Below are 54469 nucleotides of genomic sequence, written 5' to 3'. Positions count from 1 at the left end.
GGCTGCACCGCTATCTCTGACCGCCGGGGAACGCGCCCTCAGGCCATTCCCCCGGCAATCAGCCGATGCGCCAGCCGGGCATAGGCCTCGGCATTCGCGCCTTCGCCGGCCGCAATCGGCCGGCCCGCATCGCCGGCCTCGCGCACCTCCAGCGACAGCGGCAATTCCCCCAGGAACGGCAGATCCAGCCGCGCCGCCTCGGCCGCCACCCCGCCATGGCCGAAGATATGCGCCTCATGCCCGCAATTGGGACAGATGTAGGTGGACATGTTCTCGATCAGCCCCAGCACCGGGGTTTTCAGCTTGCTGAACATGTCAATTGCCTTGCGCGCATCCAGCAGAGCCACGTCCTGCGGGGTCGAGACGACCAGCGCCCCGGTCAGTTGCGCCCGCTGGCACAGGGTCAGTTGCACATCCCCTGTGCCCGGCGGCAGATCGACGATCAGCACATCCAGCGTTCCCCAGTTCACCTGACCGATCAACTGCTGCAACGCGCCCATCAGCATGGGGCCGCGCCAGATCACCGCCTCATCCTCTTTCAGCATCAGGCCCAGCGACATCATCTTCACGCCATGTGCGGTGGGCGGCTCGATGGTCTGACCATCGGGGCTTTGCGGCCGGGCGCTGACGCCCATCATCTTGGCCTGGCTTGGCCCCAGAATATCGGCATCCAGAAGGCCAACCTTGCGCCCTGCCCGTGCCAGCGCCACCGCAAGGTTTGACGAGACCGTGGATTTGCCAACCCCGCCCTTGCCGCTGGCCACGGCCAGGATGCGCGCCACGCCGGCCACCTTCTGCGGCCCGCCCTGCTGCGGCGTCGGGTGGCCGCCGATCTTCAGGCTGGGCGGTGGCGCCTTGGCCGCCGGGCCATGCGCCGTCATCACGATCTGCACCGACGTCACCCCCGGCAGCGCCTTCAGCGCCCGCTCCGCCTCGGCCTCGACCGGGGCCAGCGCGCGCGCATCCTCCGGCGTGGCCGCCTCGATCACGAAGCGCACGACGCCCCCGTCGACCGTCAGCGCCCGAATCAGATCGCGCGAAACCAGCGTGCCCCCACCCGGCACAGCGATGCCTGCCAGAACCCCGGTCACCCCGTCGCGCGTCAGCGTCATGCCGTCCTCCGATACCATCTGTCGCAGCAAAGTCTTCATTCCCGCCGGAAAGGGCAAGAAGCTTTCACAGATCGGCCATAAATTCAGCAAACACGCTGAAAAGAATAACGATTTAGCAACAATCAGCCATGCGGTTGCCGCATGGCAGCATTGCAGACCGTAACCATTGTGCAGGTGCAGAAACCGGCCCATGTTAACGGCAACAGCGCAACAGAAGTTGTGCCCCCGTTTCTAGAGGCAAGCAGTCCTATGGCCTATGTCATGCAAACCCGATCGGCAGCCGCGCATCCGGCGCAGCGCGGCGGTGGCCTGTTCTCGGTTCTGGGCGCCGCGCTGGCCCGCCGTCGTGTCTATACCCGCACGCTGGCCGAACTGCGCGAACTGACCGACCGCGAACTTGCCGATCTGGGCATCTCGCGCCTTTCCATTGCCGATGTCGCCCGTGAGGCCGCCTACGGCAGATAATTTCTTGCTCGGACCCCTCTCCTCCTCCCTCGGGGTCCATGGCAAACGCGGCGTCGTCTCTCCTCCTCCCTGACGACGCCGCACTTTATTCCGGGCCACCTGGCCCGAAACAGTTCGGTGGCCCTCTCCTCCTCCCTCGGGCCCCGGAACCAGCGGCGACGCCTCTCCTCCTCCCTGGCGTCGCCGCACCCCTTTCGGCCCATCGGGCCAGCAGATTCGACGGTTCCCTTCCTCCTCCCTCGGGAACCGCCGGAGCAAGCGGCGGCATCCTCTCCTCCTCCCTCGGATGCCGCCGCGCCCCTTCCTTCCGGGCCCTTGCGCCCACAGTCTTCGGCGGCCCTCTCCTCCTCCCTCGGGCCCCGGAACCAGCGGCGGTGCCTCCTCCTCCTCCCTCGGCACCGCCGCATCTTTCCTCTCCCCTTGCCCTTCAAAGCCCGCCCGCAGATAGTCGCCGCCCGAAAAGGTGGGTGACATGCGGATTTCCCTGATCTCGGCGGCCGTGGTGGCCGCGTTGGTGGGCTATGGCTCGACCATTGCGCTGGTGCTGTCGGCCGCGGCCGCCGTGGGGGCATCGCCCTCGCAAACCGCAAGCTGGGTGCTGGCGATCAGCCTTGCCAAGGCGGCGGGATCGGCCTTCCTGTCGGCCCGCCACCGGGTGCCGGTCGTGCTGGCCTGGTCCACGCCGGGCGCGGCCCTGGTTGCGGCCACGCAGGGAATCGGCATGGCGCAGGCCGTGGGCGCCTTCGTGCTGACGGGGCTGCTGATCGCGCTGACCGGCGCGTTGCGCCCGCTGGGCCGGGCCGTGGCGCTGATCCCCGACGGCATCGCCGGCGGGATGCTGGCCGGTGTGCTGCTGCCGTTCTGCCTGAAAGGCGCCGGCGCAGCCGAGGCATCGCCCGCGCTGGTTCTGCCCATGGTCGCGGTCTTTGTTCTGGTGCGGCTGATCAATCCGGCCCTGGCGGTGCTCTCGGCACTCGCGCTCGGGCTGGCCCTGTCCTTCACCATCGGCGGCGCCGTCTGGCCGGCCCTGTCCCTGCCGCTGCCCCGGCTGGAGTTCATTGCCCCCGCCTTCGATGCCGGCACGATCATCGGTCTGGCGCTGCCACTCTACCTTGTCACCATGGCCAGCCAGAACCTGCCCGGCTTTGCCACGCTGCGCGCCGCAGGATATGAGCCGCCGGTGCAATCCGCCCTGACTGTCACCGGCGGGCTGTCGGCGCTGTCGGCGCTGTTCGGTGCGCATACCACCAGCATGGCCGCGATCACCGCCGCCATCTGCATGGGCCCCGATGTGCACCCCGACAAGGACCAGCGCTGGAAGGTCGGGCTTGCCTATGCCGGGGCCTGGGTGCTGCTGGGGCTGTTCAGCCCGGCCATCCTGATGCTTCTGGGCGCGCTGCCCGCGCAGGTCATGCTCGCGCTGGTAGCGCTGGCGCTGCTGGGGGCGCTGACCGGGGCGCTGACCACCGGGTACGCCCTGCCCGAACAACGCTTCGCCGCCACGGTGACGCTGGCCGTCACGGCGGCCGGGGTGCCCTTCCTTGGCATCGGCGCGGCGTTCTGGGGGCTGGTCGCAGGGCTTGGCCTTTACGCCACCGAACAGGCCTGGGCCCGCCGGCGCAATTAAGACCAAAGTCCTTCAAGGGAATCTGACCGGACCTTTCACGAGGTCCGGGGCGCGGTTCAGAACGGCACCTCGTCGCCCATGTCGGCCGGCATGACGAAACGCGCGACGATCTTCTTCTCGCCCGCCTTTTCAAAGCGGATGTCCAGCTTGTCGCCCTCGATCCCGATCACGCGGCCATAGCCGAACTTCACATGGAACACCCGCTCGCCCAGCTCGTAGCCGCTCTCGGCCTGATGGTCGATGGTGACATGCCGCGCCTCGCGCGGCTGGCTGACAGGGCGTTGCCCCTGCCGGTCCTGCAAGCGCCGCCAGCCGGGGCTGTTGTAGACATCGGACCGCGTCGCGCGTTCCTCGATCGTTGACCCGAACCCGCCCCCGAACCCCGGCGCCGCCGCGCCATAGCCGCCGCCCATCAGGCCCGGCGGTGTCAGCACCTCGACATGCGCCTGCGGCAGCTCGTCGATGAACCGGCTGGGCAACTGGCTTTGCCATTGCCCATAGACCCGCCGGTTCGAGGCGAAGGAAATCGTGCACAACTCCTCGGCCCGGGTGATGCCGACATAGGCCAGCCGGCGTTCCTCCTCGATTCCCTTCAGCCCGCTTTCGTCCATGCTGCGCTGGCTGGGGAACAGGCCGTCCTCCCAGCCCGGCAGGAAGACCACCGGAAACTCCAGCCCCTTGGCCGCGTGCAGCGTCATGATGCTGACCTTCTCGGTCGCATCCTCGCTGTCATTGTCCATGATCAGCGCGACATGTTCCAGAAAGCCCTGCAGACTGTCGAACTGCTCCAGCGCCTTGACCAGTTCCTTCAGGTTCTCCAGCCGCCCCTCGGCCTCGGGCGTCTTGTCGTTCTGCCACATCGAGACATAGCCGGACTCTTCAAGGATCACCTCGGCCAGCCGCACATGGCCCAGATCGCTGTTCGGCGGCGTGTCGGGCAGCAGCGGTTCGATCACCGCATCGGCCACCGCCGGCCGCGCATCGCGGATCGCTGCGTGCCAGCGGTCGATCCCGTCGCAAAAGGCGCGCAACTGGTTCGCGCCCTTGCCGCCAATGCCGCCGGCCGCCAGCAGGGACCGCGCGCCGTCCACCAGCGTCAGCCCGTCCGCCCGCGCCTCGCGCTGGATCGACTGCACCGCCTTGTCGCCAAGGCCGCGCTTCGGCACGTTCACCACCCGCTCGAAGGCAAGGTCGTCATCGGGGGACACCGCCAGCCGGAAATAGGCCATGGCATCGCGGATTTCCTGCCGCTCATAGAAGCGCGGGCCTCCGATCACCCGGTAGGGCAGCCCGATCGTCAGGAAACGGTCTTCGAAGGCCCGCATCTGGTGGCTGGCCCGCACAAGGATGGCCTGCCCGTTCAGGCTGACCGGCGCCCAGCCCCGTGTGCCACGCTGGATCGCCTCGATCTCCTCCCCGATCCAGCGCGCCTCTTCCTCGCCGTCCCAATGGCCGATCAGGCGGACCTTCTCGCCTGTTTCGGCCTCGGTCCACAGCGTCTTGCCCAGACGGTTGGCGTTGGCCGCAATCACCCCCGATGCGGCGGCCAGGATATGCGGTGTCGAGCGATAGTTCTGCTCAAGCCGGATCACCTTGGCGCCGGGAAAGTCCTTCTCGAACCGCAGGATGTTGCCCACCTCGGCCCCGCGCCAGCCATAGATCGACTGGTCGTCATCGCCCACGCAGCAGATGTTGCGATGCGCCTGCGCCAGCAACCGCAGCCACAGGTATTGGCAGACGTTGGTATCCTGATACTCGTCCACCAGAATGTAGCGGAACCAGCGCTGGTACTGCGCCAGCACATCCGGGTGCGTCTTGAAGATTTCCACGCAATGCAGCAGCAGATCGCCGAAATCGCAGGCGTTCAAGGTTAGGAGCCGGTCTTGATAACGTCTATAAATTTCCTTTGCTGTAATAACCGGTTTGTCAGACTGGGCTGACACTGATCCACGATCACTCTTGTTAAATTTAGGCGCCGAAAAACTCTTGTCCCATTCATCGACAAGACGCTCAAAATCAATCACGAAATCTTCACTGTCGGGCACTCGATGCGGAGGACGCGCCTGGTTCTTCCACTGATCAATTTTTGCAGCGACAAGCCGTGGTGGCCATCGCTTCATGTCAAGCCTCTCCGGCTCCATAATTTGTTTGATGAGACGCAGCTGGTCATCCGTATCGAGGATGGTGAAGCTGGGCTTCAGCCCCACCAGTTCGGCATGGCGGCGCAGGATCTTGACCGACAGCGAATGGAAGGTGCCCATCCAGGGCATCCCCTCCCCCGCCGGACCCAGCATCCGCAGCACCCGGTCCTTCATCTCGCGCGCGGCCTTGTTGGTGAAGGTCACTGCCAGAATCTCGTGGGGCCGGGCCTTGCCCAGCGCCAGCAGGTGCACGATCCGCGCCGTCAGCGCCTTGGTCTTGCCGGTTCCCGCGCCGGCCAGCATCAGGACCGGCCCATCCAGCGCCTCGACCGCCTCGCGCTGCGCGGGGTTCAGATCATCCAGATAAGGGGCGGGCCGCTGCGCCAGGGCGCGCTGCGACAGGGGCACGGCGGCGGCCTCGAAGGCCTCATTGTCTTCCCACGGGGTCATGACCGCGACTTTAGCGCCTGACTGTCCAAAGCGGAAGAACTGTTCGGCAAATGTTCCATCACATCGCCACAATGCCGCCGAAGTCGGCGGCAAGAACGGCGCGACACAGGGCCGACTCCCCGCCCCTTCAGACCCAAGCCACCCGACCGGACCAGAATGGACCCCATCACGCTGATCAGTCTCGGGCTTGTCCTTGCGCTCATGGCGGGGCTGACCATGTGGTTCCGCTGGCGCCACCGCACCGCCCTGCCGGTGATCCTGCCCGATGGGCGCGGACTTATGCGGTTGCCGCGCGGGCAGTTGCTGTTCTTCGTGCTGGGGTTCCTTGCGCTGGCCGCGGTTCTGGGCAGCCTTGCGGTGCAGGGCGGCGGCACCCCGGCCCGGGCGGCGGCCGCCATCGTGGGGCTGTTCGGCCTGGCCTTGCTGCTGACGCTGACACCGGCCTACAATCTGGAATGGGATGAGGACGGGGTGATCGGCCCCTCGGGGTATGGGCTGCTGCCGGTTGGCGCGCGACCCGTCTTCCTGACCTGGGACGAGATCACCTCGATCCACGTTGACCGCCTGCGCAGCCATGTGCTGACCGGGCGGCGCGGGCGGCGGATCGTCGTTTACAACATCTACGGCGGCAAGCGCATCTTTCTGCAGCTCTTGCTCAGCTTCCGCCCCGATCTGAACGTGACCGCCGGCTGATCCTGCCCGATGACGGCGCGCGCTTCGCAACTGCAAATTCACCCCTGCATATTTCGCAAACTTTGCAGCCGCACAACCTTCGGCCCTTGCGCCGCACCGCAGCACTCCTAGAGTGACGCTCTCAGCACTGCCATCCGTGGGACCATGCCGATGCCCGACTTCAAGAAGATCCTCGTTGCGAACCGGGGCGAAATCGCGATCCGCGTCATGCGGGCCGCCAACGAAATGGGAAAGAAGACGGTCGCCGTCTATGCCGAGGAAGACAAGCTCTCGCTGCACCGTTTCAAGGCTGACGAGGCCTATCAGATCGGTCAGGGGCTGTCGCCGGTTGGCGCCTATCTATCCATTCCCGAGGTCATCCGCGTCGCCCGCATGGCCGGGGCTGACGCCATCCATCCCGGCTATGGCCTGCTGTCGGAAAACCCCGATTTCGTCGAAGCCTGCGATCAGGCCGGCATCACCTTCATCGGCCCGCGCGCCGAAACCATGCGCGCCCTTGGCGACAAGGCCAGCGCGCGGCGCGTGGCCATCGAGGCCGGCGTCCCCGTCATCCCCGCGACCGAGGTTCTGGGGGACGACATTGCCCTGATCAAGCGGCAGGCGGCCGCGGTCGGCTATCCGCTGATGCTCAAGGCCAGTTGGGGCGGTGGCGGGCGCGGGATGCGCCCGATCCTGTCGGAGGACGAGCTTGAGGCGAAGGTGCTGGAAGGCCGGCGTGAGGCCGAGGCCGCCTTCGGCAATGGCGAAGGCTATCTGGAAAAGATGATCCAGCGCGCCCGCCACGTTGAGGTGCAGATCCTGGGCGACAAGCAGGGCCATATCTACCACCTCTGTGAACGCGACTGCACCGTGCAGCGCCGCAACCAGAAGGTCGTCGAACGCGCCCCCGCCCCCTATCTGACCCAGGCCCAGCGTGACGAGGTCTGCGAGATGGGCCGCCGCATCTGCGCCCATGTGAACTATGAATGTGCCGGCACCGTCGAATTCCTCATGGATATGGACAGCGGAAAGTTCTACTTCATCGAGGTGAACCCCCGGGTGCAGGTCGAACACACCGTCACCGAAGAGGTGACCGGGATCGACATCGTGCAGGCCCAGATCCTGATTGCCGAAGGCAAGACGCTGACCGAGGCGACCGGCATCGCCAGCCAGGACGAGATCCGGCTGAACGGCCATGCGCTGCAATGCCGCGTCACCACCGAAGACCCGCTGAACAACTTCATTCCCGACTATGGCCGCCTGACCGCCTATCGCAGCGCCACCGGCAACGGCATCCGGCTGGACGGCGGCACCGCCTATGCCGGCGGGGTCATCACCCGGTATTATGATTCGCTGCTGGTCAAGGTCACGGCCCATGCCCAGACACCGGAAAAGGCCATCGCGCGCATGGACCGGGCGCTGCGCGAATTCCGGATCCGGGGGGTGGCGACGAATATCGAATTCGTCATCAACCTGCTGAAACACCCCACCTTTCTGGACTACAGCTATACCACCAAGTTCATCGACACGACGCCCGACCTGTTCCATTTCAAGAAGCGGCGCGACCGGGCGACCAAGATCCTGACCTACATCGCCGACATCACGGTGAACGGCCACCCCGAGACGGTTTCGCGCCCCAAGCCCCCGGCCGAGGCCAAGGCGCCGAAGCCCCCCGCCCCCCGCGCCGAACCCGCGATGGGAACCCGCAACCTGCTGGAACAAAAGGGCCCGCAGGCCGTGGCCGACTGGATGAAGGCCCAGACCAAGGTGTTGCTGACCGACACCACCATGCGCGACGGCCACCAGTCGCTGCTGGCCACGCGGATGCGGTCGATCGACATGATCAAGGTCGCTCCCGCCTATGCGGCCAACCTGCCGCAGCTTTTCAGCGTCGAATGCTGGGGCGGGGCAACCTTCGATGTGGCCTATCGCTTCCTGCAGGAATGTCCGTGGCAGCGGCTGCGGGATCTGCGCGCGGCCATGCCCAATGTGATGACGCAAATGCTGCTGCGGGCGTCCAATGGCGTGGGCTATACCAACTATCCCGACAATGTGGTGCGGGCTTTCGTCAAGCAGGCCGCGGCGACCGGCGTCGATGTGTTCCGCGTGTTCGATTCGCTCAACTGGGTCGAGAACATGCGCGTTGCCATGGATGCCGTGATCGAGGCGAACAAGGTATGCGAAGGGACCATCTGTTATACAGGTGACATGCTGGATCCTGTACGCGCGAAGTATGACCTTAAGTATTACCTTGATCGTGCGCGCGAGTTGAAATCGGCCGGGGCGCATATCCTTGGGCTGAAGGACATGGCGGGGCTGCTGAAGCCGGCTTCGGCGCGGATTCTGGTCAAGGCGCTGAAGCAGGAAATCGGCCTGCCGATCCATTTCCACACCCATGACACCAGCGGCGCGGCGGCGGCCACCGTTCTGGCGGCCTGCGATGCGGGTGTCGATGCCGTCGATGCGGCGATGGATGCCTTTTCGGGCGGCACCTCGCAGCCCTGCCTTGGTTCGATCGTCGAGGCGCTGCGCCATACCGACCGCGACACCGGGCTGGACATCGCGGCGATCCGGCAGTTGTCGGATTACTGGGAGGGCGTCCGCAAGCAATACGCCGCCTTTGAAACCGGCCTGCAGGCCCCCGCGTCCGAGGTTTACCTGCACGAGATGCCCGGCGGCCAGTTCACCAACCTCAAGGCGCAGGCCCGCAGCCTGGGGCTGGAGGACCGCTGGCATGAGGTGGCGCAGGCCTATGCTGATGCCAACCAGATGTTCGGCGACATCGTGAAGGTCACGCCATCGTCAAAGGTGGTGGGCGACATGGCACTGATGATGGTGGCGCAGGGCCTGACCCGGGCGCAGGTCGAAGACCCGGCGGTTGACGTGGCCTTCCCCGACTCGGTCATCGACATGCTGAAGGGCAATCTTGGCCAACCCCATGGCGGCTGGCCCGAGGGTATTCTGAAAAAGGTGCTGAAGGGCGAAGCGCCGCTGACCGACCGGCCCGGCAAATCGCTGCCGCCTGTCGATCTGGAAGCGACGCGCAGCCGGCTTTCGACCGAGCTGAACGGCTTTACCGTCGATGACGAAGACCTGAACGGCTATCTGATGTATCCCAAGGTCTTTCTCGATTACATGGGCCGCCATCGCCAGTATGGCCCGGTCCGCACCCTGCCGACGCGGACCTTCTTCTACGGGATGCAGCCCGGCGACGAGATCGCGGTCGAGATCGACCCGGGCAAGACGCTGGAAATCCGCCTGCAGGCCGTGGGCGAAACCACCGAAGAGGGCGAGGCCAAGGTCTTTTTCGAACTGAACGGTCAGCCGCGGGTGATCCGGGTGCCGAACCGTGCGGTCAAGGCCAAGACCGCCGCCCGCCCCAAGGCGCAGGAGGGCAACCCGCTGCACATCGGCGCGCCCATGCCGGGCGCTGTGGCGGCCATCGCGGTCAAGGTGGGGCAGAAGCTGCGGGCGGGCGATCTGATGCTGACGATCGAAGCCATGAAGATGGAAACCGGCCTGCACGCCGACCGCGACGCCACGGTCAAGGCGGTTCATGTGCAGCCCGGTGCCCAGATCGAGGCCAAGGATCTGCTGATCGAGCTGGAGTAACAGCGGCACAGCCCCGGTTTCCTGCAAGGAATCGGGGCGCGCCCTTCAAGGGGTTCGGGGCGGAGGTTTGAAAACTCCGCCGCCCGGCCCGTCAGCGTTTCTTGACGAACTCGGTCAGGATCACGATGCGCTGGCCTTCGACCCGGCCTTCAATGTGCGCGGCATTGTCGGGAACCAGCGAAATGCCCCGCACCGCGGTGCCGCGCTTGGCGGTGAAATTGGCGCCCTTCACCGGCAGATCCTTGATCAGAACCACCGTATCGCCCTGCGCCAGCAAGGCGCCGTTCGAATCACGGTGTTCCAGCGCCGCCGGGGCATCGGCCCAGGCCTGCGCCTCGGGTGACAGGATCATGCCCTCGCGCGCCTCGGTGGCCCAGGGTTCGGCCAGCGCCGCCAGCTTGCGCCAGACGGCCAGTTGCACCACGGGCACCTCGCTCCAGGCGGCGCCTTCCAGCGCCCGCCAGTGGCCCGCCGGGGCCGGTGCATCGCCCCGGCACAGCGGGCAGAGCAGCACTTCGCCCGCAGGCGGCACATCCTCGGGCTGAAGCCCCTCGCCCGCGCCGCAGAATTCGCACACACCGCCCGACCGGGCCATCAGATCCGCCATTGCCATCCCGGCCTCCTGCATTTTCTGGCGTCCGGCCTAAGCCAGCCGCCCGGGCATGGCCAGCCTGTTCCGCCCCCTTTCGGGGCGCCGATACAAAAACTTCACCCGGACCGCACTTTACCCCTTGAACCCCCCGGCAGGCTTTTATAGATCACCGCCATCCGAAGCGGGCGGGCGTAGCTCAGGGGTAGAGCATAACCTTGCCAAGGTTAGGGTCGTGAGTTCGAATCTCATCGCCCGCTCCAAATCGGATCGCTGACAAGGGCGCCTTCGGGCGCCCTTTCGCATTTCGCCGCCGCCATTCCGCTTGGATCGCCGCAACGCAGCGCCTATAACGCCCGCGTCAGGCGGCGGAGGATGCCATGCGCGAGGCGAAGATCAGCCGGAAAACGGCGGAAACGGCGATCGAGGTTTCGGTCAATCTTGACGGAACCGGGCAATATGACTGCCAGACCGGCGTGGGTTTCTTCGACCACATGCTGGACCAGTTGGCCCGCCACAGCCTGATAGACCTGACCATCCGCGCCAAGGGCGACACCCATATCGACGATCACCACACGGTCGAGGACACCGGCATTGCGCTTGGCCAGGCGCTGACGCGCGCCCTGGGCGACAAGCGCGGCATCCGCCGCTATGGCCATTTCCGGCTGGCGATGGACGACACGCAGGTCGCCTGCGCGCTGGACCTGTCGGCCCGGCCCTATCTGGTGTGCAACCTGCCCTTCCCGACGGCCAAGATCGGCAGTTTCGACACCGAGCTGGTGCGCGAATTCTTCCAGGCGCTCAGCACGCATGGCGGCATCACGCTGCATGTGGACCTGATTCACGGGCTGAACAGCCACCACATTGCCGAAGCCGCGTTCAAGGCCGTGGCGCGCGCCCTGCGCGAAGCGGTGGAGCCCGATCCGCGCATGGCCGGCAGCCTGCCCAGCACGAAGGGCGCGCTGTGAGCCTGACCGTTCTGATCGACTACGATTCCGGCAACCTTCACTCTGCGGAAAAGGCGTTTCAGCGCATGGCGCAGGAAACCGGCGCGGGCGAGGTTCTGGTCACCTCGCGCCCCGAAGACGTGGCGCGGGCCGACCGGATTGTCCTGCCGGGCGATGGCGCCTTCCCGGCCTGCCGCCGGGCCCTTGGCGCCTATGGCGGCCTGTTCGAAGCGATTGACGAGGCGGTTACCCGCCGCGCCCGGCCGTTCTTCGGCATCTGCATCGGAATGCAGATGCTGGCCAGCCGCGGGCTGGAATACGAACCGACCCCCGGGTTTGACTGGATCGGCGGCGAAGTGGTGCGCATCGCGCCCGCCGACCCGGCGCTGAAGGTGCCGCATATGGGGTGGAACGATCTGGTGATCGACCACCGCCATCCGGTGCTGGAGGGCGTGGCCACCGGCGACCATGCCTATTTCGTACATTCCTACCATTTCCGCGCCGCCGATCCGGCGCATCGTCTGGCGCATGTCGATTATGCGGGCGAAGTGACGGCCATCGTCGGGCGCGACACCATCTTCGGCACCCAGTTCCACCCCGAGAAATCCTCGGCCACGGGGCTGCGGATCATTGCCAATTTCCTGACCTGGCGGCCCTGACGGCGGCCTAATCCTGCCACAGCGCTGGTTCGGCGAATTCCACGGAATTGCCGGCGGGATCGCGCACATACAGCGACCGCGCGCCGTTCGGCCAGTCGAACTCGGCCTCGACGGGGATGCCGGCGGCGGCGAATCGGTCGCGCCAATGGTCAATCTCGGCGCGGGTGGCGGCGAAACACAGATGCCCCGGCCCGCGCGCGCCATGGGTGGGCACCGGGAAGCGGGCCGCCGGGTCGGGCTGTTTGGTCGCGGCCGGATCAAAGACCAGCAGGATGCCCGCGCCGACGCGGAAGAACACATGCCGCCCCGGCTGGCGCAACACCACCTGCAGGCCCAGAAGGCCGCCATAGAAGGCCTCGGCCGCCGCCAGATCGTCGGTGTAGATTGCCGTCTCAAGGATCGCCTGCGGTGCCATGCGCCCAAGCCTGCCCCCGGCGGGCGCCCGCCGTCAAGCACCGCCGCCGCAACGCTTGCAGGCGCGGAAGCCTGCCGCCTCGGCCAGGGCCCGGGTGTCGAAGACCCGCAGGTTCTGGCGCAGACAGGGCCGCGCCGGGCAGCCGTCGCGGCAATGGATGCCGGTGGTGGCGACGGCCCAGACCCGCCCGGTGGGCTGTCGGCCGATGAAGGACGCCCAGTCGTCGTCGGTCGGGCTCCGCCCGGCCAGATGCAGTTTCATGCCCGCCTCCGTTGCAGGAACCACAGCCCCGCCGCGATCAGCGCCATGCCGGCCAGATGCCGCGGCAGCAGGGATTCGCCCAGGAAGGCCACGCCCATGGCCACGGCCGAGACCGGGATCAGGAAGGTGACCAGCGAAATCGCCACCGCCCCCGACCCGGCCAGGATGCGGAAGAACAGAAGATAGGCGAAGGCGGTCGAGGCCGCCGCCAGCACGCCGACCGCCGCCAGCGGCCCCCAGCCCGGAAAGGGCAGCGCCCAGGGGTGATCGACCAGCAGCCAGACCGGCAGGATCATCAGGCTGGAGGCGATCAACTGCCCCAGCGCGGTTTGCGCCGGCAACAGCCCCATCGCCCGGAACCGCCGCCCCCAGACGCTGGCGCACCCATAGCTCAAGGCCGCGCCCAGGCAGGCGACGATGGCCCAGACCTCGCCGCCGGAACTGCGGCCGGCCATGACCACCACACCGGCAAATCCCGTGGCCACGCCGGCCAGCCGGGCGGGCGTCAGCCGTTCGTCGGTGGTGGCCAGATGGGCAACGATCACGGTCCAGAGCGGCGTGGTTGCGTTCACGATGGCGGCCAGCCCGCCGCCGATCTGGCCCTGCGCCAGCGCAAACAGGGTGAAGGGCACCGCATTGTTGAGAAGGCCCATGACCAGCAGCGCCGGCACGGCCTGACGCGGCGGCAGCGGCACCCCGCGCAGGGCAAGCGCCAGCGCCAGGATCACGGCCGCCAGCCCGACGCGGCCCATCACCACGCTCAGCGCCGGCAGGCCCTGCAGGGCAATCGCCACAAGGATGAACGATCCGCCCCAGAGAAGGGACAGACAGAAAAGGCGGATCAGATCGCTGCGTGGCATCGGCATACTCCCTGCCGGTGCCGATAACGGGCTTCCGGGCCGGTGACGACCCGGAAGCTGCGCTTTGTCACTTCACCCGCTGCCAGGTGCCGCCATCGCGGCAGATGCCCAGCACGCAGCCATAGACCTTCAGGCTGTTGCCCGAGAGTTCCATCTCGGAGTTGTAGGTCTTGTCGCGGTCGGGGGAATAGATCTTGCCGTCGTCATAGCGGCCGTCGCCATAGGGCACCATGTCCCAGACGATCTTGCGGCCGACGTTCGGGCTGTCGATCTGCTTGCCCGTGCCGTCAAACGCCTTGACCAGCGTGCCACAGAAGGCCTGGCCGCAGGGCACGATCTTCACATGACCATAGTTGCCGTTGTCATCGACCTTGGTCTTCCAGGTGCCTTCCACCGGATCGGCCGCAGCCGCCGTGCCCAGAACTGCCAGAGCAGCCGCAAGCATCCACTTTTTCATAGGGGTTCCTCCTCCCTGAACCATGGGCAAATCCTTGCGGCCACACCCGCCTTCGATCAAGCATGACGTGGGGTCGCGACCGCCCCTTCCCATCGCCGCCGCCCCGTGCCAAAGGACGCCCGTGCCGCAGACGGAGCCCAAGCGATGATCCTTTATCCCGCCATCGACCTGAAAGACGGCCAATGCGTGCGCCTGCTGCGTGGCGAAATGGCCGCGGCCACCGTTTTCGGCGACGATCCGGCCGCGCAGGCCGCCCGCTTCGTGGACGCCGGCTGCGAATGGCTGCATCTGGTCGATCTGAACGGCGCCTTCGCCGGCCAGCCGGTGAACGCCGCCGCGGTCGAAGCGATTCTGGCCCGCGTCGCCGTGCCCTGCCAGTTGGGCGGCGGCATCCGCGACATGGCCACCATCGAGATGTGGCTGACCAGGGGTCTGGCCCGGGTCATTCTGGGCACCGTGGCGGTGGAAAACCCCGCCCTGGTGCGCGAGGCTGCCCGCGCCTTTCCGGGCAAGGTTGCCGTCGGGATCGACGCCCGCAAGGGCCGCGTCGCGACCAAGGGCTGGGCGACCGAGACCAATGTCATGGCCACCGACCTGGCCCGCAGCTTCGAAGATGCTGGCGTTGCCGCGATCATCTACACCGACATCGACCGCGACGGCGCGATGCAGGGCCCGAACATCGAGGCGACCGAGGCGCTGGCCCGCGCCGTTGCCATTCCGGTCATCGCCAGTGGTGGTGTCAGCCGGATGGCCGACCTGATCGCGCTGCGCGACACCAGCGTCATCGCCGGCGCCATCTCGGGACGCGCGCTGTATGACGGGGCCATCGACCTTGCCACGGCCCTCGGCGCGCTCAAGGCCTGACGCCGCACGGCCTGACCTGCCTCCGGCGGGGGTATTTGGGCCAAGAGGAAGACCCTGCCGCTTCCTCTTGGCCGGAAATACCCCGGGGGAGTCGCCGCGCAGGCGGCGACGGGGGCAGCGCCCCCTTTCCCCCGCCGCCGCAAGCGGCTAGACCTCGGACATGCTGAAAACCCGCCTCATCCCCTGTCTGGACGTTGCCGATGGCCGCGTGGTCAAGGGCGTGAACTTCGTCAACCTGATCGACGCCGGCGACCCGGTGGAAGTGGCCCGCGCCTATGACAGGGCGGGGGCGGACGAGATCTGTTTTCTTGACATCCACGCCACCCATGAAAACCGCGGCACCATGTTTGATCTGGTCACCCGCGCGGCGGAACAGATCTATGTGCCGCTGACCGTGGGCGGGGGCGTGCGCAGCCACCATGACGTGCGGGCGCTGCTGCTGGCCGGGGCCGACAAGGTTTCGTTCAACTCGGCCGCCGTGGCCAACCCCGATGTGGTGGCCGAAGCCGCAGACCGTTTCGGCAGCCAGTGCATCGTTGTCGCCATTGACGCCAAGACGGTTGAACCCGGCCGGTGGGAGATCTTCACCCACGGCGGGCGCAAGCCGACCGGCATTGACGCGGTGCATTTCGCCCGCACGGTGGCGGCCAAGGGCGCGGGGGAAATCCTGCTGACCAGCATGGACCGCGACGGCACCAAGGCGGGCTTCAACCTGCCGCTGACCCGCGCCATCGCGGAAGCGGTCTCGATCCCGGTGATCGCCTCGGGCGGTGTCGGCACGCTGGACCATCTGGTCGAGGGTATCACCGAAGGCCATGCCAGCGCCGTGCTGGCGGCCTCGATCTTCCATTTCGGCACCTTCACCATCGGGCAGGCCAAGGCCCATATGGCGGCGGCCGGTATTCCCGTGAGGCTGACATGACCCCCACAGTCGCAGGCGCGCTTGACCGTCTGGCCGCCACCATCGCCGCCCGCAAGGGGGCCGATCCCGAAACAAGCTGGACCGCGAAGCTTCTGGCCAAGGGCCCCGAGAAATGCGCCCAGAAATTCGGGGAAGAGGCCGTCGAGGCGATTGTCGAGGCGGTGCGGGGCGACCGCGCAGCACTGGTCTCGGAAGCGGCCGATGCGCTGTTTCACCTGCTGGTCATGCTGGCCGCGCGCGATGTGACGCTGGCCGATGTCGAGGCGGAACTGGCCCGGCGCGAAGGCACCTCGGGGCTGGCAGAAAAGGCCGCGCGGAAGAAGTAACGCGGCGGGTTACAGACCCAGCCGCGGAATCTCGATCGCCGGGCAGCGGTTCATCACCACGCGCAGCCCGGCCGCCCGGGCCCGTGCGGCGGCGGCTTCGTCGATGACGCCAAGCTGCATCCACACCGTTCCGGCCCCGATGGCGATTGCCTCATCCGCCACGGCGCCGGCCTCTTCGCTGCGGCGGAAGATGTCGACCATGTCGATGGGGCCGTCCTTTTCGGCCGCCTCGGCCAGCGAGGCGCGGACGGTGGTTCCCAGCGCCGCCTGCCCCGCCTGGCCGGGGTTCACCGGAATCACCCGATAACCCTGCCGCGCCAGAAAGGCGGCAACGCCATGGCTGGCCCGGTCAGGCTTGGGCGACCAGCCGACCACGGCGATGGTTTTCACCGAGGTCAGGATTTCGCGGATCAGGGCATCGTCGTCCATGGCATCCTTCGCATCTGCTGCATAAAAAAGCGCCTGTGCCGGAGGACACAGGCGCGAAAGGTGCGGAACGAGGGACAGTGAAGTCAAGGACGGGGGTTCCGGTCCCGTGCCTTCCCCCAATAAGGTAAGGGAATTGCCGTCGCGTTAAAGGCGGTGTCGCGCTATCGTGATCAGCCGTGGGTGGCCGCGTACAGGGCCACCGCCGCCGCGTTCGACACGTTCAGGCTGCCGAACCGCCCCGCTGCGGGGATGCGGGCCAGCGCGTCGCAGGTGGTGCGGGTGCGTTCGCGCAGGCCGGGCCCTTCGGCCCCCAGCACCAGCCCCACCGGGCGGCCCTTTGCCCCGGCAATCGCCTCGGCCAGCGGCAGTTCGGCGGCGCCGTCCAGCCCGATCATCACATAGCCGGCGGCCTTCAGCTCTTCCATCGCCTCGGCCAGATTGGTGACGCGCAGATAGGGCTGGCGTTCCAGCGCGCCGCTGGCGGTCTTGGCCAGCGCGCCGGTTTCCGGGGCGGAATGGTGGCGCGGCGCGATCACGGCGCGGGCACCGAACACCTCGGCCGACCGCAGCACGGCGCCGGCGTTGTGCGGGTCGGTCACGCGGTCCAGCAGCACGACCAGCGGCGCGCCTTCGCCCGAGATGGCCACGTCGATCAGCTTGCCCCAGTCCAGCGGCCGCGCCTCAAGTGCGGCACCCTGATGCACCGAGCCGGGATCAAGCGGCGCGTCGAAGCGGCGCGGGTCCACCACTTCGGGCACGATGCCGGCTTCGGCGATGGCCTCTTCCAGCTTGTCATGGGCGTTCTTCGTCACGATCAGCCGCAGCTTTTCGCGCCGCGGGTTCACCAGCGCGTCACGCACCGCGTGCAGACCGAACAGCCAGATCGTTTCCTTTGCCTCGACACGCCGCTGGCGTTCCTTGTCGACCACCCAACTGGGTTTCTTCATCCCGTGTCCGCCTTTGAATTTTCTTCGCCGATCAAGGCGTGAAAACCGCGCGGCGTGCAAGGGTGGAAAGCGCCGCGATCCCCCCTGAAACGCCCTTGACGCCCCGTTCCCCCTTGGCTACATCCCGCCCCCAGTGGGCGACGAGCTGCAAGGTGCGGCAGCGGACTGTAACTCCGCCGGGGCGACCCACGCCTGGTTCGATTCCAGGGTCGCCCACCATTCTTCCTGCAAGGGAAGAGCAAGATCCGGCCGGTCCTTCGGGGCCGGCCGTCTTCATTCACGACTCTGGACAACGGATTTGGCTTTCCTTTTTGCTGCACCTGCGCCATTCCGGCCCGGACAGCAGATCGGACACTGCCCATGCGCTCCTACAGCTTCACCCATGCCATTGCCCGCCGTCCGGCCGCCTCGATCATCCGGGGTCTGCGTGCGGTAGATACCGGCACCCCCGATCTGGCGCTGATGCAGGCCCACCATGACAGCTATGTTGCCGCGCTGCGCGGCACCGGCGCAGAGGTGACGGTGCTGGACGCGCTGGAGGCCTATCCCGACAGCGTGTTCGTGGAAGATACCGCGCTTTGCCTGCCCGAAGGCGCCATCCTCATGCGCCCCGGCGCGCCGTCCCGTCTGGGCGAGGCCGCCGAGATGGAGCCGCATCTTGCCGGGCTTTACAGCCGGATGCGCCGCATTTCGGGCGAGGACAGCTTCATCGAAGGTGGCGACATCCTGACGACCGAGACGGAAATCCTTGTCGGCCGCAGCGCCCGCACCAATGCGGCCGGCATCGCGGAACTGGCGCGTCTGGTGGCCGACTGGGGCCATGTGGTGCGCGAGGTGCATACGCCCCCCGGCGTGCTGCATTTCAAGACCGACTGTTCGCTGATGGATGCCGAAACCGTGCTGGCCACCGACCGGCTGGCTGCTTCGGGCTGTTTTGCCGGCTACAGGGTGATTCCGGTCGCCGCAGGGGAGGAGGCCGCGGCCAATGCGATCCGCTTCAACGGGATCGTGCTGTTCCCAGCCGGTTTCCCGCGCACCCGTGACCGGCTGGCGGATGCCGGTTACACTGTCCATGAAATCGGCAATTCCGAATGTGCCAAGATTGACGGCGGCATGTCCTGCCTGTCGCTGCGTTTCACTCCGTCCTGACCCGTAACCCGCGAGACGTGTGCCAATGACCTCGCCCTTCAATATCATCGCCGTCGTTCAGGGCGGTCGCCTGGCCTATGAGGCGCTGCTGCTGGCCGCGTCGTTGCGCGCCACCAACCCGGGCTTTGCCGGCCGGCTGATCCTGGCGGAACCGCAGCCCGGCCCGCATTGGCCGCAAGACCCGCGCCTGCCCGACGGGCCGCTGCGCGACCGTCTGGCTGAACTGGGCGCCGAATTCCTGCCATTCGAAAGCCGCGTCTTCGGCAACGGCTATCCCTATGGCAACAAGATCGAGGCCGTGAAGGCCGCCCCCGACGCGCCCTTCCTGTTTCTGGATACCGACACGCTGATCACCGGGTCGTTCGACACGGTCAGGTTCGATTTCAACCGCCCCTCGGCGTCGATGCGCCGCGAAGGCACCTGGCCCACGATCGAGCTGTACGGGCCGGGCTATGCCGCCACCTGGAAATCGCTGTATGACAAGTTCGGGCTGGAGTTCGAGAGCAGTCTGGACCTGAGCCAGCCCGACGAATTCTGGCAGCGGTATCTGTATTTCAACGCCGGCTGGTTCTTCCATGCCAGCGCCCCCACCTTTGGCAGCCGATTCCTGGACTATGCGCGCCAGATCCGCGATGATCGGCCCGAAGAGCTGGTCTGCCAGGAAATCTTCCCCTGGCTGGACCAGATTGCCCTGCCGCTGGCGGTTCATTCCTTTGGCGGTGGCCGGCCCGGGCCGGAACTGGACGGGCTGGATGGCGATGTGACCTGCCATTACCGCACGATTCCCCTGCTTTACGCCAAGGAATCCGATCTGGCGGTGCAGGTGCTGGAAGAGGTGGCGCTGGTGAAGGAAAACCGCCGCCTGTTGCGCGACTGGCCACAGGTCAAACAACTGGTTTACCAGAACGGCGGCCGCCGGGCCCGCGCGCTGTTTGACCAGAACGACCTGCCGCCGCGCGAACAGATGATCCGCAACGCGCTGAAACGGGCGGGGCTGTGGCTGCGCTGACGCGCCCGGTCACAGCCGCATCATCACCACCGGGTAAAGCGAGGCGACCAGCAGGACCGCCATGGTCCAGTTGAACAGCCGCAGCCGGCGCGGATCATCCAGCCAGCGCCGCAGCCCCTGCCCCGCCACCGCCCAGAGCGATACCGAGGGCAGGTTGACCAGGCAGAAGGTGCCCGCCACCGCCAGATAGGCCGCCGTCGACGGCATGGTGACATAGGCCGCCACCGCCCCCAGCGCCATGGCCCAGGCCTTGGGGTTGACCCATTGGAAGGCCGCCGCCTGAAGGAATGTCATCGGTTGCGGCCGTGCCCGCCCTTCGCCCGGCGCGGCGGCATGGGCGATCTTCCACGCCAGCCACAGCATATAGGCGACCGAGGCCAGTTTCAGCCCGGTCAGCGCCGGCGGCCAGGCCTTGAACAGCCCGGCCAGCCCCATGCCCACCAGGAACACCATCAGCGCATGGCCGGCCGAAATGCCCAGCATATGCGGGACCGTCCGGCGAAAGCCGAAGTTCACCCCGCTGGCCAGCAGCATCATGTTGTTTGGCCCCGGCGTGACCGAGGTGACGAAGGCAAAGCCCAGCAGGGCAAGGAACAGGTCATATGTCATGGGCGCAATCCTGCGGCGCAACAGGCGACATGAGATTGCAATATGATGCGGGTTTTGACATTCTGCACAAGATATGACGAAGATAGACGCCATAAACGAAAGCATATTGCACGAGCTGGCGCGCGATGGCAGGCTGAGCAACCTGCAACTGGCCGACCGGGTTGGCCTGTCGCCCAGTGCCTGCCTGCGCCGCGTGCAGGAGCTGGAGCGGACGGGGGTCATCAAGGGCTATCGCGCGGTGCTGGACCCGGAAAAGACCGGCCGGGGCTTCGTTGCCTATGTGACCGTGGGGCTGAGCGCGCACACCAAGGCCGCGCAAGAGGCGTTTGAACGCGCCGTGTCCCGCGCGCCCGAGGTTCGGGAATGTCACAATATCACCGGCACGGTGGAATATCTGCTGCGGGTGGAAGCCGCCGACCTGGCCGCCTACAAGCATTGGCATACCGAGATTCTGGGGGTTCTGCCGCAGGTGCGCGCGATTACCACCTTCGTCGTCATGGGCAGCCCCAAGGATGACCGCGCCTGACCGCGAAGGCCGGCCATTGCCCAATCCACGCCCCTCGCCTAGCCTGCGCCCGACACATCACACCCGGAGGACACCATGACCGACAGGCCGCAGGGCTTTGACACGCTTGCCATTCACGCCGGCACGGCGCCGGACCCCGCCACCGGGGCGCGGCAGGTGCCGATCTACCAGACCACCGCCTATGTCTTCAAAGACGCCGACCATGCGGCGCGGCTCTTCAACCTGGAGGAGGTAGGCTACATCTATTCGCGCCTGACAAACCCGACCGTGGCCGCGCTGGCCAACCGGGTGGCGGCACTGGAAGGCGGCGCGGGCGCCATCGCCTGTTCGTCGGGCCATGCCGCGCAGATCATGGCGCTGTTCCCGCTGATGGGGCCGGGCAAGAACATCGTTGCCTCGTCGCGGCTGTACGGCGGCACGATCACCCAGTTTTCCCAGACCATCAAACGCTTTGGCTGGTCGGCCAAGTTCGTGGACACCGACGATCTGAAGGCGGTCGAGGCGGCGATTGACGACAACACCCGCGCGCTGTTCTGCGAGACCATCGCCAACCCCGGCGGTTACATCAGCGACATTCCGGCGCTGGCGCGGATTGCCGATCTGAAGGGGATTCCGCTGATCGTGGACAACACCACCGCGACCCCGTGGCTGGCCCGCCCCATTGAAATGGGCGCGACGCTGGTTGTCCATTCGGCCACCAAATACCTGACCGGCAACGGCACCGTCACGGGCGGCATCGTGGTGGATTCGGGCAAGTTCAACTGGTCGGCGTCCGACAAGTTCCCGTCGCTGTCGCAACCCGAACCCGCTTACCACGGGCTTGTGTTCCACCCGACGCTGGGCAGCATGGCCTATACGTTCCACTCCATCGCCATCGGCTTGCGCGACCTGGGCATGACGATGAACCCGCAAGGCGCGCATTACACGCTGATGGGGATCGAGACGCTGGGCCTGCGGATGGAACGGCACGTCAAGAACGCCCAGATCGTTGCCGAATGGCTGGAGCAAGACCCGCGGGTCGAGGCTGTTACCTATGCCGGGCTGAAATCCTCGCCCTGGCACAGCCGGGCCGAGGCGCTGCTGCCCAAGGGCGCCGGTGCGCTGTTCACCTTCGCGCTGAAGGGCGGCTATGACGCCTGCGTCAAGCTGATCGACAATGTGAAGCTGTTCAGCCATGTCGCCAACCTTGGCGATACGCGCAGCCTGATCATCCACTCGGCCTCGACCACACACCGGCAGTTGTCGCCGGAACAGCAGGTCGCGGCGGGGGCGCCGCCCAATGTGGTGCGCCTGTCCATCGGGATCGAGGATGTGGCCGACATCATCGCCGATCTGGATCAGGCGATGGCCAAGGCCACCGCGTAAACCGCAGGCTCAGTTCAACGGCGGGGCGGCATAAAGCCCCGCCGGCAGCGGCCCAAGCCAGGCGATATGAAACCGGGCCTGCGTCTGGCCGGCTTCATCGCGCGTCACATCGAAAGACAGGATGCGGCACTGGGGCCGCGTTGCGCTGTCGGGGCGACATTCGTCCCGCGCGCCTTGCAGGAAATCCGCCAGCAGGCGGCTGTCATCGCCCGCCTCGGCCGGGGCGGCGGCGTCCAGCGTCAGACGGTCCTCGCGCAGCACCACGGTGGCCAGATCAGGCATCGTGGCCGGATCAAGCGCCTGCGTATAGGCGAGAACGATCTGGAATTCGGCCGTTTCGCCTGCGGCATCCAGGCTTTCATCGACCACACCGGCGGAGACCATCTCGCAGCGGGTGGCAAAGGCGGCCAGCAGCGCGGCACAGTCACGGTCGGCCAGCGCCTGCGCCCGGATGTCGGCAAAGGCCTGCCGGTAGACAGGCGCCGGCAGCTTTTCCCCCGGTTGCAGCAGATCCGTCAGCGGGGCGCGGCGGGTCAGGCGGGCGATGCGGGTCTCGACCAGCCGGTCCTGCCGCAGATAGGCCGCAACCGTAGCACGGTCGACCAGCCCGCCGCCGGGGCTGATCAGCCAGTTCTGTTCGGTCAGGAGCACCGGGGTCGCGGGCGCCGCAGCCTTGCCTGGCACCAGCGCGGGGCCAGAGGCGGGGCCGTCCTCGGCAGGCGAGGACGACGCGACGACGCGGTGCAGCCAGGCGACCGGATCAATCTTGTGGGCGTCCAGCATCTGCAAACCCGCCGCGCCCCCCGCGAACAGCACAAGCGCCAGTCCCAGCAGCAGGATCATCCGCACCAGCATCAGAACTGCACCCCCGCCTTCAGACTTGCCAGATCGCCACCGGCAAAGGCCGTGGCAATCGCCCGGACGCGGGCGGCAAAGTCGATGTTTTCGCCGCCCGGCACGGCCAGATCGACATATTGGTCCAGTGTCAGCCGCATCAGGCCGCCGCTGACCGGCTGCCAGACCGCGCGGCCCTGCGCTGTTGCGGGCACCGGGCCCACCGCCGACACGCTGCCGCGCAGCCAGCCGCCGGCCAGCGTTTCAGCCGCCCCCACGCCGAACAGGGCACGGAACGCGGCGTCCCAGTTTGCCGCCGCAAGCTGGAATCCGGCCTGTTTCTGCGCCAGCTCCTCGCCCTGGATCACGCCCATTTCGACGGATTGATAGAACAGGTGGTTGGGGTTCAGCGGATAGAAGGGCTGCATCCCGCAGGCGGCCAGTTCGGCCTGCCGCATCACCTCGACCGGCACCTCGGGGGCCACATTGGCCACGCCGACCTGCTCTCCTCCGATCAGCACCACGCGGTCAAGTCGGGCACCGGGGGCCAGATGGATGTTAAAGATCACCTTGCCAGCGGGGGCCTCAAGCACCAGGTAGACCGGCTTTTCCGTTTCGGTGACGGCCACGTCCTGCACCCCGAAGGCCAGACCTTCAGCCCCGATGCGCGGCGGTGCCACCGTCCGCCGGTAGGCCCGGGCAAAGGCCTGCACGCCGCGCGCAAGATCGGCATCGCCATAGGTCAAGACGCCCAATGGCACCCGGTCCGAACTGGCCGCCCCGGCGTGCAGCACCGCCACGCCCGCCCCCGGCGGGGTTGGCGCGCAGCCCTGCAAGGGCAGCAGCGCCTCGGTCCGGGCGGGCACCTGCCCGCGCACGCGCACCGAATAGCCCGCCAGAGCCTGATCAATGAAGACGGCGCCGCCGGGCACCGCCGCAATCGGCCCCTGGGCGGCCCAGCCATCCGAGGTATCGGCCAGCAGATCGCCCGGAGTGTCTGACGCCGTGGCGGCCTGCATCCAGCCGCCATCGCCGCCGGTCGCCATCATGCCGCCGGCGCCCGAGCGGCCACCCATGGTTTCAAGCCAGACGATGGCGCTTTCGGGCAGGATGCTTTCGAATGTCCGCGGCCCGCCGATCACCAGCGCGAACATCGCCAGCGTGGCAATGCCGACGATCACCAGACTGACAGGCCCACGGACCATGCGATTTCCCCGTACGAGGTGGCTTCCAGCCTTGCGCTACGGGGAAATTGGGGCGGAAACGGGCCGGAATGGCGATGCTTTCTGGCAAATCCGGCCCGTCAGCCGATTATTGTGCGACTTCGTAAACAACCGTCACACTGGCGGTATAGCTGATGGCGCCCTGTTCAACCGGCACGGCCCCGGCGGCGGAATCAGCCTTGAACATCGGCACCGGGGCACCGTAGCCGCCGCCTTCGGTCAGGCTGACGATCGGGCCAAGGCCCAGCCCCGCCGCGCCGGCCAGAAGATCGGCCTTGGCCTTGGCATCGGCCACCGCGTCCTTGCGCGCGGCATCCAGCGCCGGGCGCGGATCGGCCAGGCCGAAGGTCAGCCCGTTCAGGGTGTTGCCGCCATCGCTGACGGCGGCGTCGATCACGGCACCCAGCCCGTCCAGCGCGCGGACCTGCACGGTGACGATGTTCGTCGCGGTATAGCCGGTGATGGTAGGCCCGCCCGAGACGCTGCTGTCATAGCCCGACCAGTTCGGGTTGATCGACAGGCCGGTGGTCTGGATGTCGCGCGGCTCGATTCCCGCGGCCTTGAGACGGTCGATCACCGCCTGCATCTGGGCGGTGTTGTCGGCCAGCGCCGCCGCCGCGGTTTCCCCGACCTTGGTCACGCCGATGCTGAGCGTTGCCATGTCCGGGGCCGCTGCGGTGCTGGCTTCGCCGGTCACGGTGATGGTGGCCGCTTCGGCCTGCGCGGCTGCGGCAAAAGGCAGCGCCATCGCCAGCGCGACAAGGCCCGGGGCCAGGGTCAGGGGAACGTGACGGAACAGGGTACGCATGAGGTCTCTCCTTCGTTTGCGATAACCAATCAGAACTTGGACGCGCAGCACAACCCATTCCTTGGCGCCTTCACGGGCGTTTTCCTTCCCCTCGGCAGAAACCTGCTGTAGAACGGGAAAAATCCGCCGGGGCGCGTTTTCGCACCCCCGCCTCCTATGCTAGATGCACGGCATGAAACCGACATTCGCCCTGAACTTCACCGAGACCAGCATCGCGCTTCTGCACCGGGCCACGAAGGGCTGGGTTCAGGTCGGGGAAACGCCGTTCGACAGCCCCGATCTGACCGAGGCGCTGGACTATCTGCGCGCCACGGCGCTGGGGCTGGCACCGGGCGGGTTCACCACCAAGCTGGTGATCCCCAATTCGCAGCTTCTGTATGCCGAGATCGAGGCCCCCGGCCCGTCAGAGGCCGAGCGCCGCGCCCAGATCACCGCCGCGCTGGAGGCGCGCACCTCGCTGACCGCCGAGGATATGGTGTTCGACTGGTCGGGCAAGGGCAAGACCGTCAAGGTCGTGGCGGTTGACCGCCAGACGCTGGACGAGGCCGAGGATTTCGCCACGCAGCACCGCTTTGATCCGGTGTCCTTCGTGGCCATTCCCGAACCCGGCACGTTTTCCGGCGAACCGTGGTTCGGCCCCGCCGGCGCCGCCGTGGATCTGCCCGCTGACAAGGCGGCGGCCCTGCGCGACCGCACGGCGATCAGCATCATCGACAGCCCGCGCGGCGCGGCAAAACCGGCCAAGGCCGCCGCGCCCGTGGTCAGCCCCGAGCCTGCGGCGGAAGTCTGGCCCGATGCCGACAGCGCCCTGGCCTTCCCCGAAGAATTTGCCGATTTCGAGACCGAGGATCTGGTAGAGCCCCCCGCGCCGGACGCCGCGCCCGCGGCTGTTGCGGATGCGGTGGCGGAAACCGCCCCCGATACCGCGCCCGCCCTTGTGACGGAGGACGTTTCCGCGCCGGAGCAGGACAGGCTTGTCGCGCCAGAGGCCGAAGCCGAGACGGACGAGGCGCCTGCAATCGAGGTGCAGGAAACCGATGTCCTGCCGGAGATCGCCGCTGCCCCGGTCAAGGATGAAACGCCCGCCCCGGCAATGGCCGCGCCGGAGGAGGACAGGACGTTCCCGGCGCTGGCCGATGGCGATGTGCTGCCGGTCGAGGACATCCCGCCGCCCGCCGTTGCCGACCCCGCGCCGGTGGCGCCCGCGGCAGAGGACAGCCTGCCCGCAGAGACCAGCGAAGGGACGCCCGCCGTCGAGCCGGTGTTGCAGGCTGACACGATGGCGCCCGCCCGGGATGAGACGCCCTGCGCCGCGTCGGTTGACGCGGATGAGGCTGCGTTGTCCGAGCCTGCCTTGGCCAGCGCGGAACCCGATCCGTTGCCCGAGGTCGAGGAAGCGCCGTTTACCCATGTGGCCGACAGCACGGCTTTCCCCGAGGATGAGGCCCCCCGCACCCCGACCGGCGCGGCCAAGGCCTTGCCGGAGGACGACGATCTGCCGCCGGCCCCCTCGCCCGCGGCGCTGGCGGCGTTTTCAAGCCGCCGGGGCGTTGATGCCGACAGCCGGCCGCGGACGGTGCCGCCGCTGACGGCGCCTGTGCGCCCCGATGCCGCTGCACTGGCCCGCGCCGCCCGCGGCAAGCCGGTGGATGAACTGCCGCCGATGCCGCGCCCGCCGCAAGCCGCGCCGCGCCCCGGCCTGACCGGAGCGCGCGGTCCGGCGGAACGGCCGGCGATGCCGCTGGTCACCGCACCGTCAATCCCCGGCACCCGCAAGGCCAAGGGCAAGCCGCAGCCCGCCGCGCCGGCCCCGCTGGCCTCGGCCGTGGCGGCCACGGCGGCGGCCTCGCCGGCCGATGCGGCCCGGTCGCTGGGACGCAGCCCGTTTGCCAACCGCCCCCGCCGGGGCGCCCCGCGCTATCTTGGCCTTGTGCTGACGGCGATCCTGCTGATCTGCCTTGCCCTGGTTGCGGCCTGGTCGTCGTTCTACCTGGCGTCGGACGACAGCGATCCCGCTGCCACCAACGTGGCCGCCGACAGCACCGCGATCGAGGACGAGATGCTGGCCGACGGCGAAGACCCCGACGCGCTGGCGGCCGAAACGCCTGCCGCCGATGTGGCCGCCGATACCGCCCTGCAAGACCCCGCGCCGGAGGTAACCGACACCGGCGATCTGGCCGCGGCCGAAACCGCAGGCCCGGCCCCAACGGCAACGACCGGTGCCGATCAGGCCCCGGCGGCCAGTGTTCTGGTCGATCCGCAGGATGAAATCTTCCTGTCCGGTGCCGATGCGCCGCCGCCGGCCTTTGATGCGCTGGCCCTGCCCACCGTCGACACCGCCGCCGATGCGCTGCCGCAGCCGCCGATGCCGCCGCCGGCCTTTGGCACCGTCTACCGCTTCGACGCCAACGGCCAGGTCGTTCCAACGCCCGACGGGATTGTCAGCCCCGAGGGCGTCATGCTTTTTGCGGGCAAGCCGCCGCGCGTTCCGCCGGCCCGCAGCGCCGTGGCCGAAGCCGCCGCGCAGGCCGCCGTTGCAGCCGCCGTCACCGCCGCTGCGGCACCGGCGGCGACCGACGCAGCGGGAACAGCGCCGGCCCTGACCGAGGGCCAGTCCGCCGCGGATGCGCCGGCGGCCCCCGAAACCGCCGCCGCCCCGGCGGCCGAACAGCCCAACCCCGATCTGGCCGACCGCAAGCCCCGCGCCCGCCCCGAAGGGCTGACGCCGCCGGCCAATGCCGGCGATGATGCGGCGCTGGAAACCGTGGCACCGACCGATGTCACCAGCCTGCGCCCGCGCGTCCGCCCGGCCAGCGTGGTTGCCGCCGGCGAACAGGCGCGCGCCGAAACCGCCGCCGCCTCGCTTGCCGCCCCGGCAACCGAACTTGCCGCCGCCGATGCCGCCAACCCGTCGCTGCTGACGATCTCGCGCCGGCCGTCGGCCAAGCCGCGCGATTTCAGCCGTGCGGTCGAGGCGGCCGTTGCCGCCGCCGTGCGCACCCCCGAGCCAGAGCCCGAACCGACCAAGGCCTCGGCCGCCGTCAAGGCCGCCCCCGCCCTGAAGCCGGAAGAGCAGGAAGAGGCCGACGTGCCCGAGGTTGCCTCGGCCGCGCCCAAGATTCCGACCAAGGCCAGCGTTGCCAAGCAGGCCACCTATGTGAACGCGCTGAACCTGTCGAAGACCAACCTGATCGGCGTCTATGGAACCCAGTCGAACCGCTATGCGCTGGTCCGGATGTCGAACGGAAAATACAAGAAAGTGCGGGTGGGCGACCGGATCGACGGCGGCACCGTGCAGGCGATCACCCAGTCCGAAGTGCGTTACCAGAAGGGCGGCCGGCTGATTGCCCTGAAGATGCCCAAGGGCTGAGGGCCCGGCCGCCCGCATTGGCGGCGGCTGCCATTTCGGCTGGAAAAGCAATATCTTGAATGTGCCCCACTCCCCTTCGCAAACATGCGAACAAGGTGCGGGGCCGATCTGAAGCAATCACGCCACAAGACCGGCGCCCCAGAACTGCGCACAGCCTGCGGCCAGCCGCACACAGTCGCGTGACAGCCTCGGGTCGGGCGCAGTTTTTCGGCCTTGGGGTGTAGATTCGGCAACGCCCCGGCCCTAGGGTGCGCGCGATTTCCTGATCCATTTCCAAGAGCCCCCTCCACGATGGAAGCCTTCCTGTTCCAGGCCAGCCTGTATCTGGGTGCCGCCGTCCTGCTGGTGCCGCTGGCCGTCCGGCTGGGGCTTGGCTCGGTGCTGGGCTATCTTGCCGCGGGCATCGTGCTGGGTCCGGTGTCGGGGCTGGCCGGGGCCGAATCGCAGGGCTTGCAGCATGTCGCCGAATTCGGCGTGGTGATGATGCTGTTCCTGATCGGGCTTGAGCTGGAACCGCGCATCCTGTGGGACATGCGCCACCGCCTTCTGGGCATGGGCGGGGTGCAGGTCGTGGCGACCACGGCCACGATCACGCTGATCCTGGTGCTGATGGGCAAGGACGTGCGGGTTGCGCTGACCATCGGGATGCTGCTGTCGCTGTCCTCGACCGCCATCGTGCTGCAGACGCTGACCGAAAAGAACCTGATGCGCAGCCCCGGCGGGCGGGCGGGGTTTTCGGTGCTGCTGATGCAGGACATCGCCGTCATTCCCATTCTTGCGCTGGTGCCGCTGCTGGCGATGCCCATGCTGGGCGGCCCCACGGCCGACCTGTTCGGCGTGGTCAATCCGGCCGATCCGGTGGTGACCAGCCACCCGATGCCCGCGGCCGAGCCGCTGCTGGATTTCTTCCAGTCGCTGGACCCCTGGGCCGATACGCTGGCCACGCTGGGCATCGTGGCCGCCATCATGACGGCGGGGCATTTCCTGTCGCGCCCGGTGTTCCGCTTCGTCCACGCCTCGCGCCTGCCCGAAATGTCGACCTTCGTCTCGCTGCTGATCGTGATCGGCATCGCCTTTCTGATGGCGCTGGTCGGGCTGTCACCGGCGCTTGGAACCTTCATTGCCGGCGTGGTGCTGGCGAATTCGGAGTTCCGCCACCAGATCGAGGCCGACATCCGGCCCTTCAAGGGGCTGTTGCTGGGGCTGTTCTTCATCACCGTCGGCATCGGCATCGACTTCGATGTGTTCTGGCGCGCGCCCGGCCTGATCATTGCCGCAACGCTGGGGCTGATCGCGCTGAAGGCGGCGATCCTGTTCATCCTGTCCATCGTGTTCGAGATCAAGGGAAAGGACCGTTTCCTGTTCTCGTTGGCGCTGGCGCAGGGGGGCGAGTTCGGCTTTTTGCTGGTCAGCTTTGCCCGCAGCGAAGGCGTGCTTGGTCTGGCGCTGGGGCAAGAGGTGTTGCTGGTCATCAGCCTGTCGATGCTGCTGACGCCGCTGCTGTTCCTGATCTACGACCTGATCGCGCGCCAGATCGTTCATGCCGCCCCCAGCCGCAAGCCCGACGCGGTGGATGAAAAGGGCCGCGTGCTGATTGCCGGGATCGGGCGCTTCGGCCAGGTGGTGAACCGCATCGCGCGATCCTCGGGCCTGTCGACCGTGGTGCTGGATTCCGACATGGGCGCGATCGAGACGATGCGCCGCTTCGGCGTAAAGGGCTTCTTCGGCGATCCGTCCCGCCCCGAGCTGCTGGATGCCGCCGGCCTTGCCACCGCCGAGGTGCTGGTGGTGGCGGTGGATGACCGGGCGAATGTGCTGAAGATCGTGCGCCACGCCCGGCAGGTGCGGCCGGACATCCATATCGTCGCCCGCGCCCGCGACCGGGTGCATGTCTATGAACTGTATCAGGCCGGCGCCAATGACATCGTGCGCGAAACCTTCGACTCCTCGGTTCGCGCCGGGCGCTATGTGCTGGAAAACACCGGCTTCACCGAATACGAGGCGTCGCAGCTTTCGCAGACCTTCTGGCGGCTTGACCGTGCCGCGATGCGCGATCTGGCGGCGCTGTGGGTGCCCGGCACGCCGGTTCATCTGAACGAAGCCTATGTCGCCCGCGTTCGCCAGTTGGACAGCGAACTGAAAAGCGCCCTGATCGACGAGCTGGAGCAGGCCCGGCCGGCCCCCGAGGCGCCGATGGTCATTCTGGACGATCCCCGCCCCGACGCCGCCTGAGCGTCAGCGCCGCCAGAACGCCGGCAGGAGCAGCACCAGAATGGCCAGCAGGCCCAGACGGCCCAGGATCATGGCCAGGGTCATGATGATGATGGCCCCGTCGGGAAAGTCGATGAAGGTGCCGGTGCGCGCCACCAGCGGGCCAAAGCCGTAACCGACATTGCCCAGCGTCGTCCAGACCGCGAAGAGCGAGGATTCCAGGTCCACGCCCAGCAGTGTCATGGCCACGCTGAGAACCCCGAGGATCAGGATATAGCTGGAGATGAACATGATCAGCGCCTGGATCACGTCTTCTTCCACGGTGCGGCCATCGTATTTGACCGGGTCCACCGCCGAGGGATTGCTGATCTGGCGCACCTGCCGGCGCACGACCGCCATGGCGACCTGCACCCGGAACACCGACAGACCGGCGGCGGACGACCCCGAACACGCCCCGCAGACCCCCACGACAAAGGCCACGATCAGCATCAGCCCGCCCCAGCCGGGGAAGCTGCCCGAGAAGAACCCGGTCGAGGACATGATCGAGGTCAGGTTGAACAGGCTTTCGCGGAAGGCCGGTTCGAAGGCCACATCGGCGGTCAGCACCCGCCAGATCGCCACGATCAGCACCGCCGTCAGCAGCCAGCGCACATAGGCCCGCACCTGGCTGTCACGCCACAGCGGCGTGGCGCTGCCGTTCAGAAGCTGCACGAACCGGATATAGGGCAGGCTTCCCAGGATCATGAACAGGGCGCCAAAGTATTCCCCCGCACCCTGAAACCCGCTGAACGAACTGTCATAGGGTGAGAAGCCGCCGGTTGCGATGGTGGCAAAACCGTGCACCACCGCCCCCAGTGGCGGCATCCCGATCGCCGAATAGACCGCGATGCAGGTCACCGTCAGGATCATGTAGACATACAGCAGTTGCCGCGCGATGTCGGTCGCCCGCGGCAGGGCCTTGCCGAAGGTGTCAAACCCCTCGGTGCGGAAGAACTGCATCCCGCCGACGCGCATCAGCGGCAGGAAGATCATGGCGATGAAGGCGATGCCCAGACCGCCAATCCAGTTGGTCATGCCGCGCCACAGGTTCATGCCGTCGGGCAAGGTATCCAGCCCGTAGATCACGGTCGCGCCGGTGGTGGTCAGCCCCGAGGTGGCCTCGAAAAACGCCTGCAGGAAGCGCAGCTTCGGTTCGCCCAGCATGAAGGGCAGCCCGGCAAAGGCCGGCAGGATGGTCCAGATCGCGGCAGTCAGCAGATAGGCTTGCCGCACATCCAGCGAGGTGGCCAGCGCGTTGGTGGTGGCCATGGCCACGGTGGCGCCCACGAAGCCGGTGATCAGCGCCGCCTTGGCAATGGCATAGCCATTGGGATCACCCGCGCGCCAGTCCAGAATGGCCGGCGCGACCATCAGGATGGCCAGGACGATCAGGATTCGTCCGATCACATAGGCGACGGGGCGCAGGTCGATCATGGCTGGAAGGGATAGGCGGTTCCCGGTCGGCGGTCAAATGCCGCCCGGCGGTGCGCGGGTGCCGGCCTGACGTGGTGGCAGGAACGGGGTGAACTTCAGCCCCTGTGCGGTGACGATCCCGAAAGCCCCGTTTGCACCGCCCGGACCAGAAGCCCCGGCCGGGTTAACAGCCGCGCAGCGGCCCCGCCCAGCGCCCGACCGCCCCCCGGGCGGGCGCTGGCGTGATGTTTCATCCTTCGGAAATGCCCATAAAAGCGGAACGTTGATTTTTTACCATGATAGATTAGATTAACAGAGATATATTCTTAGATGGAGCAATCGGTGAAAAAACTTACACTTACAGTGGATGCCAATGCAAATCAGAAGATTCTAAGGCAGCTTAAGCGCAAGGGCTTTGTGGAACTTCACGCCATGAACATAGAAAACATGAAAGAGAACAACAAACTGAAGATGAAAGATATGCCATTAGCGGTCTTTGACAGCCCACATTCAACTATCGGAAACTCAGTAATTGCTGCGAACGACACCATTTGGCCAAAAATCTCTGCCACCATGACAAAAGATAATCACGGCGACGCGATGCAACTAGAGGGACATATCAGGTCCGGCCGGGATGTATTTGTTACCGATGATCGGGACTTTCTGGATAGACGGGAAGTTTTAAAGGAGAAATTTGGCGTGACGATTAAATCGACAGAAGAAATCGCTGAGGTTTTCAACTGTTCGTCGGATTAACTCCTGCTTCTATGATAGCTTTGATCGGATATTTTATCTCACACAACAAACTCTCGCGTTCGACAGGTCGGACCGGTAGCGCCCAGAGAACAAGCGGTGCGATTCAACCTTACATCGCCCTTTTATGTGCAGAGCTTTCGCTCAAGTCAGCGATGTTGTTCGTGCAGCGAAAGGCAGCTCCGTCCTCCCCCCTCACCCCTGCAACGCCCTGAGACGGGCCAGCACCTCGGGGGTCAGGCGGTAGTGGCCGGTCAGGGGGTATTCGAACAGACGGTCCTCGACGCGGGTTCCGGCGCCGATGTTGTGCACCACCAGCGGCGCGCCCGTGGGGCCCGGGCGGTCGGTCACGATCATCACATGCGGCAGGTTTCCGGGCAGGACCGAGGTCACGATGTCGCCCGGCAGGAAGGCCGCCGGATCACTGGTCAGCGCCAGTTCGGCGCCCGTCCGTTCGAACAGACGGCGCAGGTTGGGCACCCGGCGGTGGTCGATGTTGCGGTCGGGGCGGCTAAGGCCCCAGCCTGACGGGTATTTCGCGAAATGCGCCTTCATGTCGGCGTTCAGCGCCGCCTGCAGGTCTACCCCATGCGCCACCCGCAGGGCCCGCACCAGCACATCGGTGCAGACGCCGCGGTCGGGCGCCACATCGCCACCGGGAAAATCCAGCGCCACATAGGCGGGGTCATAGACCGTGGTCACGCCCACCTGCCCCTCGGCCGCCCGCACCAGCGCGGCGGCCTCGGGCGGTGCGGTCAGGCCGGGCGTGCCGGGCAGGCCTGCCGCCACCACCAGACCGGACAGCACCTGCACACCGGCCCGCAGGCGGCGCGGCGCCACCTCTGCCGTCACGGCCATGGCCAGAAGCCCGGCCCCCAGCCCGCCCAGCACGATCCAGCGCATTTGTCACCCCGCACCCGTCACGGACGCCACCCTGCCCGGCACCGCCGGGCAAGCCAAGCCGTGCCGGCGGTGCCGGGCGGGTTTCAGCCGGCGTGGATCAGGCTGGCGAACAGCCGGGGGTCCAGGCTTTCGGCGGCGAAGGTCGGCCCTTCGGTCAGCAGGCTGACCGCATCATGGCTGTGCAGGCTTTCCTGATGGCTGGCCACCACCCGGAAATCGCCCACCCGCGCATCGGCCTTCAGCGCCTTGCAGAAGCTGCGCGCCGCGTCTTCGACGAAGATCGGGTTCGCCGCGTTCAGTTCGGCGAAGGCCTGCTCATCCTCGCGCTTGACCATGACCTGCGTTTCGGTCGGCACACCTTCGCGCGCAAGGTCGATCAAGTCTTCGAACCACAGGCAGGCCTTGCCCGACAATTCGACCGAGATCCGCGCCACCGACCGCTGCGAATGGGGCGTGGCCAACTGGCCGCGGGTCATGCGGGCATGTTCGCTGAGTTCCAGGCTGCACGGGCAGGTGCTGGAATAGACGTAATCGAGGTGCATGATCTTCTTGCGCACGCCGCCTGCGTCCACCAGCTCCAGCGCGATGTCGTAATACTGCCAGCCGGACAGGCCCGACCGCAGGCTTGCGACGCGGACCGGGAAGGAAAACCGCATCTGGATGCGCGCATCAAAGGCGCCCAGGTCGCGCTTGTAGTCGTCCAGCGCGTGTTCGATCACCGCGAAGCTGAAGTCCTTTTCGGAATGGGCATAGAAAGACCGCATGATGCGGCTCATGTTGATGCCCTTCTTTTCCGCCTCCAGGCTGACGGTGCCGGTCACGCTGGTTTCCAGCATCACCTCGCCATTGTCGCGGGTGCGATAGCGGATCGGCAGGCGAAAGTTGGAAATGCCGACATGCTGGATGGTCTGGCGTTCACCCACGATCAGGCTGGCCGGACCGTTCTGCAGGTCGGGCAGCGTGGCCTTGTAGGCATCATCCGCCACGAAATCGGCCGGGTAGACGCGGCTTAGCGCCGGATAGCCATGACCGGGCAGCAGATTTCCGACGGCCGGGTCCAGCCGCGAAATCTCTTCGTCCGACGATTTGCCGGCCCATTGCCGCAGCACCGCCAGTGCCGCCTCGGCCTCTTCGCGCGAAGGCTTGCGGTCGATCTCGGGGGTATGCAGGTTCATCGGAGGGGGATCCTTTCGGTTCGGGCGCGGGCCATCGGGGCCAGCCGTCAATTTCCGGATAGTTACGTTGCAGCCCCGCCAACGGATCACCGCGTTTCCGCGCCGGCCTTTGGCAAGGCTCACATCAGATAGGCATTCCCGGCCGAATCACAAGCCGCGTTTGCGACGTTCACGCCGCCGCCAGCGCCCCGGTCAGATCGGCCAGCAGGTCGCCCACGTCCTCCAGCCCAACCGACAGCCGGATCAGCCCCGGCGAGATGCCCAGTGCCACCTTCTGATCGTCGGGCAGGCGCTGGTGGGTGGTGGTGGCCGGATGGGTGGCAATCGTCTTGGCATCGCCCAGGTTGTTCGAGATGCAGGCGATGGTCAGCGCGTTCAGGAAGCGGAACGCGGCGTCCTTGCCACCGGCCACCTCGAAGGCGATCAGCGTGCCGCCGCTGCCCATCTGGGCCATCGCCAGATCGTGCTGGGGGTGGCTTGGCAGGCCGGGATACAGCACCTTGGCCACCTTCGGATGCGCCTCCAGCGCCGCCGCGATGCGCGCCGCGCTGTCGGCCATGGCCCGGCAGCGCAGGTCCAGCGTTGCCAGCCCGTTCAGGTGCAGCCAGGCGGTCAGCGGGCTCATGCTGCCGCCGGTGTGTTTCATGTAAGGCTCGGCCACCTTGCGCACAAATTCGGTGGTGCCGCAGATCACCCCGCCCAGGGCCCGGCCCTGACCGTCGATATGCTTGGTGGTGGAATAGACCACCACATCGGCCCCCTGTTCGACCGCGCGGGAAAAGATCGGCGTGGCAAACACGTTGTCCACGATGACCGTGGCGCCCACGGCATGGGCGATTTCGGCCACGCCGCGGATGTCCACCAGCGTGAGCGTCGGGTTCGAGACCGACTCGAAGAACACCGCCTTGGTGCCCGGCGTCACGGCCTTTCGCCACTGGTCCAGATCGTGACCGTCCACGAAGGTGACCTTCACCCCGAAGCGGCCCAGCACATCTTCCAGAATATAGAGGCAAGACCCGAACAGCGCCCGCGCGCTGACCACATGGTCGCCGGCCCTGAGCAGGCTGGTCAGCGCCCCGTTGACGGCCGCCATGCCGCTGGCGGTGGCGAAGGCGTCCTCGGTGCCTTCCAGCGCGGCGATCCGGTCCTCGAACATGCGGGTGGTGGGGTTGCCGTAGCGGGCATAGATGAATTCATCCGCCTCGGCCTTGATGAAGCGGGCCTCGGCCTGCTCGGCGCTGTCATAGGCGAACCCCTGGGTCAGGAAGATCGCTTCGGCCATCTCGCCATACTGGCTACGGCGGATGCCTTCATGCACCAGTGTCGTGCGCGTCTTCCAGTTCTTCGTCATCGTCCGGGCCCCCAAGGCCAAATGAAAAACCCCGAAACCGATCAAGGTTCCGGGGTGACCCGTAACCTCTTTAGCGGTTTGTTTAACGTGGCCCGCAATCCGGTAACAAAGCGCCACGAAGGGCGGCATACGCCCATCATCCGGCCGGGTCAAGCTGCACCACGGCGGGCATGGCGCGGCAGGATCTTTGGCCCTGCAAGGGGGGAAAGGCGTCAGATCGCCGTGTCGCGATCATCCTCAAGGCCCAGCACGGTTTCGCGCAGGGCGGCCAGAACCGTATGCGACAGAACCGGCAGGACGGCCCAGAACAGCAGCCAGTGCGACGGGTCCAGCGACCGGATCATGGTTTCGTTCAGCAGCACGAACGACAGGCTGAACAGCACCATGAAGCGCGTCATCGCGGCCAGATGTCCCTGCATTTCGGGCTGCGGCCAGAACCGGCGGGCCAGCGCCGTGCGGTCCGCCAGCATGTCAGACAGATAGAGGCCGCCGCAGAGGAGGAAGTAGAACGACGGCAGGCGCTGGCACCACCGCATTTCGCCAGCAGCCGCCAGAAGCGCCAGCGGCAGCAGCGCCACGGCCAGCAGCAGCACTGCCGTGCGGGCCTGACGGCCGGGCCGCATCAGCGGGCGGGCGACATCCTCGAACCGCAGGCCGATCCGCACCGCCATGGCCAGCAGGAACGCAGTCACGAAGGCCTGCTCCTCTTCCCCGGTGCCCAGCAGCACCGACAGCAGCGGATAGGCCAGCAGCAGCACCGCGCCGGGCAGGAAGGTGCGCCGCGGCAAGGGCGGAAGATCCTGGAACAGGTCAAGGAACAGGCGGAACGATTCGGCGATGTGGCGCAGCATGGCGGTCGATCCCTGGGGAAACCGGACTCTGCTTAAAGGAGAAAAATGGCAACCCTGAGGCGAAATTTCGCGCACCGACAGCCGGGCCGCGATCAGCGGCGCGGCGGGCCGTCTTCCGGCGGGGTTTCCGGTTCGATCACATAGCGGCTGAGGGCGCCGATCTGCAGCATCAGGAACAGGAACAGCGCGATGGGGAAGGCGAAGGTTTCCAGCTTGACCCAAAGCTCGGTCGATTGCGTGCGCCAGATCACCTCATTCGCGACGGCCAGGGCGGCGAAGGCCAGCGTCAGGCGGCGGGTCAGGATCATCCAGCCCTGGGGCTGCATCGGCAGGGCTTCGGACAGGATGAACTGCAGGTAGCTGCGCCCGCGCAGCAGGCCAAAGCCCAGGATGACGGCAAAGCTGCCATAGACCAGCGTCGTCTTCATCTTGAAGAACCGCTCGTCGTTGAACCAGGCGGTCAGCGCCCCGAAGAACAGAACGGCAAGGCCGGTGAATATCTGCATCCGCGACAGCTTGCCCGACAGCAGCCACAGCGCGGCGATCGAGGCGAGCAGGATCGGGATCAGCGCCAGCGCGGCAATGATGAAGCCGGAATAGGCGGTGCCGCCGATGTGGAAGGTGTCATCCTTGATCCACATGTAGATGACGAAGAACAGGATCGTCGGGCCCAGTTCCAGCGCCTGTTTCAGGACAGGGTTGATCTGCTTTTCGGCCATCCGGTCTCTCCGCGCGTCGCGCCGCGCCCGCCGTGGGCAGGCATTGCGCCCCTTCTGGCCCGGAACCGGCCACGGGATCAACCCTTGGCAACCGGCGCCCCGATCAGAAAGCCGTGCGGAGGGATGCCGCCCTATTTCGGGGCGGCGCGTTCCCAGTCGATGCCGAAGGTCGCGCCGTCGAACAGCGGCGCCAGCCCGTCCGGCGATTGCGGCACGCCGGTCATGGCATAGGACATCAGCCGGGCCGGGCCAAAGCCGGTCTTGGCCCGAAGCTGCACGCGCAACGTGCCCGCCGGGTTTGGCAGGTCGCGCAGCAACTCGCCCAGCGCGGCCTTGCTGTCGGGCGCAAAGGCCGGTTCAGGCAGCGCGGCCACCGCGTCCAGCGCCGACTGGCGCAAGACCTCGGCCTGCGCCTCGACCGAGGTTCCGGCGGTCGGGTCGAACCGGCTGATCAGCGACGGCAGGACGTAGCTTTCAAACAGGCCGCGGGTGGTGATGGCCAGATCGGCCTCGCGGATGGCAAAGCCGGTCAGCGCCATCTGGGTTGCGGATTTCGACGAAAGGTCAACATTGTCGATCACCGCGCGCAGGGTGATGCGGTTTTCCCCCCACAGGGCAAGGTCGAAGCGGACGATCTTCAGCCGCCGCGCGTCGCGGTCCCAGTCAGCCTGGAACCGCATCGACATCGGGCTGACCTGTGCCTGCGCGGCCAGAAGGTAGTTGGTCGCCGGATCGTCGGTGCGAACCGGCAGGGTCAGGCCGTCGATCTCGATCTGAAGGCTGTCAAGGGCGCTGCCCTGCGCGGCCGCCGCCGGCCCCGGCACCGCCTCGCCCAGACGGCCGGCAAAGCGCAGTTCGCGGATATGCGGATCGGGGGAATAGCGGGCGGGCGAATCAAGCACCACGTTGCGCACGATGCACCAGCCGCCCTTGCCCTCTTCAACCTCGCCGCTGATGGCAACACCGTCGGGGCTGCCGGCGATGAGGGCCGACCAGACCTGCGCGCAGGCCTCACCCGGCGTGGTCTGGGCCAGGGTGGCCCCCGGCCCGGCCAGCCCGGCCGCAAGCACCGCAGCCCATACCGCACCCCGACTGCGACCTGCCATTTTCCTACCCCGCCACCTCGATCAGGACTGCGCCGGCCGCGATCACCGCCATCAGGGCGGTGCGCACCGGCCCCACCTTCTCGCGCAGAACCAGCCAGCCGATCAAGGCGGCAAAGACCGTGCTTGTCTCGCGCAGGGTGGCCGCCTGCCCCACCTTGTCGATCCTTGTGGCCAGCATGATGGCGCCAAAGCTGAAATAGGCCACGATTGCGCCCAGAATTCCGCGTTTCAGCAGCGGGATCACTTCCTCGTGCGCCAGCCCCCACCAGCGCCGGACGGTGACGGCGGGAATGAACAGGCTGTCGATCAGGAAGAACCAGGCCAGAAAGGTAAACGGGTTCGCCGTCGCGCGGATGCCATAGGCATCATAGGTGGTATAGGCCGCCACCAACGCCCCGGTTGCCGCCGCGAAGCCCAGCGCGGGCCCCAGACTTTCGCGCCCCACCTCAAGCCGCCGCAGGTTCCAGACCGCCAGCCCGAGAATGCCGCCGGTCAACAGGAACAGCCCGGCCCATTGGCCCGGTGCGTAAACCTCGCCAAAGACAACGCCCGCGGCGGCAAAGGTGAACAGCGGGCCGGTGCCGCGCACCACCGGATAAACCACGGTATAGGCGCCGCGGGTGTAGGTCATCGCCTGCAACACCTTGTAGACGGCGTGGATGACGAAGGCGCCGGCGAAGATCGGCCACATGTGCGGCTCTGGCCAAGGCACCACGAACAGCGCGAAGGGGGCCGCGATCACGCCATAGCTGGCGTCAATGGCGGCGCGGCTGAGCCAGGGGTCGTGCCGGCCCTTCTGCAACGCGCCGAACAGCGCATGAAGCACCGCCGCCATCAGCGCCAGCACCAGCGCGACCTGATGGCCGGCGGGCGTGCCTTCGATGGAAATCAGCCAATCGGTCACTTGTGGCGCCCCGGACGGCGGTTCAGCCGTCCAGCCCCACCAGCGCGCGGGCGAAATCCTCGGGGTCAAAGGGCGACAGGTCGTCGATCTGTTCGCCCAGGCCGATGGCATGGATCGGCAGACCGAACCTGTCGGCCAGGGCCACCAGAACGCCGCCCTTGGCGGTGCCGTCCAGCTTGGTCATCACCAGCCCGGTCACATCGGCGATCTTGCGGAAGATGTCGACCTGCGTCACCGCGTTCTGCCCGGTGGTGGCATCCAGCACCAGAAGCGTGTTGTGCGGCGCCGTCGGATCAACCTTGCGGATCACGCGAACAATCTTGGCCAGCTCTTCCATCAGGTCGGCGCGGTTCTGCAACCGTCCGGCGGTGTCGATCATCAAGAGGTCTGCCCCTTCGGCCTGCGCGCGGGTCAGCGCGTCAAAGGCCAGGCTTGCCGGATCGCTGCCTTCGGGCGCGGTCAGCACCGGCACGCCGGCGCGGGTGCCCCAGATCTTCAACTGGTCCACCGCCGCCGCGCGGAACGTGTCGCCCGCCGCGATCACCACCGACTTGCCGGCGGCCTTGAACTGGCTGGCCAGCTTGCCGATGGTCGTGGTCTTGCCCGATCCGTTGACACCAACCACCAGCACCACCTGCGGCCGCTTCGGATAGAGCGGCATGGGGCGGGCGACCGGGGTCATGATCCGCGTCACCTCATCGGCCAGCGCCTGACGCAGCTCGCGCGTGCTGATCTTGCGACCATAGCGCCCCTCGGCGATGTTGGCGGTGACGCGCGTTGCCGTTTCCACGCCCATGTCGGCCTGGATCAGCACTTCCTCCAGGCTTTCCAGCATGGCGTCATCCAGCACCCGGCGCGGCTCATCAGCCGCCGCGCGTCCGAACAGACGGCCCAGCAGGCCCGGCTTGGCCGCCGCAGGCGCCGCAGCCTCAGCTTCATGCGCGCGGAATTGCGGCGAAACCTCTTGCGGCAATTCATCAGGGGTGTCGTCGGGCAATTCGTCGGGCAGGTCGGGCGCCTCATCCGGCGCATCCGCCGGCCATTCCTGCGGCGAAGGATCGGGCTGTTCATCCGGCAGGGTCACCGGCACCTCGACCTCGGGCGTATCCGCGCCTTCCGCAACCAGCGCCTCAAGCCCCTCGCCGATCTTGTCGGACGACCGGAACATCCGATCCTTGAGTTTCTTGAAGAAGGACATGCCCGCCTCTCTGCCGCTGGGGTTGTCCTTCACCTAATCGCTTTGTCCCGGTTAGGAAAGGCCGCCCATCGCCCCCCAGAGAATCAGCGCTTGCCCGCCCCAGTAAAGCGCCCAGACTGCCCATGAGACCGCACGGACGGGGGCGCGGGCGACGAACTTCTCCCAGGCCAGCAGCGTGTCGGACGCCAGGAACATCACCACCCCCGCCAGCACCGGCCCGGCCGGCTGGCACAGCGCGGCAACGCCCATCATGGCGATCAGCCCGATATAGACCCGCACCGGCAGCACCAGCGCCGGCGGCACCCTGGGGGCAAGCCAGCCCTCGGTTGACCCGACCAGTGCCAGAACCAGCGCCACCGCCCACCACGGGCCGGGATGCCCGGTCCAGAAGGCCGCCGCATAGGCCAGATGCCCCAGGCCGAAAGCCACCATCCCGGCCAGAAAGGCCCGGTCGCCGGGCCGGGCCAGCGCGTAATCACCCAGCGCCCCCAGCGCGAGCCCCGCCACGATCAGCCAGGGCGCCCCGGCAACCAGCCCGCCCAGCACCAGCAGCGCGGTCGCCGCGGTCTTGATCAGGGCCGGCCCCTGCGCGGCCTGCGCCGGCTGGCCGGCATGGCGCCAGAGATAGACCAGCGCGGGAATCGCTGCGGCCAGAATGAAAAAAATCAGCATGTATCCGCGATCTCCTGCCGGCTGCTGGCGCATCCTGTCACCGCAGACGGCCCCCGCAAAGCCCGCCGTGGCGTCACACCGCGGCGACAGGCCCCCTGCGGCCGGGGTTGCGGCGCCGCGGCACTGGTCCTTGCCCGTTCCTGTGATACTATGACCCACAAGCGAAAAGGTGCCTCTGGTATGCTGAAAATGCTCAAGAAATCCTCCCGCCCCGTGCCTCTGGTTGCCTTCACCCTTGCCTCGGTGCTGCCGGTCGCCTTTCTGGCACTTGGCGCGGCGCAGGGCGGGTTCTGGCTATGGGTCGGCTTCCTGTACATGGCGGCCTTCACCGTTCTGCTGGATCAACTGCTGCCCTTCGGCACCGCCGATGCGCCCGAAGGGCAGGACGTGCTGTCGTCGGACAACGTGCTGGTGGGCGTTGGCGCGGCGGCGCTGGTGATCCTGCCCATCGCCACCTGGGCCATTGCCGGGGACAGTTCCAGCCTGTCGCTGGGCGAGCGGCTGCTGATGTTCCTGGGCACCGGCCTGTGGCTGGGCCAGGTCGCCCACCCCGCCGCGCATGAGCTGATCCACCGCACCAACAAGCCGATGTTCCATCTGGGACAGGCGGTCTATTCCGCGATGCTGATCGGCCACCATGCCAGCGCGCACCGGCTGGTGCACCACCGGCATGTGGCCACCGACCTTGACCCCAACTCGGCGCGTGAAGGCGAAAGTTTCTATGCCTTCGTCCGCCGCGCCTCGGTTGACAGTTTCAAGGCCGGGCTGAAGGCCGAAAACGACCTGCGCGCCCGCAGCAGCAGCGGCATCCGCGACCTTCACCCCTATGTCCTCTACATCGGCGGGGCGCTGATCGCGCTGATCCTGGCGCTGTCGATCGGCGGCTTCACCGGGCTGATCGTCTGGCTTCTGCTGGCGGCCCATGCGCAGGTGCAGGTCTATCTGTCCGACTATGTGCAGCATTACGGCCTGCGCCGCGTCACCCGCGAAGATGGCAAGGCCGAACCCGTTGCCCTGCACCATAGCTGGAACACGCCGCACTGGCTGACCTCGGCCATGATGCTGAACGCGCCGCGCCATTCCGACCACCATGCCAACCCGTCGCGCCCCTATCCGCTGCTGCGGCTGGACACGCCCGAGGTGACGCCGCAACTGCCCTGGCCGCTGCCGGTGGCCTGCACGATGGCGCTGTTCCCGAAATACTGGAAACGGCAGATGCGCCCCGAGCTGGAGCGCTGGCGCAGCCTGCATGGCGGGGCCGATCACGCAGAGGTCACGCCTGCCTGACTGGTGCTGCGGCGTGCAGTCTGGCAGGCTGACCCGGTTCGTTGACCGGAGTCCCCGATGCGCGCCGTTGCCCTTGCCCTGATCCTTGCCCTGCCGGCCGTTGCGGCCACGGCCGATGACGTGCCCATGACCGGGGCCGAGTTTGACGCCTATGTCACCGGCAAGACCCTGACCTATTCGCAATTCGGTTCCGTCTTCGGGATCGAGGAATACCTGCCCGGCCGCAAGGTGCGCTGGAAGTTCACCGCCGACGACTGTCAGTATGGAAGCTGGTACGAAAAGGGCGACCTGATCTGCTTTGTCTATGAATACGACCCGGACGAGCATTGCTGGACCTTCTGGACCGACGGCGGCAAGCTGAAGGCGCTGTCCGTCGACAATGCCCCGGGCGAAGAGCTGACCGAAGTGGCCCGGTCGCCCGAGGGTCTGAACTGCCCCGGCCCGGACGTGGGCGTCTGATGCGCGCCGCCGTCGCCCTGCGGGCCATCGCCCTTGTCCTGTCTGTCGGCGGGCTTCCCGCCCTTGCCGACGAAAGCCCCGCCGACCCGGCGCTGTCGTCCGAGGCCTTCGATGCCCTGACGCGCGGTAAGACGATGGACACCTATGATGCGGAAAGCGGGCTTTACGGGGTTGAAACCTTCCTCTCGGGCCAAAGGGTGATCTGGCGCGATGCCGACCGCTGCATCCATGGCACATGGCAGCAGGTGGGCGAGCAGATCTGCTTCAGCTACGAAGACAAGCCCGACCGCCCGGTCTGCTGGGCCTATCATGACCGGGGTGGCTGGATCATGGGCTGGTTCGAGGGCAACCGGCAAAGCGTGCCGATCATGCTTTACCCGTCAAAGGGCGGCCCGGTCGGCTGTGAGGGCTTTGTCGGCGCCTGAGGCGCGCGGTCAGAACAGGCTGCCCTGCCCGCTGCCGCTACCGCCATCGCCCCGGTCCTTGGTCCGCTTCGCGGGCTGCGGCGGGGCGGCTTGCGGCGGGGGCGGCGTGGCCCCGGCGGGCGCCACGGGCAGACGGCCATCGGCGAATTCGATCTCCAGCGCGGGGCGGCCCTCGGCCTCGGCCCGACGGGTGAGGACATGGCCGCCGGCGCGCACCACGGCAAAGCCGCGTTTCAGCGTTTCGGCATAGCCCAGCGTCAGGCGGGTGCGGTCCACCGCCTCAAGCCGCCGCGCCAGATCGGCCAGCCGCCGCGCCGGCGCCGCGTCCAGCCGCTGCGCCAGCCCGTCCAGCCGCGCCCGGCCGTCAGCCCCCTTGCGGCCCGCATCCGCCAGCATCCGGTGCAGGGCCGGCGCCAGCCGCGACGCCCATTTGTCCAGCCCCAGATGCGCCAGCTCCAGACGCCGCGCCAGCCGGGACGCCAGCGCCTCGGCCCGCTTGTCCAGCCCGTCGCGCCGCCGCGCCACCAGCCCCAGCAGCAGATCGGGGCGCATCCGGCCCGCCCGCGCGTCGAAGGCGCCGCGCTTGCGCGCCACCATCAGCCCCAGCGCCCCCGACAACCGCCCCGAGGCCATGTCCAGCCGCTGCGCCGCGCCCCCCGTCAGCGCATCCAGCCGGGGCAGACCGCGCGACAGGTCGGACAGGCGCAGACGCCGCCGCTCCATCCCGCCGGCCAGCGCCCGGCTGAGCCGGGCCGTCAGCCCGTCCACCGCCGCAACCATTTCCAGCCGCACCGGCACCGCCAGCTCCGCCGCCGCCGTGGGCGTGGGCGCACGCAGGTCGGCGGCAAAGTCGATCAGGGTGGTGTCCGTCTCATGCCCCACGGCACTGATCAGCGGAATCCGGCTGGCCGCCGCCGCCCGCACCACGATTTCCTCGTTGAAGCCCCACAGATCCTCAAGCGACCCGCCACCGCGCGCCACGATGAGGACATCCGGCCGCGGCACCGGCCCGTCGGCCGGCATTGCGTTGAAGCCGCGGATCGCCGCCGCCACCTCGGCTGCGCATTTCTCGCCCTGAACGGCCACCGGCCAGATCAGCACATGCCGGGGAAAGCGGTCGCGCAGCCGGTGAAGGATGTCGCGGATGACCGCCCCGCTGGGGGATGTGACCACGCCGATCACCCCCGGCAGGAACGGGATGGGCTTTTTCCGCGCGGGGTCGAACAGCCCCTCGGCCCCCAGCGCGGCCTTGCGCTTTTCCAGCATCGCCATCAGGGCCCCCGCCCCTGCCGGCGCCACATCCTCGACGATGAGCTGATATTTCGACTGGCCCGGGAAGGTGGTCATCCGGCCGGTGGCGATGACCTCCATCCCCTCTTCCGGCCGCACCTGCATTTTCGCGACCTGGCCCTTCCAGCTTATGGCCGCAATGACCGCCCGGTCATCCTTGAGGTCGAAATACAGATGCCCCGAGGCCGGCCGGCTGACCCGCCCCACCTCGCCCCGCACCCGGACAAGGCCGAACTCGCCCTCGATCACGCGCTTCACCGCGCCCGACAGTTCGGACACGGTGTATTCGGGCTGATTGCCGGGGGCAGGCGGGGGCGCGGGGTCTTCAAAGAGGTCCATGCCCTGTTCATGCCCGCAGGGCGCCCATATGGCAACCTCCCGCCTTGGTCCGACCGGGGCCTCCGGCGGGGATATTTGCATTCTGAAAGAAGCCCCCTCTTTCAGAATGAAAATATCCCGGGGGAGTCCGAAGGACGGGGGCAGCGCCCCCTCGCGGCTTGCCACAATGCTGCGGCCGACCTATGAGGCGACAAACAGTCGGAGACCGCCATGAACATCCTCATCCTTGGGTCCGGTGGGCGCGAACATGCTTTGGCCTGGGCGGTCAAGCAGAACCCGAAATGCGACCGGCTGATCGTGGCCCCCGGCAATGCGGGCATCGCGCAACTGGCCGAGACCGCTTCGCTTGACATCCTGGACGGCACGGCGGTCGTGGCCTTCTGCGAAGAGAACGCGGTTGATTTCGTGATCGTCGGCCCCGAGGCGCCGCTGGCCGCCGGCGTGGCCGATGCCACGCGCGCCGCCGGCATCCTGACCTTCGGCCCTTCGGCCGCCGCCGCCCGGCTTGAGGCGTCGAAAGCCTTCACCAAGGAAATCTGCGACGCCTGCGGTGCCCCCACCGCCGGCTATGCCCGTTTCACCGAAGCCGCCGCCGCCCGTGCCCATGTTCAGGCCCAGGGCGCGCCCATCGTGATCAAGGCCGATGGCCTGGCCGCGGGCAAGGGCGTCATCGTGGCGATGACCGTGACCGAGGCGCTGGCGGCGGTGGACGACATGTTCGGCGGCGAATTCGGCGCGGCCGGGGCCGAGGTGGTGATCGAGGAATTCATGGCCGGCGAAGAGGCCAGCTTCTTCATCCTGTCGGATGGCGTGAACGCCCTACCCATTGGCACCGCGCAGGATCACAAGCGGGTGGGGGATGGCGACACCGGCCCCAACACCGGCGGCATGGGCGCCTATTCCCCCGCCCCGGTGCTGACCGAAGCCCTGCAAAAGCAGGCGATGGACCAGATCGTCCTGCCCACCATCCGAGAAATGGCCCGCCGGGGCACGCCCTATCAGGGCGTCCTTTACGCCGGGCTGATGATCGAGGACGGTCGTGCCCGGCTGGTGGAATACAACTGCCGCTTCGGCGACCCCGAAACGCAGGTGCTGATGATGCGCCTTGGCGCGCAGGCGCTGGATCTGCTGCTGGCCTGCGCCGAAGGCCGGCTGGCCGAGGCCCGCGTCAACTGGGCCGAGGACCACGCGCTGACCGTGGTCATGGCGGCGAAGGGCTATCCCGGCGCCTATGCCAAGGGATCGGTCATCCACGGGCTGCGCCGCCTGCCCGAAGACAGCCGGCATATGGCCTTTCACGCCGGCACCGCCGAGCGCGACGGGCAGATCGTGGCCAACGGCGGCCGCGTGCTGAACATCACCGCCCGGGGCGACACGCTGGCCGAGGCGCGCAACCGCGCCTATGCGATGATCGACCACCTCGACTGGCCCGAGGGTTTCTGCCGGTCCGACATCGGCTGGCGCGCGCTCTGACCGGCCGGCTCAGCCGGGCCGGTCCAGTTCCCGCACCTCGCGGACGAAAGCATAGTCCTTGTAGCCCAGCCGCGCGACCGGCACGAAGGCGGTGACATCGAACCGCCCGCCACGCAGGCAATCGTCGCGCAGATGCACGCCGGTGACCCGGCCGATCACCATATGGTTGGCCCCGGGCAGTTCGACATGCCGTTCGACCACACATTCCAGCGTGGCCGGCGCATCGGCCACCCGGGGGCAGTCGATCGTTTCACATTCGGCCTTGGCCACCCCGGCCAGGGCGAATTCGTCCACCTCGGGCGCCACCCGGGCCGAGGTGGCGTTCATCGCGCTCCAGGCGGCCTCGGCCACGATGTTGACGGCAAAGACGCCCGCGGCGCGGGCATTGCCGATACTGTCGCGCGCATCGCCCGCGAACATCACCAGCGGCGGATCATCGCCCACGGCGTTGAAAAAGGAATAGGGCGCCAGATTGTCGCCAACCCCCTTCATCCGCGTGGAAATCCAGCCGATGGGCCGTGGGCTGACCACCGCCTTGAACGGGTTGTGGGCCAGACCGTGACCCTGATCCGGGCGATAGAACATGGCACCCCCTTCGTGCATTTGCCCCTGACACAATCGCATGTTACGGGGCGATGCCAGCAGATTCGACCCCGCCGAACAGAAGGACGCCACCGCCTTGGCCTACCGGCTTGCAGAGGAAACCGAAGCCGACTGGTGGGAAGTCGAGGCGCTCTACGACCTCTGCTTCGCGCCGGGGCGAACCGCGCTGTCCTCTTACCGGCTGCGCGATGGGGTGCCGACCGTCGCCCCCCTGTGCCTGACCCTGCGCGACGATGACGGCACCCTTGCCGGCGCCATCCGCTACTGGCCCGCACTGGTGGGCGAAGAAGACATCCTGCTGCTGGGCCCGGTCGCCGTGCACCCCACCCGGCAGGGCGAAGGGCTGGGCGGGCTTCTCATCAACGAAAGCCTGGCCGAAGCGCGCCGGCTGGGCTGGGAACGGGTGCTGCTGGTGGGCGACGCCCCCTATTATTCGCGCTTCGGCTTCCGCAAGCTGGAGGGCGTCGAGATGCCGCCCCCCACCAACCCCGACCGGGTTCTGGGGTTCGAGCTCAAGGCCGGCGCCTGGAACGGCATCACCGGCAAGGTTGCCCGCGCCACCTGATCCTTGCGCCGCCGTCTTGCGCGGGCGCGCGGCACCCCCATATGCTTGCGCATGGACCAGACCCTGCCCGCCCTGCCGGTTTTGCTGCCCCCCGACCCCGAGACCGAGATCGCCGATCTCGCCCGGCGCTGGAAACGCGCGAACGGGCCGGTGATGGCGCTGGTCAACCGCTTTGGCGGCGCGGTCGAAGGGCAGTTCGCCCTGCGGCCCGCCGCCCTGCGCGCCCGGATCGAGGAGATCACCGCCCGCGCGCTGGAAACCTCTTACGGCCTGTCGGCGGGCGGCAGCCGCCTGCCCGACCCCAAGGGCCGCGCCACGCTGGCCGCGGCCATGGTCACCGGCGCGGCGGGCGGCGCGGGCGGCATCGCCACGGCGCTGGCCGAACTGCCTCTGACCATCACCGTCATCCTTCATGCCATCCGGCGCGAGGCGGTGGCCGCCGGCTATGACCCCGACGATCCCTGGATCAAGGCCGAGGCGCTGCGCAGCTTCGGGTCCGGCAGCCCTGTGGCCGCCGACGACGGGATCGACACAAGTTTCCTGTCCGCCCGGCTGACGCTGACCGGCCCCGCGCTGCAAAAGCTGATCGCCACCGTCGCCCCGAAACTGGCCGCCGCACTGGGGCAGAAGCTGGCCGCGCAAGCGGTGCCGGTGCTGGGGGCAATCTCGGGCGCCGCGCTGAATGCGGCGTTCCTCAGCTATTACCGCGAAACCGCCGCCATCCGCTTTGCCCTGCTGCGGCTGGCCGAACAGCATGGCGCAGAGCCGGTGCTGACGGCCTTCGAGAAGGCCACCGCCGCGCCCCGCATCACCCGGAACTAGACGGCGCGACCGCAAGCGGCCTGGGGCTTTGCCTCCGGCGGGGATATTTCAAGACAGATGAAAGCAAAGCCGGTCTTTGCCCCTTCAACTCGGTCCAAATACCCCGGGGGTGCGGGGGCGGCGCCCCCGCTTGCCCGGCCTCCGCCCCCGGATCAGCCGGTCTGCCGCGCCAGCCAGTCCAGCAGGGCGGGCCTTGCGGTTTCGGCCCCGTTGGCGCGGGCGGTGTCGATCACCGCCTTCGCCTCGGCCAGGTTCACCCGCCGGATCAGCGCCTTGACCGGCCCGATCGAGGCCGGCCGCATTGACAGCGTGCGGAAGCCCAGCGCCGCCAGCGCCACCGCTTCCACCGGGCGCCCGGCATCTTCCCCGCAGAAGGACAGCGGCGTTCCCGTTTCGGCCGCCCGGGCGACGATGCCTTCCAGGAAGCCCAGGAAGCTCAGGTTCAGCGTGTCATAGCGCCGTCGCACCCGTTCATTCTCGCGGTCGGCGGCAAAGAAGAACTGCTTGAGGTCATTGCCCCCGACCGAGATGAAATCAGCCAGTTCGAAAAACGCCCGCGGGGCGAAGGCCAGCGAGGGCGTCTCGCACATCGCGCCGATTTCCAGCCGTTCGGGCGCGACATGGCCCAGCGACCGTTCGCGGTGCAATTCGCGCAGCACATGGCTGCGGGCCTCGGCGAATTCGGCATGTTCGGCCACGAAGGGGAACATGATCGACAGCGGCCGCCCCGCCGCCGCGCGGATCAGCGCCTGCACCTGCATCCGCAGCACGCCCGGCTTGTCCAGGCCCACCCGGATTGCGCGCCAGCCCATCGCGGGGTTCGGCTCGTCATTCGGCTTCATGTAGGTCAGCACCTTGTCCGACCCGATGTCGAGGGTGCGGAACACCACGCGCTGGCCCTGTGCGGCATCCATCACCCGCGTGTAGAGCGAGGCCAGCTCGGCCCGCTTGGGCATCTTGTTGCGGATCAGGAACTGCAACTCGGTGCGGAACAGCCCCACCCCCGCCGCGCCCGAGCTTTCAAGGCTGGGCAGATCGGCCATCAGCCCGGCGTTCATGTCCAGCCGGATGCAGGTGCCGGCGGTGTCTTCGGCGGGCAGGCCGCGCAGACTGGCATAGCGTTTCTGTGCCTCGGCCTGCATGGCGATCTTGTCGCGAAAGGCGCGGGCAACGGTTTCCTCGGGGCGCAGGTGGACGATGCCCTGATCGCCATCCACCAGGATCTGGTCGCCGTTCAGCGCCTCGGCGGTGATGCGGTCGGCATGGATGACCAGCGGAATCGCCAGCGCGCGGGCGACGATGGCGGCATGGCTGCCGACGCTGCCTTCCTGCAGCACCACGCCACGCAGCTTGCGACCGTATTCCAGCAGCTCTGCCGGGCCGATGTTGCGCGCGACAAGGACCGGGTTTTCCGGCATCTCGGCGCCGGTGTCCTTGCCCTGCCCGGTCAGGATGCGCAGCAGCCGGTTCGACAGGTCGTCCAGATCGTGCAGCCGTTCGCGCAGATATGCGTCGGCTACCTGTTCCATCCGTGTCCGGGCCGCCGACTGTTCCTTTTCCACCGCCGCCTCGGCCGACAGGCCGCGCATGATGTCTTCCTCCATCCGGCGCAGCCAGCCGCGCGAATGGGCGAACATGCGATAGGCTTCCAGAACCTGCTTCTGGTCCTTGTCCAGTTCCTCGGCGCCCAGCAGATCGTCGATCGACACCCGCAATTCGCCCACGGCGGCGCGGATGCGGTCGATCTCGGTCAGCGGATCGTCGGCCACCGGGTTGGTCACCACCACCCGCGGCTCATGCAGCCAGACCCGGCCTTCGGCGGCGCCTTCCTGGCCTTGGGTGCCGCGGAACATCACCGGCTGGCGGTGCAGCGCCTTCATCGCACCGTCATCGCCGATGAAGGCCCCCAGTTCCGTCATCTCGGCCAGCACCATGGCCACGACCTCGACGGCATAGACCTCGTCTTCCGAGAAGCCGCGCGCCTCTTTCGACTGCACGACCAGAACGCCCAGCTTTTCGCCAACGCGCTGGATCGGCACCCCCAGGAAGCTGGAGAAGATTTCCTCGCCCGTCTCGGGCATGTAGCGGAAACCCTTTTCTCCCGGCGCATCGGCCGTGTTCACCGGAACCCCGCTGCGCGCCACGCGGCCGACAAGCCCCTCGCCCAGCTTCATCCGGGTCTGGTGGACGGCTTCCTTCTTCAGCCCTTCGGTGGCGCAAAGTTCCAGCGTTTCAGGATCGCGGAACAGGTAGATCGAGCAAACCTCGGTGCCCATCGAATCGGCGATCAGGTGGGTGATGCTGTCCAGCCTGTCCTGGCCCTTGCCCGGAACCGCCAGCACGTCCCGCAGACGGCGCAGCAATTTGCGGCTCTCGCTTTCTGTGCGTTCGGGCATCGGCATGGGTCCCCCTTGCCTTCTCTATAGAAAAGCCGTGCCCCCTTGGCGAGAGGGCACCGCCGCCGCAGGGGCCCTTCCGCCGGCACACTGCCTGCGTTGCAGGCAGACGCGCGCCCTTGGGGGCGCTGCGCGAACCGTCTCAGGGCGCGGCCAATGCGGCGGCAACGGCGCGGCCGCTAAGCACCGCGCCATGGGCCGTGCCGAAGTAGCGCTCTTCACAGGCCTCGCCACAGAACCACAGGGCACCGTCCCAGTCGGGGCCCGCCAGCGCCTGCCGCTGGCCCGGCTCAACGCCAACCGCGTTGAAGCTGTAGCTGCCCAGTGTCCAGGGGTCGCGCGACCAGCGGGTGACCTGCGCCGCAACCGGCTGCGGAAAGGCGCTGCCGAACATGGCGCGCAAGGCATCATGCGCGGCGGCGGCGGTGGCCCGGTCGTCCAGCCGCTCCACCTCTTGCGCGGCATCGGCGGCGTTGAAGCCCAGCAGGACGGGCTGCCCCAGCCCGCGCGCCAGCGAAACCCATTCGGCCCAGAACCCCGGCTGCGGCCCCAGCCATTCGATCCAGTCCACATCGTCGGGCCAGGCGATCCGGTCGAAGCGCAGCCATGCCTTGTTCAGAAGGCCCATTTCCAGCCGGTCGATCGCCGCCTGCCGCGCGCTGTCCAGCGATTCGCCAAAGGTAAGGCGCCCTGACCGCAGCAGGCCCAGCGGCACCGACACGATGATGCGCCCCGCCGCGATCTCGCGTCCGTCGGCCAGCGTCACCCGGCCCGGCGCGACGGCCGCCACCGGATGCGACAGCCGGATGTCCAGCCCCCGCGCCAGATGGGCGGTGATCTGGTCATAGCCCTGCGGGAACAGCGCGTCCTCGCCGTCAAACTCGGCCCCGTCCTGGCCATGCCAGGCCGACAGGCGCTGCGCGCTGCCGCCGTATTCCTGTTCCAGCGTGGAATTGACCAGATGCTGCACCAGCCGGCGTTCCCCGGCGGGGGCGCTGGCCCAATCGGCGCTTTCGGTCACCGCCTGCCAGACCGAACGATCCGTCTCTGCCGCCTCGGCCCCGCGCAAGGCCCGGGTCAGCAATCGCTCGGCCTGCCCGAGGTCGATCTCTTCCTCCGCGCCGTCCGGCCCCAGGGTCAGCGCCGCGTCATAGCTGGTGGGCAGCAGCTTCGCCCCCGCCATGCGGGCCAGGTCTGTCAGCGGGTTGCCTTCGGTTCCGTGAATCCAGCTTGCGCCCAGGTCCATCGGCAGGTCGGGCCAGAGGCGCGAGGTGTGGATGCGCCCGCCGATGCGGTCGCGCGCTTCCAGCACCACCGTCGCGATGCCCCGCGCCCGCAGCGCCTGCGCCGCCGAAAGCCCGGCCAGACCCGCCCCGATCACCACCACCGGGGCCGCGTCGGCCCGCGCGGTTCGGGCGATCAGCGGGGCGGCCAGGGCGGTGGCAAGAACAGCTCTGCGGCGGATCATGGCGGCCTCTTACAAGGGGTCCGGGCAGGTGGGCACCGCCTTGCAGCCTTTGCGCAGGCCGGTCAGCAGCGCGGCAAGCGGATCAGAAAACTGCGTCAGGTCCGGCCGGCTGCACAGGAACGGCAGGTGATCGGCCAGATGTTCGCGCATCGGGGCTTCCCAATCCGGGCCGGTGTCCAGCGCCTGTTCGGCGGTATAGAGCAGGAAATCGACATAGGCCTCATAGGCCGCGCCATCGCGGGTGTCGCGGATGGCGCACCAGTCGGCCACGGCCAGTTCGGGCTTGTTCACGGTCAGCGCCAGGAATTCGCGATAGATCTCACGCGCGGTCTGGCCGCGCTGGATGCGGTCTGTCGCCGCCAGTTGCCACGGGATGACGATCAGCGCCAGCACGGCGGCCAGCGCCGTGATCACCGCCGGCAGCGCCCCCAGCGCCGCGGCATGTCTTGCAAGACCACCCATGCAATCACCCCCTACCCTGCGACGCGCCCGTCCCAACCGGGGCGCCGCTTACCCTGAGGTGATCGCCTGCCGCCGGGGCGCATGTCAACAGCGTCGCAGCGGCAGACTGTGGCTGTTTCAGGCCTTTTCCAGCTCGAACGCGTCGTGCAGCGCCTGCACCGCCAGTTCCATGTACTTGCGGTCAATCAGGACGGAAATCTTGATCTCGCTGGTGGCGATGACCTTGATGTTCACGTTTTCCGCCGCAAGGGCCGCGAACATCTTGGCCGCAACGCCCACCTGGCTGCGCATTCCGATGCCCACGACCGAGACCTTGGCGACATCGGTGTCGGTCAGCAGTTCGTCATACTTTACGATCCCCGCGTCCAGCGCATCCTTCATCGCCTTCTGGGCGCGGGCCACCTGGTTCACCGGCACCGAGAAGGTCATGTCGGTGACCGCCCCGGTATGGGTGCCATAGTTCTTTTCGCTGATGTTCTGGACGATCATGTCCACGTTGACACCGGCTTCGGCCAGGGGGCCGAAGATGGCGCTGGCTACACCGGGCCGGTCTTCGACGCTGACAAGGGTCATCTTGGCTTCGTCACGGCTGAAGGCCACGCCCGACACAACTTTCGATTCCATGATTTCCTCCTCGTCGCAGACCAGGGTTCCGTTGTTTTCGCTGTCATCGAAGGAAGACAGCACGCGCAGCCGCACCTTGTAGCGCATCGCCAGTTCCACGCTGCGGGTCTGCAGCACCTTGGCGCCAAGGCTGGCCAGTTCCAGCATTTCCTCAAACGCGATCTTGTCCAGCTTGCGCGCCTTGGGGCTGACGCGGGGATCGGTCGTATAGACGCCGTCCACGTCGGTATAGATGTCGCAGCGTTCCGCGCTGAAGGCGGCGGCGAAGGCCACTGCCGTGGTGTCGCTGCCGCCGCGGCCCAGCGTGGTGATG

The 54469-nt window shown here is 67.5% G+C and carries 52 protein-coding genes, 2 tRNA genes and 1 riboswitch (2 of these 55 cut by a window edge); of the genes, 25 read left to right on the top strand and 29 right to left on the bottom strand.

The window, feature by feature from the left end:
• Positions 1 to 20, top strand: the end of a protein-coding gene (locus B6K69_RS15605; protein WP_107674492.1) for a putative antibiotic biosynthesis monooxygenase. Its footprint begins 217 nt before the window's first position; 20 of the gene's 237 nt are visible here — the last part of the coding sequence; its start codon lies beyond the left edge, outside the window; it ends in the stop codon at positions 18 to 20.
• Positions 21 to 38: 18 nt separating this feature from the next.
• Here the strand turns inward: B6K69_RS15605 and B6K69_RS15600 are convergent, their stop codons facing one another.
• Positions 39 to 1112, bottom strand: a complete 1074-nt coding sequence (locus B6K69_RS15600) for an Mrp/NBP35 family ATP-binding protein (RefSeq protein ID WP_107674505.1) — start codon at positions 1110 to 1112, stop codon at positions 39 to 41.
• Between the two features lie 261 nt (positions 1113 to 1373).
• Here B6K69_RS15600 and B6K69_RS15595 point away from each other — a divergent pair, with 261 nt between their 5' ends.
• Both B6K69_RS15595 and B6K69_RS15590 read left to right on the top strand, forming a co-directional pair.
• Positions 1374 to 1577, top strand: coding sequence for a DUF1127 domain-containing protein (locus B6K69_RS15595; protein ID WP_328588511.1), 204 nt, complete (start codon positions 1374 to 1376; stop codon positions 1575 to 1577).
• 472 nt (positions 1578 to 2049) lie between these two features.
• Complete coding sequence (locus tag B6K69_RS15590; RefSeq protein WP_108644452.1) at positions 2050 to 3204, top strand: benzoate/H(+) symporter BenE family transporter; 1155 nt, start codon at positions 2050 to 2052, stop codon at positions 3202 to 3204.
• Between the two features lie 56 nt (positions 3205 to 3260).
• Here B6K69_RS15590 and B6K69_RS15585 read toward each other — a convergent pair whose 3' ends face one another.
• Entirely contained in the window at positions 3261 to 5795 is a 2535-nt protein-coding gene (locus B6K69_RS15585; protein ID WP_108644451.1) for an ATP-dependent helicase, read from the bottom strand.
• Positions 5796 to 5951: 156 nt separating this feature from the next.
• On the opposite strand from B6K69_RS15585, the gene B6K69_RS15580 reads away from it, so the two are divergent.
• Both B6K69_RS15580 and B6K69_RS15575 read left to right on the top strand, forming a co-directional pair.
• The gene (locus tag B6K69_RS15580) at positions 5952 to 6488 is read left to right on the top strand and encodes a hypothetical protein (protein ID WP_108644450.1); all 537 of its coding nucleotides are present in this window, start codon (positions 5952 to 5954) and stop codon (positions 6486 to 6488) included.
• A gap of 150 nt (positions 6489 to 6638) precedes the next feature.
• Positions 6639 to 10079 (top strand): pyruvate carboxylase, encoded by a 3441-nt coding sequence (locus B6K69_RS15575; protein WP_108644968.1) that lies wholly within the window; start codon positions 6639 to 6641, stop codon positions 10077 to 10079.
• 91 nt (positions 10080 to 10170) lie between these two features.
• Here the strand turns inward: B6K69_RS15575 and B6K69_RS15570 are convergent, their stop codons facing one another.
• A complete protein-coding gene (locus B6K69_RS15570) occupies positions 10171 to 10692 on the bottom strand; it encodes a PhnA domain-containing protein (RefSeq protein ID WP_108644967.1) in 522 nt (173 codons plus the stop codon).
• A 164-nt stretch (positions 10693 to 10856) separates the two neighbouring features.
• On the opposite strand from B6K69_RS15570, the gene B6K69_RS15565 reads away from it, so the two are divergent.
• The 3 genes from B6K69_RS15565 (at position 10857) to hisH (ending at position 12274) form a co-directional block, all read left to right on the top strand.
• A tRNA-Gly gene (locus tag B6K69_RS15565) sits at positions 10857 to 10931 on the top strand.
• 117 nt (positions 10932 to 11048) lie between these two features.
• Positions 11049 to 11636 (top strand): imidazoleglycerol-phosphate dehydratase HisB, encoded by a 588-nt coding sequence (gene hisB, locus B6K69_RS15560; RefSeq protein ID WP_108644449.1) that lies wholly within the window; start codon positions 11049 to 11051, stop codon positions 11634 to 11636.
• Complete coding sequence (gene hisH, locus B6K69_RS15555) at positions 11633 to 12274, top strand: imidazole glycerol phosphate synthase subunit HisH (RefSeq protein ID WP_108644448.1); 642 nt, start codon at positions 11633 to 11635, stop codon at positions 12272 to 12274. The genes hisB and hisH overlap by 4 nt, the downstream gene beginning before the upstream one ends.
• A gap of 7 nt (positions 12275 to 12281) precedes the next feature.
• Here the strand turns inward: hisH and B6K69_RS15550 are convergent, their stop codons facing one another.
• From B6K69_RS15550 to B6K69_RS15535, 4 genes are all read right to left on the bottom strand, one after another.
• Positions 12282 to 12689 (bottom strand): VOC family protein, encoded by a 408-nt coding sequence (locus tag B6K69_RS15550; RefSeq protein WP_108644447.1) that lies wholly within the window; start codon positions 12687 to 12689, stop codon positions 12282 to 12284.
• Between the two features lie 33 nt (positions 12690 to 12722).
• Positions 12723 to 12950: an Ada metal-binding domain-containing protein gene (locus B6K69_RS15545; protein WP_108644446.1), complete on the bottom strand. Its 228-nt coding sequence runs from the start codon at positions 12948 to 12950 to the stop codon at positions 12723 to 12725.
• Positions 12947 to 13810, bottom strand: coding sequence for a DMT family transporter (locus tag B6K69_RS15540; RefSeq protein ID WP_206340523.1), 864 nt, complete (start codon positions 13808 to 13810; stop codon positions 12947 to 12949). The genes B6K69_RS15545 and B6K69_RS15540 overlap by 4 nt, the downstream gene beginning before the upstream one ends.
• Before the next feature lie 67 nt (positions 13811 to 13877).
• Entirely contained in the window at positions 13878 to 14267 is a 390-nt protein-coding gene (locus B6K69_RS15535) for a DUF2147 domain-containing protein (RefSeq protein ID WP_108644444.1), read from the bottom strand.
• A gap of 144 nt (positions 14268 to 14411) precedes the next feature.
• Here B6K69_RS15535 and hisA point away from each other — a divergent pair, with 144 nt between their 5' ends.
• The 3 genes from hisA to B6K69_RS15520 all read left to right on the top strand — a co-directional run bounded on the left by hisA (position 14412) and on the right by B6K69_RS15520 (position 16379).
• A complete protein-coding gene (gene hisA / locus B6K69_RS15530) occupies positions 14412 to 15131 on the top strand; it encodes a 1-(5-phosphoribosyl)-5-[(5-phosphoribosylamino)methylideneamino]imidazole-4-carboxamide isomerase (RefSeq protein ID WP_108644443.1) in 720 nt (239 codons plus the stop codon).
• A gap of 160 nt (positions 15132 to 15291) precedes the next feature.
• Positions 15292 to 16053, top strand: coding sequence for an imidazole glycerol phosphate synthase subunit HisF (gene hisF, locus B6K69_RS15525; RefSeq protein WP_108644442.1), 762 nt, complete (start codon positions 15292 to 15294; stop codon positions 16051 to 16053).
• Positions 16050 to 16379 (top strand): phosphoribosyl-ATP diphosphatase, encoded by a 330-nt coding sequence (locus B6K69_RS15520; protein WP_108644441.1) that lies wholly within the window; start codon positions 16050 to 16052, stop codon positions 16377 to 16379. The genes hisF and B6K69_RS15520 overlap by 4 nt, the downstream gene beginning before the upstream one ends.
• Positions 16380 to 16388: 9 nt before the next feature.
• On the opposite strand, the gene B6K69_RS15515 is transcribed toward B6K69_RS15520, so the two are convergent.
• A complete protein-coding gene (locus tag B6K69_RS15515; protein WP_108644440.1) occupies positions 16389 to 16808 on the bottom strand; it encodes a CoA-binding protein in 420 nt (139 codons plus the stop codon).
• A 170-nt stretch (positions 16809 to 16978) separates the two neighbouring features.
• Complete coding sequence (gene rlmB / locus B6K69_RS15510; protein ID WP_107674477.1) at positions 16979 to 17755, bottom strand: 23S rRNA (guanosine(2251)-2'-O)-methyltransferase RlmB; 777 nt, start codon at positions 17753 to 17755, stop codon at positions 16979 to 16981.
• A 135-nt stretch (positions 17756 to 17890) separates the two neighbouring features.
• Here rlmB and B6K69_RS18260 point away from each other — a divergent pair.
• The 3 genes from B6K69_RS18260 (at position 17891) to B6K69_RS15500 (ending at position 19913) form a co-directional block, all read left to right on the top strand.
• Positions 17891 to 17974 (top strand) — tRNA-Tyr (locus tag B6K69_RS18260).
• A gap of 141 nt (positions 17975 to 18115) precedes the next feature.
• Positions 18116 to 18904: an arginine deiminase family protein gene (locus tag B6K69_RS15505; RefSeq protein ID WP_108644439.1), complete on the top strand. Its 789-nt coding sequence runs from the start codon at positions 18116 to 18118 to the stop codon at positions 18902 to 18904.
• Positions 18905 to 18929: 25 nt separating this feature from the next.
• Positions 18930 to 19913 (top strand): hypothetical protein, encoded by a 984-nt coding sequence (locus tag B6K69_RS15500; protein ID WP_108644438.1) that lies wholly within the window; start codon positions 18930 to 18932, stop codon positions 19911 to 19913.
• A 9-nt stretch (positions 19914 to 19922) separates the two neighbouring features.
• On the opposite strand, the gene B6K69_RS15495 is transcribed toward B6K69_RS15500, so the two are convergent.
• Positions 19923 to 20522 carry a LysE family translocator gene (locus B6K69_RS15495; protein WP_108644437.1) on the bottom strand — a complete coding sequence of 200 codons (600 nt, stop codon included), beginning with the start codon at positions 20520 to 20522 and terminating at the stop codon, positions 19923 to 19925.
• A 73-nt stretch (positions 20523 to 20595) separates the two neighbouring features.
• Between B6K69_RS15495 and B6K69_RS15490 the strand changes: the two genes are divergently transcribed.
• Complete coding sequence (locus tag B6K69_RS15490) at positions 20596 to 21048, top strand: Lrp/AsnC family transcriptional regulator (protein ID WP_108644436.1); 453 nt, start codon at positions 20596 to 20598, stop codon at positions 21046 to 21048.
• Positions 21049 to 21123: 75 nt separating this feature from the next.
• On the top strand, positions 21124 to 22413 hold the full coding sequence (locus B6K69_RS15485) for an O-acetylhomoserine aminocarboxypropyltransferase/cysteine synthase family protein (protein ID WP_108644435.1): 1290 nt from the start codon (positions 21124 to 21126) through the stop codon (positions 22411 to 22413).
• Between the two features lie 9 nt (positions 22414 to 22422).
• Here the strand turns inward: B6K69_RS15485 and B6K69_RS15480 are convergent, their stop codons facing one another.
• The 3 genes from B6K69_RS15480 to B6K69_RS15470 form a co-directional block, all read right to left on the bottom strand.
• A complete protein-coding gene (locus tag B6K69_RS15480; RefSeq protein ID WP_108644434.1) occupies positions 22423 to 23268 on the bottom strand; it encodes a hypothetical protein in 846 nt (281 codons plus the stop codon).
• Entirely contained in the window at positions 23268 to 24452 is a 1185-nt protein-coding gene (locus B6K69_RS15475; RefSeq protein WP_108644433.1) for a hypothetical protein, read from the bottom strand. The genes B6K69_RS15480 and B6K69_RS15475 overlap by 1 nt, the downstream gene beginning before the upstream one ends.
• Positions 24453 to 24558: 106 nt before the next feature.
• Positions 24559 to 25278, bottom strand: coding sequence for an SIMPL domain-containing protein (locus tag B6K69_RS15470; RefSeq protein WP_108644432.1), 720 nt, complete (start codon positions 25276 to 25278; stop codon positions 24559 to 24561).
• Positions 25279 to 25450: 172 nt separating this feature from the next.
• On the opposite strand from B6K69_RS15470, the gene B6K69_RS15465 reads away from it, so the two are divergent.
• Together B6K69_RS15465 and B6K69_RS15460 are read left to right on the top strand one after the other, a co-directional pair.
• Positions 25451 to 28648, top strand: coding sequence for a hypothetical protein (locus B6K69_RS15465; RefSeq protein WP_123876583.1), 3198 nt, complete (start codon positions 25451 to 25453; stop codon positions 28646 to 28648).
• Positions 28649 to 28939: 291 nt separating this feature from the next.
• Entirely contained in the window at positions 28940 to 30880 is a 1941-nt protein-coding gene (locus B6K69_RS15460; protein WP_107674646.1) for a cation:proton antiporter domain-containing protein, read from the top strand.
• Positions 30881 to 30883: 3 nt separating this feature from the next.
• Here the strand turns inward: B6K69_RS15460 and B6K69_RS15455 are convergent, their stop codons facing one another.
• The gene (locus B6K69_RS15455) at positions 30884 to 32332 is read right to left on the bottom strand and encodes a TrkH family potassium uptake protein (protein WP_107674645.1); all 1449 of its coding nucleotides are present in this window, start codon (positions 32330 to 32332) and stop codon (positions 30884 to 30886) included.
• 309 nt (positions 32333 to 32641) lie between these two features.
• Between B6K69_RS15455 and B6K69_RS18030 the strand changes: the two genes are divergently transcribed.
• Complete coding sequence (locus tag B6K69_RS18030) at positions 32642 to 33067, top strand: hypothetical protein (RefSeq protein WP_164681976.1); 426 nt, start codon at positions 32642 to 32644, stop codon at positions 33065 to 33067.
• Positions 33068 to 33259: 192 nt separating this feature from the next.
• Here B6K69_RS18030 and B6K69_RS15450 read toward each other — a convergent pair whose 3' ends face one another.
• The 9 genes from B6K69_RS15450 to B6K69_RS15410 form a co-directional block, all read right to left on the bottom strand.
• Positions 33260 to 33967: a DUF1287 domain-containing protein gene (locus tag B6K69_RS15450; protein WP_228156756.1), complete on the bottom strand. Its 708-nt coding sequence runs from the start codon at positions 33965 to 33967 to the stop codon at positions 33260 to 33262.
• A gap of 83 nt (positions 33968 to 34050) precedes the next feature.
• Positions 34051 to 35142 carry a GTP cyclohydrolase FolE2 gene (gene folE2, locus B6K69_RS15445; protein ID WP_108644430.1) on the bottom strand — a complete coding sequence of 364 codons (1092 nt, stop codon included), beginning with the start codon at positions 35140 to 35142 and terminating at the stop codon, positions 34051 to 34053.
• A gap of 169 nt (positions 35143 to 35311) precedes the next feature.
• Positions 35312 to 36493: an O-succinylhomoserine sulfhydrylase gene (metZ, locus tag B6K69_RS15440; protein ID WP_108644429.1), complete on the bottom strand. Its 1182-nt coding sequence runs from the start codon at positions 36491 to 36493 to the stop codon at positions 35312 to 35314.
• A 49-nt stretch (positions 36494 to 36542) separates the two neighbouring features.
• Positions 36543 to 36620, bottom strand: a riboswitch (SAM riboswitch).
• Positions 36621 to 36705: 85 nt separating this feature from the next.
• Positions 36706 to 37344 carry a hypothetical protein gene (locus B6K69_RS15435; protein ID WP_108644428.1) on the bottom strand — a complete coding sequence of 213 codons (639 nt, stop codon included), beginning with the start codon at positions 37342 to 37344 and terminating at the stop codon, positions 36706 to 36708.
• A gap of 92 nt (positions 37345 to 37436) precedes the next feature.
• The gene (locus tag B6K69_RS15430; protein ID WP_108644427.1) at positions 37437 to 38063 is read right to left on the bottom strand and encodes an inner membrane-spanning protein YciB; all 627 of its coding nucleotides are present in this window, start codon (positions 38061 to 38063) and stop codon (positions 37437 to 37439) included.
• 131 nt (positions 38064 to 38194) lie between these two features.
• Positions 38195 to 39169 carry a hypothetical protein gene (locus B6K69_RS15425; protein ID WP_123876581.1) on the bottom strand — a complete coding sequence of 325 codons (975 nt, stop codon included), beginning with the start codon at positions 39167 to 39169 and terminating at the stop codon, positions 38195 to 38197.
• Positions 39170 to 39173: 4 nt separating this feature from the next.
• Positions 39174 to 40073, bottom strand: a complete 900-nt coding sequence (locus B6K69_RS15420) for an EamA family transporter (protein ID WP_108644425.1) — start codon at positions 40071 to 40073, stop codon at positions 39174 to 39176.
• Positions 40074 to 40095: 22 nt separating this feature from the next.
• Positions 40096 to 41271 carry a signal recognition particle-docking protein FtsY gene (ftsY, locus tag B6K69_RS15415; RefSeq protein WP_108644965.1) on the bottom strand — a complete coding sequence of 392 codons (1176 nt, stop codon included), beginning with the start codon at positions 41269 to 41271 and terminating at the stop codon, positions 40096 to 40098.
• A gap of 51 nt (positions 41272 to 41322) precedes the next feature.
• Complete coding sequence (locus tag B6K69_RS15410; protein ID WP_164681975.1) at positions 41323 to 41943, bottom strand: lysoplasmalogenase family protein; 621 nt, start codon at positions 41941 to 41943, stop codon at positions 41323 to 41325.
• A gap of 180 nt (positions 41944 to 42123) precedes the next feature.
• Here B6K69_RS15410 and B6K69_RS15405 point away from each other — a divergent pair, with 180 nt between their 5' ends.
• From B6K69_RS15405 to B6K69_RS15395, 3 genes are read left to right on the top strand one after another with little or no spacing between them, the layout of a single operon-like run.
• On the top strand, positions 42124 to 43230 hold the full coding sequence (locus tag B6K69_RS15405) for an alkane 1-monooxygenase (protein WP_108644423.1): 1107 nt from the start codon (positions 42124 to 42126) through the stop codon (positions 43228 to 43230).
• A 57-nt stretch (positions 43231 to 43287) separates the two neighbouring features.
• On the top strand, positions 43288 to 43689 hold the full coding sequence (locus B6K69_RS15400) for a hypothetical protein (protein WP_108644422.1): 402 nt from the start codon (positions 43288 to 43290) through the stop codon (positions 43687 to 43689).
• Positions 43689 to 44114, top strand: coding sequence for a hypothetical protein (locus tag B6K69_RS15395; protein ID WP_108644421.1), 426 nt, complete (start codon positions 43689 to 43691; stop codon positions 44112 to 44114). The genes B6K69_RS15400 and B6K69_RS15395 overlap by 1 nt, the downstream gene beginning before the upstream one ends.
• 9 nt (positions 44115 to 44123) lie before the next feature.
• On the opposite strand, the gene xseA is transcribed toward B6K69_RS15395, so the two are convergent.
• A complete protein-coding gene (xseA, locus tag B6K69_RS15390) occupies positions 44124 to 45743 on the bottom strand; it encodes an exodeoxyribonuclease VII large subunit (protein ID WP_108644420.1) in 1620 nt (539 codons plus the stop codon).
• Between the two features lie 210 nt (positions 45744 to 45953).
• On the opposite strand from xseA, the gene purD reads away from it, so the two are divergent.
• The gene (purD, locus tag B6K69_RS15385; RefSeq protein ID WP_108644419.1) at positions 45954 to 47216 is read left to right on the top strand and encodes a phosphoribosylamine--glycine ligase; all 1263 of its coding nucleotides are present in this window, start codon (positions 45954 to 45956) and stop codon (positions 47214 to 47216) included.
• Positions 47217 to 47225: 9 nt separating this feature from the next.
• On the opposite strand, the gene B6K69_RS15380 is transcribed toward purD, so the two are convergent.
• Entirely contained in the window at positions 47226 to 47801 is a 576-nt protein-coding gene (locus B6K69_RS15380) for a flavin reductase family protein (protein ID WP_108644964.1), read from the bottom strand.
• 37 nt (positions 47802 to 47838) lie between these two features.
• Here B6K69_RS15380 and B6K69_RS15375 point away from each other — a divergent pair, with 37 nt between their 5' ends.
• Together B6K69_RS15375 and B6K69_RS15370 are read left to right on the top strand one after the other, a co-directional pair.
• A complete protein-coding gene (locus B6K69_RS15375; protein ID WP_107674633.1) occupies positions 47839 to 48384 on the top strand; it encodes a GNAT family N-acetyltransferase in 546 nt (181 codons plus the stop codon).
• A gap of 51 nt (positions 48385 to 48435) precedes the next feature.
• Positions 48436 to 49206 (top strand): EcsC family protein, encoded by a 771-nt coding sequence (locus B6K69_RS15370; RefSeq protein ID WP_108644418.1) that lies wholly within the window; start codon positions 48436 to 48438, stop codon positions 49204 to 49206.
• A 152-nt stretch (positions 49207 to 49358) separates the two neighbouring features.
• On the opposite strand, the gene ptsP is transcribed toward B6K69_RS15370, so the two are convergent.
• From ptsP to B6K69_RS15350, 4 genes are all read right to left on the bottom strand, one after another.
• Complete coding sequence (gene ptsP / locus B6K69_RS15365; protein ID WP_108644963.1) at positions 49359 to 51602, bottom strand: phosphoenolpyruvate--protein phosphotransferase; 2244 nt, start codon at positions 51600 to 51602, stop codon at positions 49359 to 49361.
• A gap of 142 nt (positions 51603 to 51744) precedes the next feature.
• Positions 51745 to 53070: a flavin monoamine oxidase family protein gene (locus B6K69_RS15360; protein WP_108644417.1), complete on the bottom strand. Its 1326-nt coding sequence runs from the start codon at positions 53068 to 53070 to the stop codon at positions 51745 to 51747.
• A gap of 9 nt (positions 53071 to 53079) precedes the next feature.
• A complete protein-coding gene (locus tag B6K69_RS15355) occupies positions 53080 to 53532 on the bottom strand; it encodes a hypothetical protein (protein ID WP_108644416.1) in 453 nt (150 codons plus the stop codon).
• 117 nt (positions 53533 to 53649) lie between these two features.
• A protein-coding gene (locus tag B6K69_RS15350; RefSeq protein ID WP_108644415.1) for an aspartate kinase crosses the window boundary here: on the bottom strand, positions 53650 to 54469 show its 3' portion. It continues 434 nt past the right edge of the window; 820 of the gene's 1254 nt are visible here — the last part of the coding sequence; the start codon falls outside the window, past its right edge — the gene reads right to left on this strand; it ends in the stop codon at positions 53650 to 53652.

It is taken from the genome of Pseudogemmobacter blasticus (genome assembly GCF_003071405.1).
In the GTDB taxonomy this organism is placed as follows: Bacteria; Pseudomonadota; Alphaproteobacteria; order Rhodobacterales; family Rhodobacteraceae; genus Pseudogemmobacter; species Pseudogemmobacter blasticus.
Note: the sequence above shows the minus strand (reverse complement) of the source record. Positions and strands in the feature narration are given on the sequence as shown.

Excerpts from the sequence above, each read along its gene's own strand:
- B6K69_RS15600 (WP_107674505.1), bottom strand. The coding sequence starts at position 1,112 with ATGACGCTGACGCGCGACGGGGTGACCGGGGTTCTGGCAGGCATCGCT.
- B6K69_RS15595 (WP_328588511.1), top strand. The coding sequence starts at position 1,374 with ATGCAAACCCGATCGGCAGCCGCGCATCCGGCGCAGCGCGGCGGTGGC.
- B6K69_RS15590 (WP_108644452.1), top strand. The coding sequence starts at position 2,050 with ATGCGGATTTCCCTGATCTCGGCGGCCGTGGTGGCCGCGTTGGTGGGC.
- B6K69_RS15585 (WP_108644451.1), bottom strand. The coding sequence starts at position 5,795 with ATGACCCCGTGGGAAGACAATGAGGCCTTCGAGGCCGCCGCCGTGCCC.
- B6K69_RS15580 (WP_108644450.1), top strand. The coding sequence starts at position 5,952 with ATGGACCCCATCACGCTGATCAGTCTCGGGCTTGTCCTTGCGCTCATG.
- B6K69_RS15575 (WP_108644968.1), top strand. The coding sequence starts at position 6,639 with ATGCCCGACTTCAAGAAGATCCTCGTTGCGAACCGGGGCGAAATCGCG.
- B6K69_RS15570 (WP_108644967.1), bottom strand. The coding sequence starts at position 10,692 with ATGGCAATGGCGGATCTGATGGCCCGGTCGGGCGGTGTGTGCGAATTC.
- hisB (WP_108644449.1), top strand. The coding sequence starts at position 11,049 with ATGCGCGAGGCGAAGATCAGCCGGAAAACGGCGGAAACGGCGATCGAG.
- B6K69_RS15550 (WP_108644447.1), bottom strand. The coding sequence starts at position 12,689 with ATGGCACCGCAGGCGATCCTTGAGACGGCAATCTACACCGACGATCTG.
- B6K69_RS15545 (WP_108644446.1), bottom strand. The coding sequence starts at position 12,950 with ATGAAACTGCATCTGGCCGGGCGGAGCCCGACCGACGACGACTGGGCG.
- B6K69_RS15540 (WP_206340523.1), bottom strand. The coding sequence starts at position 13,810 with ATGCCACGCAGCGATCTGATCCGCCTTTTCTGTCTGTCCCTTCTCTGG.
- B6K69_RS15535 (WP_108644444.1), bottom strand. The coding sequence starts at position 14,267 with ATGAAAAAGTGGATGCTTGCGGCTGCTCTGGCAGTTCTGGGCACGGCG.
- hisA (WP_108644443.1), top strand. The coding sequence starts at position 14,412 with ATGATCCTTTATCCCGCCATCGACCTGAAAGACGGCCAATGCGTGCGC.
- hisF (WP_108644442.1), top strand. The coding sequence starts at position 15,292 with ATGCTGAAAACCCGCCTCATCCCCTGTCTGGACGTTGCCGATGGCCGC.
- B6K69_RS15520 (WP_108644441.1), top strand. The coding sequence starts at position 16,050 with ATGACCCCCACAGTCGCAGGCGCGCTTGACCGTCTGGCCGCCACCATC.
- B6K69_RS15515 (WP_108644440.1), bottom strand. The coding sequence starts at position 16,808 with ATGGACGACGATGCCCTGATCCGCGAAATCCTGACCTCGGTGAAAACC.
- rlmB (WP_107674477.1), bottom strand. The coding sequence starts at position 17,755 with ATGAAGAAACCCAGTTGGGTGGTCGACAAGGAACGCCAGCGGCGTGTC.
- B6K69_RS15505 (WP_108644439.1), top strand. The coding sequence starts at position 18,116 with ATGCGCTCCTACAGCTTCACCCATGCCATTGCCCGCCGTCCGGCCGCC.
- B6K69_RS15500 (WP_108644438.1), top strand. The coding sequence starts at position 18,930 with ATGACCTCGCCCTTCAATATCATCGCCGTCGTTCAGGGCGGTCGCCTG.
- B6K69_RS15495 (WP_108644437.1), bottom strand. The coding sequence starts at position 20,522 with ATGACATATGACCTGTTCCTTGCCCTGCTGGGCTTTGCCTTCGTCACC.
- B6K69_RS15490 (WP_108644436.1), top strand. The coding sequence starts at position 20,596 with ATGACGAAGATAGACGCCATAAACGAAAGCATATTGCACGAGCTGGCG.
- B6K69_RS15485 (WP_108644435.1), top strand. The coding sequence starts at position 21,124 with ATGACCGACAGGCCGCAGGGCTTTGACACGCTTGCCATTCACGCCGGC.
- B6K69_RS15480 (WP_108644434.1), bottom strand. The coding sequence starts at position 23,268 with ATGCTGGTGCGGATGATCCTGCTGCTGGGACTGGCGCTTGTGCTGTTC.
- B6K69_RS15475 (WP_108644433.1), bottom strand. The coding sequence starts at position 24,452 with ATGGTCCGTGGGCCTGTCAGTCTGGTGATCGTCGGCATTGCCACGCTG.
- B6K69_RS15470 (WP_108644432.1), bottom strand. The coding sequence starts at position 25,278 with ATGCGTACCCTGTTCCGTCACGTTCCCCTGACCCTGGCCCCGGGCCTT.
- B6K69_RS15465 (WP_123876583.1), top strand. The coding sequence starts at position 25,451 with ATGAAACCGACATTCGCCCTGAACTTCACCGAGACCAGCATCGCGCTT.
- B6K69_RS15460 (WP_107674646.1), top strand. The coding sequence starts at position 28,940 with ATGGAAGCCTTCCTGTTCCAGGCCAGCCTGTATCTGGGTGCCGCCGTC.
- B6K69_RS15455 (WP_107674645.1), bottom strand. The coding sequence starts at position 32,332 with ATGATCGACCTGCGCCCCGTCGCCTATGTGATCGGACGAATCCTGATC.
- B6K69_RS18030 (WP_164681976.1), top strand. The coding sequence starts at position 32,642 with ATGGAGCAATCGGTGAAAAAACTTACACTTACAGTGGATGCCAATGCA.
- B6K69_RS15450 (WP_228156756.1), bottom strand. The coding sequence starts at position 33,967 with ATGCGCTGGATCGTGCTGGGCGGGCTGGGGGCCGGGCTTCTGGCCATG.
- folE2 (WP_108644430.1), bottom strand. The coding sequence starts at position 35,142 with ATGAACCTGCATACCCCCGAGATCGACCGCAAGCCTTCGCGCGAAGAG.
- metZ (WP_108644429.1), bottom strand. The coding sequence starts at position 36,493 with ATGACGAAGAACTGGAAGACGCGCACGACACTGGTGCATGAAGGCATC.
- B6K69_RS15435 (WP_108644428.1), bottom strand. The coding sequence starts at position 37,344 with ATGCTGCGCCACATCGCCGAATCGTTCCGCCTGTTCCTTGACCTGTTC.
- B6K69_RS15430 (WP_108644427.1), bottom strand. The coding sequence starts at position 38,063 with ATGGCCGAAAAGCAGATCAACCCTGTCCTGAAACAGGCGCTGGAACTG.
- B6K69_RS15425 (WP_123876581.1), bottom strand. The coding sequence starts at position 39,169 with ATGGCAGGTCGCAGTCGGGGTGCGGTATGGGCTGCGGTGCTTGCGGCC.
- ftsY (WP_108644965.1), bottom strand. The coding sequence starts at position 41,271 with ATGTCCTTCTTCAAGAAACTCAAGGATCGGATGTTCCGGTCGTCCGAC.
- B6K69_RS15410 (WP_164681975.1), bottom strand. The coding sequence starts at position 41,943 with ATGCTGATTTTTTTCATTCTGGCCGCAGCGATTCCCGCGCTGGTCTAT.
- B6K69_RS15405 (WP_108644423.1), top strand. The coding sequence starts at position 42,124 with ATGCTGAAAATGCTCAAGAAATCCTCCCGCCCCGTGCCTCTGGTTGCC.
- B6K69_RS15400 (WP_108644422.1), top strand. The coding sequence starts at position 43,288 with ATGCGCGCCGTTGCCCTTGCCCTGATCCTTGCCCTGCCGGCCGTTGCG.
- B6K69_RS15395 (WP_108644421.1), top strand. The coding sequence starts at position 43,689 with ATGCGCGCCGCCGTCGCCCTGCGGGCCATCGCCCTTGTCCTGTCTGTC.
- xseA (WP_108644420.1), bottom strand. The coding sequence starts at position 45,743 with ATGGACCTCTTTGAAGACCCCGCGCCCCCGCCTGCCCCCGGCAATCAG.
- purD (WP_108644419.1), top strand. The coding sequence starts at position 45,954 with ATGAACATCCTCATCCTTGGGTCCGGTGGGCGCGAACATGCTTTGGCC.
- B6K69_RS15380 (WP_108644964.1), bottom strand. The coding sequence starts at position 47,801 with ATGTTCTATCGCCCGGATCAGGGTCACGGTCTGGCCCACAACCCGTTC.
- B6K69_RS15375 (WP_107674633.1), top strand. The coding sequence starts at position 47,839 with ATGTTACGGGGCGATGCCAGCAGATTCGACCCCGCCGAACAGAAGGAC.
- B6K69_RS15370 (WP_108644418.1), top strand. The coding sequence starts at position 48,436 with ATGGACCAGACCCTGCCCGCCCTGCCGGTTTTGCTGCCCCCCGACCCC.
- ptsP (WP_108644963.1), bottom strand. The coding sequence starts at position 51,602 with ATGCCCGAACGCACAGAAAGCGAGAGCCGCAAATTGCTGCGCCGTCTG.
- B6K69_RS15360 (WP_108644417.1), bottom strand. The coding sequence starts at position 53,070 with ATGATCCGCCGCAGAGCTGTTCTTGCCACCGCCCTGGCCGCCCCGCTG.
- B6K69_RS15355 (WP_108644416.1), bottom strand. The coding sequence starts at position 53,532 with ATGGGTGGTCTTGCAAGACATGCCGCGGCGCTGGGGGCGCTGCCGGCG.